This is a genomic window from Kribbella sp. NBC_01484 (assembly GCF_036227145.1).
Taxonomy (GTDB): Bacteria; Actinomycetota; Actinomycetes; order Propionibacteriales; family Kribbellaceae; genus Kribbella.
The window spans coordinates 3845653-3903323 of the sequence record NZ_CP109437.1 but is presented as its reverse complement, the minus strand read 5'-3'; the positions used below and the strand labels follow the sequence as shown (position 1 = coordinate 3903323).

Sequence of the window (57671 nt, the reverse complement as noted above, 5' to 3'; positions counted from 1 at the left end):
AGAGCCGGAGTAGACAGCCGTCCACTGCGGAAGCTTCCCCCAAGGGGGAAACAATGTGCGGCACCATTCACTTGGGAACCAACAAGCTCGAAATCGACTGCGAACTCGCCGACCCGTTCTGGTGGCGGCATCCTGACCCAGTGATCGACCTCACCCGACTCGTCTTGGACAACCCTGAAGCCGGTCCCAGACCGGAGCCGTGGAAGGTCGAGCTCACCCAGATCGGGCAGATCCTCGCGACCGTTGGACACTTCCGAAACGCCGACCTCGCCGATCGCCTGGGGCATGTCGTTGCCGAGGCCGGCAACGACATCGCCGAGCAGGCGAAGGTCGACATCCGGTTCGAGTGGACCCCACACGCGACTGCGTAGTGGCCCTCCCACCAGCGCGTTGACAGAGCGACCCACCCCGACCGCGGAGACCCCGAGATGGTGCGGAGTCCGTCGTGGTGCTTGAAGCATCGGGAACCTAAGCGTCTCAAGACACGCGCCCCGAGGCGCGCCGCACCCAGAAGGCTGTAGCTAGATCCGCGATCAGCGGCACAGCGCGGGTAAATCGACGCCTGACGACAGCCACACCGATCAGTGATCGCGACTGGACCTCGCAGCACGGAGAGCGCGAGCGGGCGCCAACTTCGATCTAGGAGCACGTCGTGCCAGCTTCAGCACTCATTATCGTCGGCAGGATTCCTGTCCTAAGCACATCCGTGAGGGTCAGTGACCAGATCGCCTGCGCCATCGTCTTAATTTCCCCGAACGCTCCCGAGGTCATCGGCTCCGGACAGGATGTTCACCTGCAGCCATCCACCAGCCAGGGGGAGCGTCCATGACTCTCCTGCCGCCCAAGGTCGTCGGGCCGATAACCGAGCTCTCTACCTTCGTCACCGTTCTTGGGGCGATAGATGGCGCGGTTGTCCAATTGCTAGCAAACAATGCCCCGGTCGGCATTCCGGCCACCGCCCACGGTCTGTCCGTGGATGTGCCGTTGGGAGGGGTCCCACTCGCAGCAGGCGTGTCGGTGACAGCGACCCAGGCGGCCTCAAAATTCCTGCTCAACGACGTCAGCCCACCTTCTCCTGTGGGCGAGCCGGTCGGCGGCGCACCGACCTCGTTGCCACCCGTGGTGTTTCTCTCGATCCTGCACCCGTGCGCCGACTGGGCGTTCGTCGGTGGCACAGTGCCCGGCGTGACCGTCGAGCTCGTCTGGAACGGTCAGATGATCGGTACCGCGCTGTCCACCTCCACCACCGTCTCGGTACCGATCGCGTTCCCTCCTGGCGCCTCGCCCGGACAGACAGTGATGGCATCGCAGTCGGCAACGGTCGCCGGCCGGACAGTCAGGGGGCCAGCAGTCGAGTCGCCGCCGCTCGAGGCATCGCCGAATCGTGACGCCCCACCGCCCACGGTGACCCCGCCATATGAGTGTGACCTGGCCGTCCTGGTGTCCGGGTTGCTCGAAGGTGCGAGCCTGACAGTAAAGGTGGGCGCGGACGAGTTCGGCGGTTACCCGTTCGTCGGCACGCCGGTCTGGGTTGGCGTGCCGCGGGCGGTTAAGCCCGTCGATCAGGTATCGGCCAAGCAGGAGAGCACCACCTGCCACCGGTCGAGCGGTTTCACCGTTCCGCCAGTGGGAGTCAATGCGCCACCAGACCTCCCGGCGCCAGCCATCGTCGGCCCGATCTGCCCCAACGCTGTGTCAGTGGAGGTGCGCAACTTGCGCCCAGGAGCGGACGTGTGGATCGAGGCGCTCAAGGACCCAGACACGGGTTTGATTATCGACGAGGACCTCGGGCACATCCAGGCGTGGGCCACGGAGTGCGACTTCCCGCTTCCGGCCGGGTGGGCGGACCGTCCCGGAATCGCGAAGTATCCCGGCAAGTTCTTGCTGCAGTTCGCCGAGTCACTCTGCAACAAGCGCGCTCCGGTGGTGACGTACCCCATCGCTCCTCTCCCTGGTGCTGTAGGCACCCCGACTATCTCGCCGGCTCCGATTGAGTGCAGCAGGTACGTCAACGCAACGGGGTTGACCGCCGGCGCGCATGTCGTCGTCCACTCTGACCAGACTGACTTGCCCACCCTGAGCCCGTCATATCCCATCACTGGATCACAGATGACGCTCGAGCTGTACCGTCCGTTGCGGTGGCCTGAGAAGGTCTGGCTCAGCCAGAGTGGCTGCAGCGTTGCGGCAGACTCAGCGCAGGTGGACGTCCAGGTGTTCAAAGGCCTCCCACAGCCGGTAATCGAGACACCAGTGCGTATCCCGCGCGGCGGCTTCACTGCTCGCCAATTGATGCCAGGAGCCCGCGCGTACGTACGTGTCAACGGAGCGTTGCGCCCCGGTGTGGACGTCACGACGGACCGGATGTTCTTTCCCGTCCCAGGTCTCGGGTCCGGGCGAGATGACCACGTCACTCTGCAGCAGACAATGTGCACAAAGCAGTCGATCGAAAGTTCATCAGAACCTGTCACCCAGGGGGTGATGAAGGTCGGCGTCACCCCCTCGACGATCCAGCGGGGAGTACCCACCAGCATCACGGTCACGGCGGCGGACGCTGACACCGGTCAACCTGTCGGCGGTGTCGTCAGGATCGCCGGTGCCGTCGTGGGCCCGACCGGAACCCCGTTCGGCTACTTGTTCGCGCTCGGACAACCCGCGCCGCCGGCGACAGTAGAGGCCGTCGGCTACGAGCCGAGTGCGATCACGTTCAACCTCGTTGATCCGCCGCCGGCGTCAACCGGAACGCTGCACCTGAGCGTAAACAACAACTACCCGGGCATCCTGAAGATCACGTCCATCACCTGGTCGTTGTGGCGGCAGAACCTAAACAGCTTCACCCTGGTCAGCACCGTTACAGAGAAAGGGACATCCACAACGATGAAACCCAGCCCGAATGGTCAGTACCACATCCATGCTGACGTGTGGGTGGACAACAACGTCAGCGGCTACAACGAAGTCGCCGAGTTTCGCGGCAACCAGCAGGTGAATGGCACGAGCACTCTGGAGATCACGTGGTCCGGTAGCGACCAGTCTCGTGCGTTCCGGCTCTTCACCGAGACACAGATCATCACCGCCGGCGGAACCACTACCACCGTCGTCAACCCTGTCGTAGCCCTCTAAACCTCCCCGACTCGTCGTTGGATCACGGGAAGAAGGGTGTCAGTAGCCACTTCCTTGGGTCTACTCCGGGGACGTATTCGTAGATCGACCGCCGGGCCGCCCGCCCGAGCTGAGCCTCCGGTGATCACCTTCTGCGCACCTTGTAGCCTCCTCCGTCCGAGTTGACCAACCGGGACGGGCAGGTGTCGAGAATCGATCGTTTCTCAACACCCCCACCCGACAATTCGGCCAGACCTCGACACGCCGCGCTTCGAGTGTCGAAAAACGTGTTGCAAACCCGGAGTGTCCAACAACTCCCAATGCACCTATTTCCATACAGTCAGGGTGTGACGGCCACCGATCTCGACCACCGCGCCGCCCTGCTGCTCGACCCGGACCCCCTCGGCGTCATCGGCGGCGGCATGCTTCTCGGCTACGCCCGCGTCTCCACCCGCGACCAGAACCTCGACCGGCAGATCGACGGCCTGACTGGTGCCGGTTGTATCCGGATTTTCCAGGAGAAGCTCAGCGGCAAGAACGCCGAACGCCCCGAACTGCAGAATTGCCTGGAGTTCGCCCGACCCAACGACACCATCACCGTCACCGAGCTCTGGCGACTCGGCCGCAACCTCCAGGACCTCATCTCGATCGTCGGCGACCTGCGCCGGCGTGAGATCGGGTTCAAGTCGCTGCACGAGGCGCTCGACACCACCACACCCGGCGGCCGGCTCGTCTTCCACGTCTTCGCCGCCCTGGGCGAGTTCATCCGCGAGATGATCGTCCAGGGCACGCGTGAAGGCCTCGACGCCGCGCGTGCCCGCGGCACCCGTCTCGGGCGGCCACCGGCGATGACCGCAGAACAGATCCAGCACGCGCGCGATCTGCTCGGCAACCCGGACACCACGGTGTCCTCGATCGCTCGGCTACTCGGCGTCAGCCGGGCGACCATCTACAAATACGTCCCCGACCTCCGCTCGCCCGCTCTGCCCAGTTCGGCTGCTCCCCTTGAGCTGCCTGTGGCAGAACCTGCGGGGCGTACGTCGGACGAGCCACTGCCGATGCCCGCGTCGCCGCGGTCGACTGCCTGCCCGAGCTGCGGCCACCGGCCTGCGAGCAAGCACGAGCTACAACTGCACCGCGAAGGCCTCGAAACCGTGTGGCTCCTACCGGACCCATCCCAACCCGACACGGCCGTCATCGAGCGCTGGCATTGCGAACACTGCCAGCCCCACCAAGCCCGGATCATCATGTGCACCCTGTGCAGCGCGACGGTCATGCTCGGCGGACTGCTCGCAACCGGCAACCCTGCGCAGGTCCCTGACTGCGCCGTGCTGTGGCTCGCCGGCCACGGCTGGACCCGCGCAGGTGACCCGTGGATCTACGGAGACCACTCCTAGGGCGGCAGCAGGCGATCGCGGTCTAGCGCCGCACAGAATCTCTTCGACGAGGACGCCGCCAGGCGGACATGGTGACGGACGTCGCGTGTGCGTACATGATTCTGGAAGTGGGGAGCGGATCAGGTTGGGGAGAGTGGTTCAAATGGGTGAGCGGGATGAGGCGTCGGTGGATGGGCTCGGGTTGGCGGATGCCATCGGGATGTTGCGTGATGAGTTGTTGCGTGCTCGGGCCGAGGGGGGCCGGTCGGATGTCCAGCTGCCGGTCGAGTCGATGACCGTGGAGTTGAAGGTCACGGCGACGAAGTCGGTTGACGGCAAGGCTGGGTTCAAAGTGCCCTTCGTGAACCTGGAGTTGGGCGGCGGCGGAAGCCGGGAGCGAGGCTCGGATCAGACGGTGACGGTGGTGTTCGGCGGGCCGGTCGACCGCGAGGGCAAACCGGTGAAGGTGGCCGAGGCCAGCAACGAACTGATCGGGTAGGTCAGTGGCACCGGCAGAGTCGGTGGCGTTAGGAGCCCGGGTGGTCGAGGTGATCGCCGACCTGGGTGAATCGTTGGCAGAGCGGTACCGGTACGGGTCGGGGTGCATCGTGCGAGGTCGCACGGTGCTGACCGCGGCACATGTGGTGACCGGAGCCGTCGCAGTGCAGGTACGTGGCCAGGACAAGCGGTTGTTCCCGGCAACGGTTGACGCGCGGTTTGTTGGCGAGGTGGACGGCCCTCGGCCCGATCTTGCGCTGGTAGAGATCGACGACGTGGCGCTGGATCTGCCACCGATCGGGTTGGCGCGGGTCGATCGGGACAGCCCGACGGGCGAGCCCGTGGAGAGGTGTCACGCGGTCGGCTACCCATGGTTCGCCGTGGTCCCGTCACCGCAGAGAGTGCGGGACACGGTCGACGCTCTCGGCGTTGTCCCGGTGTTGTCGAAGCTGGCTCGCGGTGCGTTGAGCATGCAGGTATCCGCATCGCCGCGGCCGTTGCCGCCTGAGCGAATAGGCCTTGGGGAATCAGAGTGGTCGGGAATGTCCGGCGCCCCAGTGATTTCGGGCGGGTTGCTGCTCGGCGTTGTGACCGAGCACGCACCCCGGGAAGGCACCTCGGCGATCACGGCGATCCCGCTGACCGCGCTTGAGCCGGACCCACTCCACGAGAATTGGGGTGAGGGCGTCGATGATCCGTCCGCGTGGTGGTCGCGGCTGGGCGTATCAGGCCTCGATGAGCTGCGACGATTGCCGGCCCGTGAGGAGCGGCCAGAGCCGGCGTACTGGGAAACCCTGCGCGAGTTCGGCCGCACCCTGCACCAGCGGATGCCGCAACTCCTCGGTCGGGGGCAGGAGCTCGCCGACATCGCGGCCTTCGCCACCGGCGCTGCGGGATATCGGTGGCTGGTCGGCGGGGCGTACGTGGGCAAGACCGCGCTTCTGTACGAGACGGTCACGGTGGGGTTGCCCCCCGAGGTCGATGTGGTCTGTTATTTCCTGTCCCGGCGGGCCTCGGACGCGGACAGCGACCGGTTTCTTGACGCGACGGTGCCCCAGTTGGCGTACCTGTGCGAGGTGGATCCGCCTGTGGCGGATCGGGATCAGTTCGCCGCGTTGTGGCGGCAGGCGGTGGACCGGGCGAACGGGCTTGGCCGGCATCTGCTGCTCGTGGTCGATGGCTTGGACGAGGACCGCCGCCCGCCTGGGTCGGCGAGCGTGGCGAGCTTGCTGCCCACACTGGTCGGCGCACATGCGCATGTGCTGGTGGCCAGCCGCCCCAACCCGGATCTGCCGGTCGACGTACCGAACGGGCACGCCCTGAGAGCGGCGGACCCCGCGAAGCTACAGCCGTTCGAGGGCGCCAAGGAGTTGGCGCACCGAGCCCGCCAGGAGATCGACGACCTGACCCACGGAGACGATGTCGATCTGGCGGTGGACGTCCTGGGATTGTTGACCGCCGCCGGCGGCCCGCTGTCGGTCACGGACCTGGCTACGCTCTCAAACGGCCTGGCCGCACCATCGGCCAGCCACACGCGACAGGTGCGTCGCCTCGTCGCCGAGCGCGCCGCCCGCAGCCTGGAGCCGGTCGGGTCGATCGGGCAGCCGCGCTATCAGTTCGCCCACTACTCGTTGCTCGAGTACGCCCAGACGACCGACGACCTGTGCGACCCCGAGTATCGAGACCGGATCCACCAGTGGGCCGAGCAGTGGCGCGCTACAGGCTGGCCAGTCACCACCGGGGGCACTCCGGCGTACCTGCTGGACAGCTACCCCGGGACACTGACCGCCGAGCCGGATAGGTTGACGGCGCTGGTCAGGGACGCCGGATGGGTCAACGCTGCGATCCAATCAGCCGGCGCGGATGTCACAGCCGCCATTCGGCAGGCCGCAACCGCCAACCCAACCGACGCAGCCGTCCGCGCGATGCTCGCCACGGTCACCCGCCAGGCGCACTACCTGAAACGGTCCCAGCCGCTTGCACAGGCCGGCTACGTGTTGCGACAACTGTGGCTACAGGCGGCCGAACTCACCGAGGACAGCCTCGCCAATGACCTGCACGCACGGCTGCAGGCCGATCCCGGCGGGCTGCTTCCGCTGTGGACCACCCGCCGCGCAAGTAGCCGCATGGCGGCCGAGCTCGGCCGCCACGACCGTGCGGTGACGGCGGTGGTTGTGCTGCCGGACGGGCAGGTCGTCACCGGAGGAGCAGACAACCGGGTACTGCTGTGGGATTCCGCCACGCCCGGTGCCCAGCCGGTCGAGCTCGGCCGCCACGACGACAGGGTGTGGGCGGTGGCTGTGCTGACGGACGGGCGGGTCGTCACCGGCGGGGAGGACAACCGGGTGCTGCTGTGGGATCCCGTCACACGCGGCGGCGAGCCGGTCGAACTCGGCCGCCACGACGACATCGTGGCGGCGGTGGCTGTGCTGCCGGACGGGCGGGTCGTCACCGGCGGATGGGACAACCGGATATTGCTGTGGGATCCCGCCACACCCGGCGGCGAGCCGGTCGAGCTCGGCCGCCACGACAGTCACGGCCGCCACGGCAGTACGGTGGCGGCGGTGGCTGTGCTGCCGGACGGGCGGGTCGTCACCGGCGGGGGCGACAGCCGGGTGCTGCTGTGGGATCCCGCCACCGCCGGTGCCGAGCCGGTCGAGCTCGGCCGCCACCTCAGTGCGGTGGCGGCGGTGGCTGTGCTGCCGGACGGGCAGGTCGTCACCGGCGGGGGCGACAACCGGGTGCTGCTGTGGGATCCCGCCACCCCCGGTGCCGAGCCGGTCCAACTCGGCCGCCACGACGACATGGTGTCGGCGATGGCTGTGCTGCCGGACGGGCAGGTCGTCACCGGCGGGTGGGACAACCGGATACTGCTGTGGGATCCCGTCACACCCGGCGCCGAGCCGGTCCAACTCGGCCGCCACGACGACAGGGTGTGGGCGGTGGCTGTGCTGCCGGACGGGCGGGTCGTCACCGGCGCGGCCGACAACCGGGTGCTGCTGTGGAATCCCGCCACTCCGGGCAGTGAGCCGGTCGAGCTCGACCGCCACGACGGTGAGGTGAAGGCGGTGGCTATGTTGCCGGGTGGGCGGGTCGTCACCGGCGTGGGCGATCGGGTGCTGCTGTGGGATCCCGCGACCCCCGGTGCCGAGCCGGTCGAGCTCGGCCGCCACGACGGCATGGTGTGGGTGGTGGCTGTGCTGCCGGACGGGCGGGTCGTCACCGGCGGAGCAGACAACCGGATATTGCTGTGGGATCCCGCGACCCCAGGTGCCGAGCCGGTCGAGCTCGGCCGCCACGACGGCATGGTGTGGGTGGTGGCTGTGCTGACGGATGGGCGGGTCGTCACCGGCGGAGCAGACAACCGGATATTGCTGTGGGATCCCGCGACCCCAGGTGCCGAGCCGGTCGAGCTCGGCCGCCACGACGGCATGGTGTGGGTGGTGGCTGTGCTGACGGATGGGCGGGTCGTCACCGGCGGGGGCGACGACCGGATATTGCTGTGGGATCCCGCCACCCCCGGTGCCGAGCCGGTCGAGCTCGGCCGCCACGACGGCGAGGTGGTGGCGGTGGCTGTGCTGCCGGACGGGCGGGTCGTCACCGGCGGGGTGGACAACCGGGTGCTGCTGTGGGATCCCGCCACACCCGGCGCTGAGCCAAACGAGCTCGGCCGCCAAGACGACAGGGTGTCGGCGGTGGCTGTGCTGACGGACGGGCGGGTCGTCACCGGCGGGTTCGACCAGGGTGTGCGTGTGTGGGACTTGACGACGCGAGGCGAGGTCGCGCGGGTGGGCAGCTCAGTCCGCGCCTTGGCGACATGGGTGGATAGCGATGGCGAGTCCTACCTCGTCATCGCCCACTCAGGCGCCGGACTCTCGTTTTGGTTGGTCACGGATCAATCGCCGGGACCGACGCCACCCTGACTCCATGCGGGGAGTTCTCCCGGCTGGGTGTCAGGAGCCCGGGAGATGTCTCGCGACCGGTGACCCAGCGCAGATACCGGAAGCCGCCGTACAGTGGCTCACCAGCCGCGGCTGGTACCACGCCGGCAACCAGTGGATCTGCGGACACTACCCCTAGAACTCGCCAAGTCGCGGCCGGTCAATCGCCGCGCGCGGCAGTGGGTGATGCACGAGGAGGCCGTCGTGGAGGAAGGCCCGGACGGCAAGCCACACGTGCGCGAGATCGTCCTAGTTGGATAACTCGCCCAACGAACAGAGCCGGAGGGACTCGAGTCACCGACTCGGAGCCCCTTCTCTGTCGTAGACCGCCGCACGACCGCAACCCAAGGCGCAAGCCCAGGCCCTACCCGCGGCTTGGGGCCAGGCGGTCACAGGCTTCTTACCGACACCCCGACAGCCAAGGACCCGCACCGCCTCCGCCACCGTGGGCCTGCGGACAGCCGTCGAGGAACTGTCGTCGTACCGGCTGATCTGTATCGACGAGTTCGAGCTCGACGATCCCGGCGACACGATGCTGATCTCGCGCCTGCTCGGTCAACTGGTCGCCGCCGGTGTCGACTTGGCGGCGACCTCGAACACGTTGCCCGACAAGCTCGGTGAGGGCCGCTTCCAGGCGATCGACTTCCTCCGCGAGATCCAGGCCCTGTCCGCGCACTTCGACGTACGACGCATCGACGGCCCCGACTACCGTCACCGCGGCCTGCCCGTGGCGCCGGAGCCGTGGCCCGACGAGAAGGTTGAGGCCACGGCCGCCGAGCGAGCCAACGCTTCGTGCGACCACTTCGTCGACCTGCACCACCACCTCGCGCAACTCCACCCCAGCAAGTACGGCGCTCTGCTCGACGGCGTGGACAGCGTTCGCATCACCGACATCCGTCCGCTGGCCGACGAGAACGTGGCGCTGCGCGTCGTCGTCCTGGCCGACCGCATGTACGACCGGAACCTGCCGCTCCTGGCCGGCGGCGTCCCGCTGGACCAGCTCTTCTCCGCCGACATGCTCAAGGGCGGCTACCGCAAGAAGTACCTCAGAGCCCTCTCCCGGCTGATCGCCCTGGCCCGCGCGTCCTGAGTGCTGGACCTCTGGGTGTGCTTTCCTGGCGGGATGGTGAGCCACTCGCGGCCGATCGCCGTGTCGCTGCTTCTGTTCGGTGCGGCGCTCGGGCTGCTGATCGTCGGCCGATTCGTGCAGTTCGACGACCTGTCCGGTGCCGGCAGCGACCTGTGGATCCTTCCGCTGGGCCTGCTCGCCCTACCTGCGGCGGTCTCGGCCGTGGTGGTCGCCTGGTCCGATGCGAAGGCGCGGCTCTGGCTGGGGATCGTGCAGGCGGTCCTGTTCGGTTGCCTTGTCTGGCAGCAGACGGGGAACGACGGATTTCGGTTCATCTGGCACCGTGACGAGGGCGAGCTCGTGCTGCTGGGGATCGGCCTCGGGGTGACCGCCGCGGTGCTGATCGCGACTGCGGTGCAACCGTCGACGCAGGCCGAGGCCGAAGCCGCGCGGGTGGCCGGCGAAGGTCCGGGAGCAGGCCGGTGGCTCGTGCGGGCAGCGGTCTACCTGGGCGGATCCGTCGCCTTCGTGTTCCTCGCGTTCCTCTCCGGGGCGTCCTATTACGCCGCGACCGAGTGCGACGGCTCCGAGAGCGATTGTCTGGCGACGCTCGGTGGCCTTGCGTGGGGCGTGGTCTCAGTTCCGGTAGCCATCGTGCTGATCGTCGTGATCGAGCTCGTGCTGGCGCGCCGCCGCAAGTCGGCTCGATCCAGCCCGGACGCGACAAAGTAGACGCCTAGACCCACCGCGGCGATCCCGCCCAAGATGACCGATGTCCAGGTTCCAGCAGCTCGGGGCCGTTGTTCTTCACGTTGTTCACGGCCTCGACACCGCGTACATGTCCAGACTGCCGTCGACCGGCGGCGCCATCAGGCCGCGGAGCTGGTCGACGTCGTGGTTGCGGGGATCGAGCCACTCGGCCCACCCGTCAGGGGTGACCGCCATCGGCATCCGGTCGTGGATCCGGCCGACGCTGTCGGTCGCCGTTGTGGTGATGATCGTGTACGTGGGGATGACCCCGTTGGGGTCGTCGTCGGGGAGCGACTTGTCGTACCAGACCTCGTACAGCCCTGCCAGCGCCAGCGTCGTCGATCCGTCGGTCGGCCTGATCGCGAAGGGCTGCTTGAGCTTCTTGCCCGACTTGCCGATCTCATCGGTTTCGAGCCACTCGTAGGAGGCGTCGACCGGGATCAGCGCTCGCTGAGAATTGAAGGCGCGGCGGTACGCCGGCTTCTCGTGGACAGTCTCTGCGCGAGCGTTGATCATCCTCGCGCCATCCTTGATGTCCTTGGCAAACACCGGCAGCAAGCCCCACCGGAACGCCCGGAGCTCTCGCACCGGATCCGCAGCCTCACCGGCGTCGTCAGGGATGCGGGCGATCACCACCGGGTTGTCCTTGGTCGGGGTGACGTTGAAGTCCTGGCCCCGCAGGTCGTCGGCGTTGCCCTCGTCGACGACGAACCGCTCGAGCAGATCGGCGCGGCTAGCCACCGAGGCGTATCGACCACACATGCCTGCCAGCCTGCCACGCGCCACGGACACAGCAGCGATGCCGACGGAATCACCCCCCTCCACGGCCGACCGCGGGGAGAGCCGCACGACAGGCCGGGGGTCTGAGGGCTGGCGCCATGTGGCGGTGCGCTAGGCAGGACGCCACCCCCGGTGCCGGCGGGTACGGCTCAGGAATCGAGCTGGTCGAGATCGTCGGGAGTGAGGTCGGGTCGCAAGCGGATGAACCTCATCGAGTGGCGGACCTGGCCGGCCTGGGTGGCGGCATCGGCAGCGACTTCTGCGACGACAAGCGGCTCGACCTTGGTCAACGGCTTCTTGGAGTCCTTCCCGCCCCATCGCTGCGAGGTGATCTCGTCCGGCCACGGGTGGCCCGGCTTGGCAGGGGTCAGCACCGCGCCGAGCTCGGCCGACTGGGCCGGGCTGAGCGGAACAGTGCGGCCGACGATGAGCAGATCGTCGCCGCGGTACAGGCCGGCGATCACCACCTCGGGCCGGGCGATCGGCCCGAGCACGCCACCGATCAGAAACTCCCGGGTGGCCCGGTGCTTCACCTTCAGCCAGTCGCGGCGACCGCCGACGTACCGGGTGGCCGCCCCCTTCACGACCCGCCCCTCGACGCCTATCGCCGCAGGCAGCACGTCGAACCACTCCCGGGCTTCCTCGAGGTCCGCGGTGACCGATGTCAGCTGCAGCGGGGGCGAGAACCTGGTGGCGAGCTGCTCCAAGCGGCCGCGGCGGACGGTCCACCGCTGGGTGCGCAGGTCGACCCCGGCCACCGCGAGCAGGTCGAACGCGACGTACGACGCCGGTACGGCGGCGACCAGCTGCCTCGCTTTGGCCGGTGATGTGACCATGCGGCGCTGCAAAGCGTCGAACGACAGCCGGCCGTCGACCAGCATCAGCAGCTCCCCGTCCAATACGACGCCGTCGTCGATCTGGCGAACGGCGGCGGCCGCAATGTCGGGGAACCGATCGGTCAGGTCTTTGCGCTGCCGTGACCACAGCCTCGCTTGGTCACCGCGCCGAACGATGGTGCAGCGAAATCCGTCAAACTTCGGTTCATACCGGCTGCCGCCGGGCAGCGCGTTCGGGCCGGGGATCTCCTCGACCGCCCGGGTCAGCTCGACGTCGGCCGGCCCAACCAGATCCGGCGGCAGCCGGACCGCGTCGGGGTCAGTCCGCCGTACCCGGGGCATCGTCTCGCCTCGCTGCGCGCGGATCGGCCGGTTGGCCGAACGGCGGCCACACCACCACGACGACCTGGTCGACGACGTCGGCCGGGTCGCGCAGCGGGCAGAACCGGTGGTGGGCAGGCAGGTCTCCGCCGTCGCACTTTCCACACCGCCAGGCCATGCCTCCAGAGTGCGCCCCCGGGGTGATGATGCCGGCCCAGCCCACCTCTCGATTTAGTCCCGGGCGGTCCTTCTGACTTGGGGATCAGGGGTGATTGCCGCCCGCACGCGCCGTGCCCGTCATCGGGCCGGTAGAGCCGGGCACCGACCGTCCGGCACCGGACGACGCCGGTGATAACGGCCGAATCGGGCGTGCATCCCGCCGGGCGTGTCGCGGCGGTCTGAGCGGCTGATCCGGGCCGCCGGCGGCAGCCTCCCTTGATGCTGGTCGTTATCACCGGGATCGAATCCGGGGGAAGATGCAGGCGGCCACCGATGGACGGTGCGCTGGCTGGAGAACTCTATGGGGGGCGGATGCGCTTCAAGCGACGGACGGTGATGCAGATCACCGACATGATCTGTGGGAACGGGCCGGACGAGTCGGCGCTCTTCCGGTATCGCAGCAGCTCGTACCTCACCGAGTTCTTCAGCGATGTCGACACCGACTATGCCCACGATGGGACGACCCGGCAGCACTGGGTGGCCGACACGCTGGAGAAGGTCCTTGAGGAGCCGCAACCTGGGCCTGGCAAGGTTCCGCTGACCTTCGCCCGGGTGATCCAGCGGCTGATGGACCCAGCAGACGCGGTCAACGAGGACCAGAGCCGAGTCGGCGCGCTGCAGATGCTCAACGCCTCTTTGGCCAGGGAAGGATTCGAGGCGTACTACGCACCGGACGGACAGTGCTACCTCCGGCACATCGCCACGAACGTCACGACTGCTCCGGAGCAGAACCCACACCGGCCTTTCTCCGCGACCGAACTCGAACGTCGGGAGCAACTCCCCGTCTACCTCGACAGCGCGTCAGAAGACGAGCTGATCGACGACGTTCTGCTCCCGCTGTTCCGGCAGATGGGCTTTCACCGAGTCACTGCGACGGGCCACAAGGACAAGGCGCTGGTCAAGTACGACGAACCGACCCGGCTGGTTGCGCTCACAGATCGGACTGGATTCCCAAGCAGCCAGGAAGAACTGACGATCGGCCACCATGATGCGATGCGCGACCTCCTGTCTGCCACTCTGTGACGCTTATCTGAAGGGCTCCCCGTCGAACATTCGCTCGTCCATGATGAAGTTGCGAGTTGGCGGCTTGCGGCATCGAGTATGCCGACCGCTTCTAGCCGTCGAACGTCAGACGCGGCACGTCATAGAGATCTCGAATCCGTGGTCTCGTCCAGGTTGGGGTGGTGGCCTCTACGACGTACATCTCGGTTAGGAACTGGACGGTTGCTCCTAGCAAATGACTCGTATAGCCAGCAGCAGCATGGGTCTTAAGTCCGACAGAGACGTGGATGTGGGGGTTGAGCTCGGAGTTCGCGTCGTCGTAGGCGAGTGTTCCGCCACCGAGAGCCTCGACGTACTCGAGGTGGACGGAGCTCCAGACGGGGGCTTCTGGGTTTTCGAGGCGTTCGCACGTGCCGACCAGTTCTACGTTCCGCAGGCCGGCGATGAACATGGGGATGAAGCCTTGACGGATGTTCCGGGTGCGGCAGAACTCTGCAAGTGAGGTGTAGAAGTCCTCGCCGTGGTCGAAGCGGACCGCGAACGTCCGGCCCGGGGTGACTTCGGCTGCTTGCACTGGTTGCTCCTTCAGGGACTCTGAGGTTGGTTGATGTTGGCAACGTAACGCAAGGCGGTCATGAGACCCTCGGTTGACAGCAGGCGGCTGCGTGGGTGGGCGAGGCCGTCAACGCCGGCTGCCGCGAGTTCGCTGTTCCGGGTGACGAACCACTTCCACGAGATGTCGAAGTACGCCGCCATCGCCTGCAATCGGCCAGCGGGTGTCGGCTGGCCGACGACCGACTTGACCGCGGCATCGCGGGAGATGCCGTGGTACGTCGACCACCGGGACGACGGTGCATCGGTGTCGACGTACCAGAGGCCCGGGCCCCGGAGCCAGTTGGCGACGATGACGTCATCGGCGAGAACGAATCCCTCGATCTCGGCGAGCTCAGGCTCCGCGGCGATCTGGACTTCGATCCCGAAGGCCTCCATGAGCGCCATCGCCAGTAGCAAGAGCACCCTCTCGTACCTGGGCGACGTACGAACCTCGTGCTCCGGAATGCAGAACCCGCGGCGCATCGTCCCGAACCGAGCTGAGGTGCGGCGGAGGTAGTCCAGCTTGTGCGTCCAGAGCAACCACGCAGACGCCTCCTCGCCCCGTTGCTCTCGGCTCCAGAAGAACGGCTCGGTGGTGAGCCTCGGCATGTGGCGAATGATGTGACGAGCGCAGAACTCCGATCCGAGCCACTTGCTCGACACACCGTTCAGCTTCGGCACCTCACTGAGCGTGGCCGATGACTTCGAGGTTCCGTCATAGTGCGCCAACGATCGCTGGTAGAAGTCGAGGGCACTGTCGTCGGCGAGGATTGCGGAGTCGGCGTTCGTCACCGCCCACACGACACCGACGGTCAGGTCGTCCAGGCGGTACGCGTGAGGAACGCGATGAGCGTCTGACCGTCGTACGGCGGAGGCCGCGAACTCACGGCCGTCCGCCACGTGCACAACCGGCCCGTCCTCTGTCAGGATCGGCGCGATCAACATCGTTCGGCGGTGCGGACGCTCCAGACTGGCGAGTAGGCCCGAGGACAGCTCGAGTACGACGCCGTCGTCGACGGGGACTGACGGCGAGAGCACAGCTGCCAGCTCTGCACCATGAAATGATCGCCCGCCCGGGACATCGACGATCCCAATCGCTGCTCCGGCCTCGCGACGCGCAAGGTCCACCAGAGCCACGCTGCCGCTCGCCTCTGCACTGTCCCCGTGCTCCAAAGCCCTTCGATTCTCGAAACCGAGGTCCGCGTCAGACGACGCGCCGAGCACCTCGCGCAATGCGTCTCGCGCAAGAGCGATCGGCCAGGAGTACCAGCCTCGCTCCCAGTCCGACACAGACTTCGCAGTGATCGTGCCGGGCCGACCCGTAGTCTGCAGGATCGCCCCGTTCACCAACTCCGCGAGGCGGGCTTGCGACATCTCGCCGCGCGCCCGGCGCAACAGCCTGTTGGGCTTCCTGTCCTCAGCCATGAATCCGGCCAACGAACTGCCTCGCCAGGTCCATCTCGAGTCCACACCTCACGCGGCCGCTTCCCTTCTTGGCTCGATGGCCCAGGGTCCTACGAAGCGTCGGGACGGCGCACGGGCATGGGAGGACGCGTTCAAGACGTCTTGGTTACGCTCAAGTCGTCCCAAGATGTCTTAGGTTATGTGCATGGCCAACGAGCGACTGCGAGCCGCGATCCTGGAGAACGGCTTGACCACGCCCGCGCTCGCATCTGACCTTGGAGTCGATGTTAAGACAGTCGAGCGCTGGGTCAATGGGCGTGTGCCCTATCGCCGTTATCGGTACGCCGTATCGACCCGACTCGGGGTCGATGAGGGATACCTCTGGCCCGACGCACTCACCAAGGACCAAGTGACTGCAGCGTCGGCGAGCGAGGTGGTCGCGGTCTACCCGCGCCGATCCGAAGTTCCCCGAGACGCGTGGCGACGGTTCCTCGAGTCGGCCGACGAGGAGATCGGAGTACTGGTGTACGCCGGCTTGTTCCTTGCCGAGGACACCAGCCTGCACCGCGTCATCCGCAAGAAAGCCAACGCCGGCGCTAGGGTTCGGTTTCTTCTCGGCGACCGGGACGATCCACACATCGCGGAGCGCGGCGAACAGGAAGGCATCGGCGATGCGATCGCGGCCAAGATCAGCAACGCCATCGCCCTCTATCGCCCGCTCCGCGAAGTGGAGGGAGTCGAGTTTCGGATGCATCGGACCGTCCTGTACAACTCGATCTACCGAGCTGATGACCAACTGCTCGTCAACTCGCATGTCTACGGGTTGATCGCCTCCCACGCACCGGTCTGGCACCTGCGAAAGGTCGCCGGCGGCGAGTTCGCCAGCGTTTACCTTGAGAGCTTCGAACGAGTCTGGGACACCGCCGTACCGCTATCGGAGCACTGATGCCAGGACGAATCGACTACTACGACGACCCGACGGCACCCGCGGCGAACAGCATGGTTCCCTCGGTGAACGTCGTGGTCGAGGGCGGCAGCGGTCAGATTCTCATGATCCGTCGCTCCGACAACGACAACTGGGCTCTGCCGGGTGGCGCGATCGATCTCGGCGAGTCGATGTCACAGGCGGGAATCCGCGAAACCCTTGAAGAGACTGGCATCGAGTGCGAGATCACAGGTGTCGTCGGCATCTATACCGACCCGCGGCACATCATTCTCTATACCAGCGACGGAGAGGCTCGGCAGGAGTTCTCGATCGTCCTCACCGGACGATTCCTCGCCGGTGACCCGACGCCGAGCAGCGAGAGCAAGGAAGTCCACTGGGTCGAGCCCGCGCGATTGGGCGAGCTCGCGATGCATCGATCGATGAGACGGCGCGTCGATGATTACCTAACGCGTCAGTTAACGCCCTACTTCGATTGACCTCGATCGGGCCATTCGCTCCTGCACCCGACGGGTCGCACGGCGAAGCATCGGTGTCGATCGGCGCACGGACCGATGGACGACATGATCGGATGGGTACCGAACCAGGATCTCCGCGAGCCGGTCATCGACAGTCGTGGGCTCGCCGTCGACCGACGTACTCAAGTCGCAATACGTCAACGCGTCCAACAGCTCCAGTGGTGGCACCGAAAACTCATCGGACACTGGCGCGAGACCACGCTCCTCGGCCTCGAGAGCAGCCCCGCTGTGATGCGCAACCAACTGACATACAACCACTGGGACCTCAGGAAGACCGCCTAGATATCTCGCTCCGTCGAGCGGATGGAAGCCCGTCAGCGCCACAGAGCGGGCGTAGCCGATGTCATGCAGCCATGCCGCGACCTCGATCAGGTCCAACCGCTCCCCCATCGCCTCGGCGAGCGATCGCGCGCATCTCGCCACGCCTTGGGTATGAGCCCAGCGGCGCGGTAGTTCATGCTCGAGAAGGCTCTGCGCAATGCGGGCGGCCTCGTCAGGTTTGATCACCTGCTCGACGCTACGTCAGACCCATCGAACAGGACAGGACTTCGCGAGGACATCTCAGGACGTCCCGTCGGCCTCACGGGCACTATCGAGTCGGCCTCGCATCCTTCCAGATGCGAGAGAAGCTCGACATGTAGAAGTCGAACATCTCCTCCTGCTCCGACTTATAGAGGTGATACACCGGGGTCCGCGCGGTCGCGATTCCGTACAGGTGCTGGTTCACCAGGACCTGGTTGTCGACTCGATAGATCGAGTTGTACAGCACGACATCATGCAGGCGAAGTTCAAGCGCACCAACAGCAGCGAGCGGCCGGAGACGGCCGATCGCACCAATGATGCTGTCTGAAACCGCCTCTTCGTCGTCCTCCTCGGGTGTCACTCGAGAGCGATCCAGGCGGTCGGGATCGCCGAGCGCGACCGCAATCCGCACCCCCTGGTTCCCTTTGGCCGACAGAGTCTGCAGGAATCGAGACTCTTGCACCAGGAATCCTGCGCTGTAAGCGACAACGTCGATCTGGACTTGGGCGTCGGCAAACAGGGACAGCCACGCATCCCGCGGAATCAGGTTCCGTCGCGGGAAGGCCGCAGCCAGCTCCGTCGGCATCGACCGCTCAGGATGAGACGCCCGGACTTCCGGCCAAATCTCCCCCTCGTCGAGACCAAGCAGTCTGGCGAGCTGGTCCCGATACCTTGCGTAAGGCAACCTTCCTTCCATCCATCGCCGCACGGTCTTGGGATCGACGCCGAGGCGCGTTGCTACGTCACCTTCCGAGAGCCGCACCTCGAATAGTGCGCGTCGGAGCGTGTCATTCACCGGATCTCCCGCCTCAAGAGCATCTAGGAAGTCCCTAGTCGTCCCGTTGAGGTTAGCACTAGAAGTCCCTAGACGTCCCGATCCCGGGGTGCTGCCGTCCCCCGTGTCCAGACCAACCTTTGAGTACATGGAGAGCGTTCAGGTCCACAAAGACAGTCATCCGGGAGGACAACGTGACCGAAGAGGATGCGACGGACTGCCCCGCTCGAGTGCGGGTCTGGTTCGGTCGGTTTCCCATCGTCGACTACACCGCGAACCTGCGCGACGCGACCGCTCAGGCATCCGGCCTTCGACGACGGTTCTCGAGTCTGCGGGTGACGATCGATCCGGACGACAGTCTGCAAGCGGTCGATGCGGTCCGATGAGCCCGAATGGCGCAGGACCCGACTCAGGTGGGAAGGCTGGCGATCCCGGCTCGCGCGATGGTGGTATGCGCTCAACGCCAGGTTCCGGCGTTGGATGGATGAGGAGCGCTGACGTGATCGGGCGTCCGATGCCACTGGCCCTCGGCTACCTGCGGCGATACCCCTGGATGACGGAACTCGAGTACGGCGAAGTCCAGGAACGTCTCGCGATCGCCGCCAGGCGGGCCGGCCACACACTCGGAACGATCCACGTCGAAGAACTGCCGACAGATCCGCGGGCATTCGAGGTCCTACTCGCGGCGGTGGCAGATCTCAATGTCCGAGCCGTGATCATCCCGTCGAAGGCGCACCTCGGCCGTTGGGAGAACAGCGGTTCGAAGTACGAACGTCTGCGACGCGTGACCTCAGCCGAGATCATCGTGGCCACGGCTGGTCCCTAAACGAGCGAGCCCGACCGCACCTCGTCGGCACACGTCCCTCCTCAAGCGTCTGTCGACTCGGGCTCGTCTCCGGAGTCCTCGTCCGCGAGATCCCCGATCTCCTGCGCATCGCGCGGACGAGGACTCCACTCTCCATGCCGGTGGGCGAGCGTGCCGACCAACAACCGCGCTCGCCTGCCGTTCCACCCGCCGGGACCGGTCGAGTCTTGGCGTGCCCCCGCTGCCTCCCGTCGTCGCGACTCACCGGCGACGAGAGGCAGCGCGTGCTTCAGACATTCGAGCAATCGGAGAAAGCCGGTGATCAGCACCGAACTCAGTTCATGCGTTGTGGTCGAGGAGATCTGCACCATCCGCCCCTTCGAGCCGGATCTGCCGGAGGCGGCTCTAACCTGCACAAGGCTGGCCGATCACCGCGCCGTCTTCGCCACAGTCCGTTGGCACACGTACGACGCACGTACCAGGCCTGACGGTCGGTGCTGACTCCCAGGTCACCACGATCATCTACTTGTCTTCAGCCTGCTCCATCTGACGTACCCAGTCGATCACTTCGCTCTGTGGATACCGGACATACCGGCCGACTCGGATGCCGCGAGGTCCGTAGTGCTGAGTCCGCCAGCGGTAGAGAGTTCGCTTCGGAACCTTCAGGTACGCCGACAACTGATCCATGTCCCACAGCGGATCAGCCGTGTTCGAGGTGTGCATCGGTACCTCCCCCATCCGCCCGTGCTCTCTCTGGCTGAGGGCGTGTGCTGCGAGCGGTGGGCTCAGACGTCGCACTGGATCGTTCGTCCTCGGACTTGAGGACTCTGCGAATGTCTCGCACCGTCCGTCCGAGGATCTCGGCAGCACCTTCGGTGCTTCCGCACACTCGGACGAGCTGCACGACTTCCGCGGCAGAGGCGGCTTCCGCCTCGCGAACCCGTTCATCGTGACGCTCCGCGGACTGTTCCCGTGCCTTGATGGCTCGGTCTAAGGCTGCCTGAGCGCGAGTCGCGCGCGCAGTCGCCGATTCGATCCGGGCCTGCCGCTGGCGTGCCCTTCGAAGGGCGGCGACTCTCGAGCTGGACATCCGCGGCCTCCCGTCACCACTGGGGTCCGCCGAGCGAGCGGATCTGCGGATCGTGGCCGAGACTTGACTGCTCAACCATCCGCGAGGGACGCCGATCGCGGTCCGCTTCCATCCGCCGGACGTCTCGATCGACCGTCTGGATCAACTTGCGTGCGACCGACACGATCCGATTGCCGACCCCCTCGATGACATTCTCCGGATGGTGCCTGTCGATGCTGGCCGCCCAACTGGCGACGTACCGAAAGGATGAGCCGCCGGTGGACAACCCGTGGTGGGCCATCAGGATGTACGCGACGGACTCTGCCTCGATCTCACGCATGCCGCGGCACATGATGCTGCCAGCTGATGCGACCTGCCGGGCACTGTGCATCCGTAGGTGCGCGACTTCATGCGCGAGCCTGGAGACAGCGGTGACATCATCCAGACCGCTTCTGATAACGACCGTCCGGTTGTGATAGTCCGTGAACCCATCGACGCTCACGTGCCCCGTACTTCCCTCGACAAGCGTGTACCCAGCCGACCGCACCCGATGGCTCAGAGCACGCCACAGATCGGCTGTCGGAGCACCTCCTCCGATTGCGGGCGGCACGGGCAGCGGTGGTCCGTCCGTCTGCGACACATCCCAAACCGAAGCAACGTTGAAGCCGATGAGCCGGCCCCCACCACGAGCCGACCGCGCCCGATCGAACTCGAGATCAGCTTCGACGAGCTCAGCTGTCTTGCCTCCTCGGTGCCGGATCGCCGGAGCCAGGATCCGGATATCGCGGTGGCGCTGGTTCGCGGCGACCGACCGTCCGAGCTTCGTCCAGATGTCGGATCTCGCTACCTGGCTGGCAAACGGCATCTGGAGGGTGATCAGTACGACGTTGCGGAAGGAGTAGTTGCGCAAGGCCACAGCCGCGTCGAGCCACCTCACCCACTCGACACCTGACCTCAGCCCACGGATCTCCGAGTGGAGCGCGTCACGCAGGTTCTCGGGGGTGACTCTTGCCCTGTCCATCGGTCCTCCAAATGAGTCGGGGAAGCTCAACGTTCGGGACCGGTTGGATCCAGGTAGATCTCCGGAACGAGGTCAGTGGATGCGGGCTCGTACCACCGCCACCGTGACCTCTTCGCGACCGGTGGAGCCGTGACGCGGTCAGAGCCAAAGGGACGTCGCAGGGTGGCCGTCCCGGCGATTCGTTGGGCCACGTCAGCCGCCACGGACAGCTGATCCGTGAGCTCCGCTAAGGTGGACGTCAACTCGTCGAAGCAGGACGACCGATTTGTCCTCACCCAATGCCGCTGCGGATACCGCAAGCGCCACACGCTTGAACGAAACTCGTACTCCGGATCGCGCTTCGCGAGCTCAGCCCGCGGGACGAACAGTTCCCCGCGCATCACGAGCCAAGTCACGGTCTCCTGCTGAACGCTCGCTACCCGATGAGCCGCACGCATTAACTCGTCGACGACCTCGCGAACCAATGCAGCGGCCTGCTCGTCGGTCACGACATCCTCGGGCTCGCGTAGCCGCTTCCCGTCGCGTAGCCAGTTCCGGAGCGCTACAAGGAGTTCGGCGAAGAGAGGTTCAGCTGGTGCGTCACTCCGGCCGTTGAGGTCCGAGAGACGAGTCCGCCAGGCATGAGCAACCCGTGACGCAGCCCCATCCGCCGCACGTAGAGCGTGTGCAAGCTCCCGCAGATCTTCACTCTGACCGGCTGCGGCTCTCAAAACACCGACGAGGTGCGCCGCATAGCCGACCACTGTCCGCAGCTGCGCAGTGCTCGACCGGAGATCGCGCGTCAGTACGCCGACCGCTGACGTTGCCTCGTGAGCCGATTGCCACCTCGCGGCTAACCGAACCACCTGAGATGGCGTATTGGCCGGCGTGATCGGCAGAGTTGTTGAGAGACCGCCTAGGGTGCCGATGTCCGCGGAGCCATGTCGGCGGAGGAACTCAAGTTCAGCGATGATCTCAACCAGGTGCCGGAACAGCGGACTAGTCGACTCGGCACCGCAGAACCTCTGACTGGTGAGCCTCGTCAACGCCGCGCGCGCTCCCAGAGCCGTGATCGACGCGACCTCCGATCGAGCCGCCACCAGAGATCTCTCGTCCTCCAAAGCGACGCATGTGCTCCCGTTCTGACTCGCAAGCAGATCGCCGCCGGCACCAAGCGACTGTGCCAGCGCATGGAGCGGTCCGGTGGCCCGGACATCGGCGATGCTCGCGAAGGCGGGCGTGGACATCTCGAGCCGAAGCCATTTGAAGTGATGGCGAGCGGCTGTGAGCGTCGCCCGCCACCCGGCTACCAGGTCTGACGTGTCAGCCTCGGCCGAGTTGTACGCCGACGCTGCGTCCCGTCGCGCGGCCCACAGGAGATCCTCATACGTCACGCGCATCCTGAACCATCCGGATGTCCGCAGCGGCCGACCTCAAGGCGTCGGCGACCGCGAGACGCCAGCTCAGTTCGTCAATCGAGACCTCGAGCCGATCAACCTCGAGCGCTGCCTGGTCCAGCAGCTCGGCTGGGTCGGCATCGAGATCCTCGTCAATCGGCTCGTACGGCGATACCCCGAGCAACTGGCAGGCTCGGTACCGACTGAAGGCGGTCATCGACCATCCGCCGCCGCCGTCCTTCGCCTCCAGAGACTCAATGACCGCCTCAGCCTGCTTCAGCAAGTTCGTCACGCGAGCGCGTGCATCCGACACATTCATGGGCTCCCTTTCGTCACAAGGAAGATGGGCCGGAACGATCCACGTTCCGGCGGATCCGGTTGAATCTGTGGATAACCACCCACCGTGCGACGCTCGAAGGTCCGAGCGTCCAGGACGTTCCACGGAGGCTCAACGTTCGGGGTCGGCTGCCTTCCCAACCTTCTCTCCGGATCGACCGGATGCGCCGGCCGGTCGCCAACATCCAGCCCAGGACCGAATCCGCACTCATCACGAGGGCGCAGGCCTGCGCCGCGAGAACAGTTGCCTGATACTCATGCCGGCGATGGCTCGGGCTAGCGCCAGGCCTTGAATCTCTGAGGTGCCTTCGAAAATGGTGTAGATCTCTTCCAGTCAAGCGGACATCACTTGGCGGAGGACCGAAAACGACCTCTGATCTGTGGCTTTACCTCTCATCGATGTTCGCCATTGATCGTCGCCTGTCAGCGTCTCACGGAGCTGTGACGGAGCAAGAATTTGCCTGCAGCAACATTTCGAATCGCGAGAGGCTTGCGCACAGGTCCCGATCTGAGCTTGTGGCCTGCGCAGACCGCGTCAGTCAGCTTCGCCCAGGTCCGGCTCGCTGTCGGCGCCACCTTGTGGGCCTTCCTCCGCAAGCACCCGGATACGCACTCCATCAGTTGCGCCGACTCGGTCGATCACCTGTGTGAGCCCTGCACTTGACCAGAGAATCACGGTGTACGGGACAGGGACATTGGCGAGGTGCGCTGCAAGTCCCACACCCGCCACGAGGACTTGGCCCGGATTGAGCGAGCGAAACGCTGTCTCGCGTTCGAGACGCTCGGTGGAGGAAGTGACGGCTCCGACGACCTGCCGGCCGACGTTGGCCAGGTGTGCGGCGATGTAGCTGACGTCGGCAACCTTGACCGCCATCACGACGCATCGGTTACCGTCGACTTGCTCGGCAGCCAGTACGTCGTCCAGCGATCGCAGGCGGGAGTCCTCGTCGGATGCATCCTCAACTCGATCCAGCAGATTCCACACTCGCCTCAGGATCAGTTCAAGCACTGGACGCGTCTGCGCCCCGCGCAACTCTGCATCGTGCTCAAGGGCTGCGGCCACATCCAGCAATGCGGTATGCAGTGAGGCTAGGCTCTTGCCTGCGCGGCGGGCATCCCAGGCAGCACTGACTTCGGCGTAATCGCGAAAAATCTGGTCTGCATCCTGCTGTAGGAGGCTCTCGATCTCGCTGGGTGCGTGCCACACTGTATCGAAAAGGGGGCGGCCGATTGCAGCCACGACGTCCGGCAGACTGATGACCGCGACTATCGGCCATTCACGTGCCAACTGATCAGGCGATGACGTCAATGCGATGCACCGATCGGCTCGCAGACGCTCCATCAGAGCCATGCCTCTCGTGTGCTCCTCGTCGAGGATGACCAGGCCATAGTCGAGCTCCGAGAGTGCACGACCACTGAGTCCACTGATCGCTTTGCCCGTCGTAGCTACCAGGACCCGCCCGCCTCCGGACTCCGCTACCGGATCGTCCAGCAGCCCCAGCACTGCCTCGGAGGTTTCGAGAACGGTGACACGCGTCTCGTTGTCGTCGTCCGTCAGGCGATCGCGCCACTGCTCAGCCACCACTGAGCGGGTCGTGAGCACCAGCACAAGCTGTGAGGCCGCGACGTCACGAATCAATATCTCCAGGACGCGGCGGATACCAGATCCTGTCGGAGATCGAACCACTGCGTAACGCGGGCAGTCCGGGTCCCTCAGCTTCTGCAGAACAGCATTGTGGAGATCGGCGAGCGATGCTGGCATCGTCATGCTCCCTCCCTGATCAGCAGCCTGCGTCTCAGCAACGCCGCTGCGCGCAAGAGCGTCCCGATCTCCTCGTCAGACACGAAACCCCTAAAATGCACAACCTTGTTCCTGATCTCGCGCACCGGTTCGAGGGTGCTCTGGACCAGTTCCCGGCTTCGGCCGAACGTCGTACGGAAGTACCGACCGTAACTTGCCTTGTGCAGAAGAACCGAATGCAGCTCATGAAGTGTCAGATCCTCTAGCGCAAAGTCTTCGAGGCTGGCCGCAGAATGTGCCGCGTCCTCCTCGGTCGCGAGCACCGCCGCAAGGCAGTCGAACAACTCGCTGTCAGAGCACGCGGAGCGCATCAACTCTCGCGTGGCAAGCTCGATGTCTTGGAGGAGAACGAACGGCCGTGTCCGGCGCCACAGAAAGCTCGTGACGTCTGACGCGGTGACGATGGCCAGCAGACGATCGTCGTCGCCGACAAGAACGGCGTTGTCCGAGTCGATCCATGGCAGGATCTCCTCGACGTTGTCGGACGGACGCACGAACCGCAACTCCTCGATCAGATCGTCGACCGGCGCAGCTCTAGGGTCGTCTTGGGTGCGCAGGTGAACGATCTGCTGTGAGAAGGACCGGTAGGTGAAGACCCCGATCACCCGACTGAGAGGGTTCACGACGGGCAGCTGGTCGAATCCACGAGCTTCCATCAGATCGAGCGCGGACCCAGCTTCTGTTCCGATAGGAACCGTCACGACCTCCTGCTCGAGCGGCACCAGCTGGGCGATTCGCACGAATCCGACAGACCCACGCAGTCCACCCTGAGGTACGGCGACCTCGGGCGAACTCAACTGGCGCCGCATTCCTGTCGGCGCCGCATCGAACCCGAAGCCGCGCACCGCGCCGGTTCTCGCAACGCTTTCTCAGTGATCACAGGACGCCATCCACTCAACAACAGGTCGAGCTGTAGCCTATCGGGTCGTTTGCTGCCCACGGAACAGTGACGGAACAGGCCACGCCAGCGCGTCTGCGAAGTATTCGATCACCGGGTCGACCCAAGGCGAGCGCGAACTCAGCTTTGCACGACACACCTGCCCCAGCGCGGTGTGTTCACCGTTCTTCGGCTTTCGGTCACTTCGAAGGATTCATCCGCGCCGATTTCAGTGATTCAGGCATGCTGTTCGGTTTCGCAGCATGCCTGGATCAGCGTCGTCAGAACGACCGCGTCGTTAAGGACGACCTGGTCGTCAGCAAACGCCCCAGCACCCGCCGCCAATCACCCGGCCAATCAACAACCGTTCCGCGGATCGTACGCCAGGAGATTGCTGGCTGCCCGGCTGTGCTCTGGGCAGCCGCGCCAGAAGCATTCGGCCGACGAACATAGCGACCTTCGCCGGGCCCAAGACGATGTCGGCGCGGCGGCGCAGGTCGGGCAGCGGGACGACTGCGTCGCGTGCGGGGTCGATCGGGAGGCTGAAGGCGGACGTTAACGGGGCGACGGGCCTCGCACTGCCGGCGCGCCCTCCCGGCGGGCGCATTATGGCCAGGGGCGCTGCTTCTGCCGCCTCGGCCGGGCACCGAGAGGCATGACGCCGCGGCGTACCTTCAGCAGGCTTTCGTCCTTTATGTTCTCCCGCACCGCCAGACGGCTTAGGATCCGCTGCTGCGTCTCCGGCGTCCAGAACACACCGAGCCGACGCCTCGCCCGCGTGATCGCCGTGTAGAAGATGCTGTGGGAGATCCGCTCCTCGTTGGCGTCCGTGACGACCACCTTGACCGAGTCGTACTCCAGGCCCTGCGCCTTGTGGATAGACACCGCGTAGGCGATCTGGAAGGGGACCAGCGTGTTGACCTCGTCGTCATCGTCGTCCGAGTCCGGCCGCTCGAAGACGTCGAACTGGACGGTCGAGCCCTCGACCCAGCGCAGGTCGGTGAAGCGCACGTCGCTCTCGGTCACCTCCCGTTCGAGCTCGACGTCGAACGTGATGCGGCCGGGCACCCGTTCGATGCCGGTGATCGTGCCCTTCAGGTTGTTGAAGATCACTGGGCGGAAGCGCTCGGTCTCGCTGAACAGCACCGGGTCGCCGGCCTTGTAGGTCGCCTCCCCCCAGGCCACGGCGCGACTCGGGTTGCCCGCCTGCAGGAACCGGTTGACGTTGTTGATGCCGTAGAGCCCGTCGTAGTTCAGGCAGAGCACGATCTCGTCGTCGCTCTCGCGCTGGAAGAGCGCGTCGCCCAGCGCCTTCGAGTAGCCGTTCTTGGAGAGCGACTCCTCGATCCGGTCGTCCAGGCTCCGCACCCGGTCCCACAGGGTGAGCAGCGCCTCGTCGTCCGTCCGCCATGGCTTGGTCAGCTCGAAGACGGACTCCTTCGGGACGTAGGAGCGGGCGAGGCTGAACCAGTTGCCGAACTGGATCGACTCGATCTGGTAGACGTCGCCGACAAGGACGAGCAGGTCGAATGTGGTGCTGTTGAGTACCTTCAGCAGGTTCGCGTTGTCCACGAAGCTGCACTCGTCGATCACGACGACGCCATAGCTCGAGCCGAACGACGCGCTTCTGTTGACTTGACTGGTGATCGTGCTGAAGTCGGAGTTCAGCGCGTGCACCCGGCGCTTGAGGTTGTCGACGGCCGGGTTGGTGTGGGCGAGGAACAGCTTCCGCTCATCCGAGAAGTAGTTGGCGATGTGGTCCACCATGGTGGACTTCCCGGTCCCGGCCGGTCCGTAGACGAGCGCGACCTTCGAGCGCGTGAAGAGCGCCTTCAGCGCCGTGGCCTTCAGCTCGTCGTCGACCTCGCCCGGGTTCGCGTCCAGCCACTCCTGGACGCCGTCGGCGTGCCCCTCGATGCCCTCGCCAGCGATCGCCTGCAGCTTCTCGATGATCTCGACGGTGTCGTCCTCGTACCCGACGATGAAGACGTGCCCGTTCGCGTGCGCGAGCTTCCGCGGCGCGTGCCGGTCGGTCGGCGGGAGCAGCCGGTTGTGCTTCTTGATCAGCGCGTCGACGTCGCCGAGGTCCTCGCACTCGGCGGCCGGCATGTAGATCGCGCCGTGCTGCTCGACATTGTTCCTCACCCGGCGGGCCAGCAGCTCGTGCTCGCGGCCGGTCGCGTCCAGGCTCTCAGCGAGGTCCGCGAACCGAGGGACGTGAGCGGCGGGAGCGGTGCAGAACGGCATCGTGTCGAACGGGCTGCTCCGCGACGTGAGCCCGAGGCCCGACAGCCACCTGTTTGGCGTGGGGTCGTACTGGGCCTTGATCCACTGGTTGCGCATCTGGAGCATCAGGTACCGCAGCACCCGCGACCCCGGCCGCTTCGCGCGGATGACCGCCCGGGCCTCATCGAGCGCCGGGAAGATCAGCGGCGTCCGCCGGGAGCCGGCGAGAGCCCAGCTGCGGATCTGGCCGTAACCCGCGTCGGTCATGTCGACGAGGTCGAGCAGGCTGGAGCGGGTGGTCGTCAGGTACTGCATCAGGTTGCGGTACTCGCTGTGGCTCGACCGGACCCGCGTCGACTGGCCGAGGAGCCGCGCGAAGTTGTCGAACTCGCAGGGGCGGATCGAGACCTCCCACGACCGGATGACCAGGATCGGCATGGTCTTCCCCAGCGCCGTGATCGACTCGCTCGACAGGTCGAGGTAGGCCGCGTACCGGTCGGTCATGTCGATGTCGGTGAACGCGATCGTGCGGTCGAACTTGCTCGTCCAGTTGTGGGCCACCGAGAAGGTGACCTCGTAGTAGACCCGCCCGCCGGTGAAGAACGGCCGCGAAGTGTGGACGTAGTAGCGCTCGCGGCGGGTGGAGGCCTGCGTGGCGCGGGCCGCCTCGATGCGCTCCGCGATCTTCTCGTGGTACTCCCGCAGGGACGGGTCGAGGTCTGCAGGGAACCTCTCCAGGTTGCCGAGGATCGCCGTGCCGAACTCCTTCAGCGCGAGGTCGCGCGTGCGCACCAGGTACTCGTAGTACTTGAGCATCAGCCGCTCGGACGGGTCGCCGTCCAGCGTGTAATGCGAGGCACTGGCCTGGAGCAGGATGTGGAACCTGCTGAGTAGGCGGAACCTCGCCTTCGCCTTGACCTCGTCCAGCGCTGGCCCGACTTGGTTGTAGTGGAACTCGGCGGAGGAGTCGCCGAGGTGCGCCCAGACGATGAGCCCCTCGACCAGGTTCCGGAGCTGGGCGAGGAGGTTCTGCGAGAGGAAGCCTCGGTCGCCGCCGAGACTGGCGATGTTCTGGCAGATCACGCCGTCGACGCTCTTGACCTGCTGTTCTACGGACGCCACCTGGGTCAGCCCTGGCCGCCGACGAGGCGCAGGACAGGGCGCTGGTCGGCGTCGCCGAGCAGGTCGCGCACCTGCGCGGCGCTGAGCTTCAGCGCCTCGGCGAGAGCTGGCACCCCTGCGCTGTGGTCGCCCGCCAGCTCCGCGGCCTTCTTCAGGAGCGACGGCATCTCCCCCGGGTACGCGCTCGTCGGGTCGGCCAGCGGGTCGTCGGTCATCGCCAGGCGCTGGTAGGCCCGACGTGCCGACGACTCGGTGGTGCGCCCGCGCTCGACCATCCGCCGGACGAGCGACTTCGGCGAGACGCCCCACGTCCGCCCGAGCCGGTCCAGGGCCGCCAGATCGAGGCGCTGCGGCAGCGCCGCGTCCATGGCGGCTGCCGGCGTCAGGAACGCGGCCGCGAACTCGTCGGCCTCCTTCTCCACCGCGGCGCTGTGCTCGCCGGAGTCGCCGTGGAGCAGCAGGTGCCCGATCTCGTGCGCGGTCGAGAACCTGTGCCGGAAGACGTTCTCGCTGCGGCGGGGCGTGGTGATGATGACCGGCCGGTCGACGATGACGGCCGAGAAGGCGTCGACAGCCTCGATCTCGCGGCGGGGGCGCACTGCGACCACGATGCCGCGGGACTCCGCGGTGGCCACCAGGTGCCTGACCGGCCCGTCAGGCAGGCCCCAGTGCGCGCGGAGCGCCGCGGCCGCGTCGGTCGGCGTCGTGCCGGGGGGCAGGACCGGGAGATCCGCCTCGGGGAGCCTGACATACCGCTCGAGCGCGAAGGTCAGCTCCCACACGAACGTGGCGGTGGCCAGCGCCTTCTGGCGGTCGCTGACCCGTGCGGACCGCAGGCGCCGGAAGTGCGCGTTCACGGTGTCGATGCGGGCCAGCGGGCGGCCGACGCCGAAGAACCCCGGGCGGACCTCCAAGGCGGTCGCCAGCCGGTCGAGCACCTCGGGCCGCGGCGAGTTGACGCCTGCCTCGTACTGTCCGATCGCGGCGGCCGAAACACCCACCTCGCCCGCCAGGTCGGTCTTGCTCACGCCGAGGCGGGCGCGGGCCTGGGTCAGCCGTGCCGGCTCGAACCGGCCGACCTCGCCGTCCGCGAGCTCGAACAGGCCTGGGCCGTCCTCAGGCATCCGGCCCGGACCCTTCCTGCTCGCGCGGCTCGACCTTCGGCGCGACCGGCACGCCGCTGTCGAACGACTCGACACCGGTAGCGGTCTCGACGGCGGCGGGTTCCGGCTCCCAGATGGCCTCCTGCCCGCGCAGCTCGACCTTGCCCTCGTCGTCGAGCACGGCGACAGCCCACTCGATCGACAGCAGCTGGCGCGGCGTCGACTCGACCATAACGAGCACCAAGGGCATGCGATCGCCGGCCGCCCTGAGCACGGGGCCGATCTCGCCCTCCCCCGTGGCGTCCTGGGCCGGCTCCGGCTCGCCTGACAGGCTCGGCTCCCACAGGGTCGGGTCGAGCGGCGGGGTCGTGAAGCCGTTCCTGCGGGTCGGGCTCGACGCGAACTCGCTCACCGCGTTCGGGTTGTTCGGGACTCGCCAGACGTACGCCAGGCTGTCGTTGACGACAGGAATCTCGTGCCCGCCGGGGGCGAGCTTGCAGGAGCGGAAGCCCTGGTCCGTCAGCGCGTCACGGGTGTCGTCCAGCAGGTCACGCCATTGGCTGCCGAAGCCCATCGCGTACCGGGACTCGGAGACCAGGTGCGCCTCGGCCGCGAGAGCGTGCCGCGCCCGTACGATCTTGACGAGCAGGTCGCGCAGACCGGGAGCGTCAGAGCCGAGAGCGTCGGCAGGCGAGTCCGGAACCATCTGTGAACCTCCTGGAACCCCGTCCAGGACCGCCTGTCGGTCGGACGCGGCTTCAGTATGGCACACGATTCGCGCATCAATGCTTCAGGCGCGCTCCTGTCGGCGAGCCTCTTGCCAAATCGGCGGTTCCAACTCATCGCGTCAGCGTGCGTCCACCGATGCCCGTCTGGGAAACCACCGGAAGCCCTGACGCCGCGGACAGATGCGTCAGGCCGGTCGTCTGGAAGTCCTCGTTGAGATCGGCGGCCAGTCTCGTCCGCGTACGTCCATCGGGCTGGCCGGCTCCGAGAGGCGGAGAGCAGCTCGTCGCGCACAACCCGAGGATCGAGCGCGCCGGCGGCAGCGACGTAGCTGCTTCCCACTCGGCGACATGAGCAGTCGGATTCGAGTCATGTTTGGACGCAGCGGGTTGGAAGCCACGCCTGCGCGGCAGCTGCGATTCCCACCAGGCAACACACCGCGACGATCGCCCGTTCCCGCGGCCTGGATACTCCGTTGGTTGCTGTAGTCCATGGCCCCGGCGAAACGCCATCGCGGACGCCTCTGCGAGGTCCGGGAGCGGGACAATCTCCACTACGACGAATACAGGAGCTAACCAGCATGGCGGACACCGCCGACAAGAGCACTTCCTTGACATCCCGAACAACGACGAGAGCACCGATCCGGCCACGCTGTCCAAGCTCAACGAGCCGATCCGCGCGGCGTACCGCGCGCTGCGGGCGCTCGACCCGACCGACGCGGCGTTCGGTCCCGCCGACGACCACCTGCTATCGGTCGCCAACCAGCTCGGTTCTGCCTTCGAGTACGCCATGTACGGGATCGACGTCGAGTTCGGCCCTTTCGTGTCCTGGCGGGGTCTTCCCGGTCCGCAATGGGCCGTTCAGGTGCTGGTGGTCGCCACAGACGAATCCGCCGCCGGGGCGATCGAGGCGGTCAACAAGTGGGGGCGCATGAGCGAGCCGGTCGATCCCGACGACCTCACCAGCTACGTGCTCGATGACGAGCAGGAGTGGGACGGCTCGTCGCTGGACCGCGCGGGACGCGCGTACCGCCGCGACTGCGGGTGGGACTTCTCACCCGGCCAGGGCGGGCTGTATTTGCTCGCGGTTACGCCCTACAGCTCGATGAGCTTCGGCAACGACGACATGTGCTACGGCGCCGTGGCAGGGTTCGCCATCGTCCACGACCGCGATGCTGACGGCGACTACGAGTCGCTGGCGCACCTGTGGGTCGCGAAGGTCTGGCGGCGGCGTGGCGTCGCTGCAGGACTGCTCCGCGTCGCTCGCGGCAGGTTCCCGATCAGCGGGGTCGAGGGTCCCGTCACCGACGACGGCTTGGCGCTGATCAGGGCGAGCGCTCCGGACCTGATCTCTAACGCTGAGTGAATGCCCAATTAACAGATCACACCGCATGACCAGACCCGGAACCCGCGACCGACGTCAGGTTCGAATCAGGACAGGCCCTCTCAAAGCGCTCGGATACCAACTGGGCTTCATGAGATGTCTGAAAAGCTCCCGGCTGGCGGCCCGGGCTCGACTGCGCGTGCGATGAGGCCGACTTCGGCGACATCCACCCCCTTCGATACTTGGCCTGGTAGCGGGAGGGCTGACTCGGCGACATGCCGCCGCTGAGCAGCTACAGCTGGAAGGAGACGATCGTAGCGACACCGACTCGCTGACGAGATGGCTCGGCCAGCTCCGCGGCGGTTGGTCAGGCGTGCGTGCTGCGCGGCGAGATAGTTCTTGCCGTGCATCCGTCCCGCCGAGCCGGCGGCCTCGACCAGCATCGCGGTCAGCCACTTGTTGCCGTGCCGCTTGCCGGTGGGGGTGCGCTTGCCGGCCGACTCGTAGATACCGGGCGCGACCCCGGCCCAGGCCGCCAGCTTGGCCGCCGACCCGAACCGGGACATGTCCGCGCCGGTCTCGGCGACGATGACCTGGGCGATCTTCTCCCCGACCCCGGGGATGGTCTGCAACAACTCGATCTGGTGAGCCCAGGGCCGGCAGTCGGCCCGGATCGCCTCATCCAGGTCGGCCAGCGCGCGCTCGACCAACTCGAGCAGATCCAAGATCGCGCCGGCCATCCGCGCGTGGTGGTCGTCGAAGTGCCCCTCGAGCGCTTGGGCGAGGTCGGGGATCTTCGAACGCATCTTGCCCTTGGCCAGCTCGGCCAGCACACGCGCGTCGCGCTCACCCTCGATCATCGCGCGCAACATGACCCGCGCCGAGACCGTCGTCACCGACGACGCCACCGTCGACAGCTTGATCGAGGCGTCCTCCAACATCAGCTCCAAACGGACCGCCTCGCGGGTCCGATCCCCCATCAACTGCACCCGGTACCGGGTCAGCATCCGCAACCGCCGGATCGGTGGCGGCGGCACGAACGACGGCGACAACAACCCGTGCTCGAGCAGCTGAGCGATCCACTCCGCATCGCGCACGTCGGTCTTGCGGCCCGGCACCGCTTTCATGTGCGCGGCGTTCAGCAGCCAGACCTCGATCGACTCCTCGAGGCAGTAGAACTGCGGCTTCCAATACGTCGAGGTCGACTCCATCGCCGCGATCGTCACGCCGTTGTCGACCAACCACTCCCGCATCACCTGCAGCGATCCGGTCGTGGTCTTGAACGTCCGCGTCTGTGACGACCGGCTCCCGAGCCGCTTGCCCGGTACGCGCATGCAGACCGTGACCGACCCCTTGCCGACATCCAAGCCAGCCACCCGTTCGAACAGAACCTCCATCGAGGACACCTCCGATATCAGCCTGCCCGCGACGCCCGCGACCGCGCGCCGTCCGGAGGGCCCTCTGCCAGGACACAGACCCACGTGCTCGCAGCAACAATCCACCGGCACCCGAAGACCCCGCGCCCTACACTTCTACGGGCTCACCCGCACCAGTGTGACCCGACGTCGCCGGACGGCAACCACGATTCTCATCCACCACCGCAGCGACGAAGTCGCAAGCCGTTACACATCTTGCATTCAAGGCGTTTCAGCTCTCCGAGCGGCGCGCGGCGAGTGACCGCAGCGAAGCGTTGAGCCCACATGGAACTCAGCTACTCAACCGCCGTCCATCCTCGGCAGGCACTCTGCGAGCCGGAGTCGTGCTCTCAGACCGTCAGCGCCTACGGCAAGCAACTCGATCAGGATAGGCGGCCGAAGCGTCGTACTCCGATCAACGCACGATCGAGATCAATGCGTCACCTCCTACGCGGAGAGGGTCGCTGAGCGATGCTTAGCATTCACCGGCTGACGGCTGGCGAGGGCTACACCTATCTCCTCAAACACGTAGCAACAGGAGACATCGACCGACGCATGGCTACGAAGCTGACCGCGTACTACGCGGCCTCCGGGTATCCCCCAGGGAGCTGGCTAGGCAGCGGTCTCTCTGGACTGGGTGGCGGTGAGCTAAGGACCGGAGATGAGGTGACCGAAGCGCAGATGGCATCACTGTTCGGGCGAGCGGAAGACCCCGTGACAGGGACCGTTCTCGGCCGACCGTATCGGGTCTACAAGAGTCCTACAGAGCGCATGGTCGAGCGAGTTCGCGGGCTTGACCCCGAGCTGGATCCGGTACAGCGCGAGCTCGCGATCGAGGAGATCCGCAACGATGAAGCCCGGCGAAGGACCAAGCAGGCCGTCGCCGGCTACGACCTCACCTTCTCCCCCGTCAAATCGGTATCCGCCCTCTGGGCGACTGCGGACGTCGGCGTACAAGAGCAGATCGTTGCCGCCCACCACGAAGCAGTCGGCGACGTCATCGAACTCGTCGAACGGCAAGCATTGTTCACCCGAACCGGCGAGAACGGCGTCGCGCAGCACGACACCCGCGGCGTCATCGCGACAGCCTTCGACCATTGGGATACCCGCAGCAGAGATCCACAACTTCATACCCATATCGTCGTGGCGAACCGCGTTCAGGCCGCGACTGATGGCCAGTGGCGCACCATCGACGGGAGGGTCCTGTTCGCCGCGACTGTCGCGATGTCCGAGGTCCACAACACGCTCCTCGCCGACAACCTCAGCCGCCGACTCGGTGTCGGCTGGCAGCTACGCGAGCGCGGCGAACGCCGCAATGCCGCCTTCGAAATCGATGGGATTCCCGATGACCTGATCAACGAGTTCTCATCACGGACAGAGCAGATCGAAGCGAATCTGGCGATCCTTGTCGCGCGCCGCGATGACCAGGGGCGACCTCCCGGCAAACGCGATATGTATCTATTGCGGCAGCAAGCAACCCTGATGAACCGGCCCGCCAAGCACCTCGCCAGACCTCTCACCGAACTCATGCAAACCTGGCGCCAGCGCGCCGACCGCGTCACCCACGGACAGGCCGCAGCCGTCGTTGAGAATGCTCTCAATAAGGCCACAGACCGTCCGCTGTCAGCGGACGACCTCAGCCCTGAGACCATCCAGGCGTACGGCGTAACCACGGTGCTCGCTCTACAGACCAAACGGTCAACGTGGACGCGTTGGAACCTCCTCGCTGAGGCCGCGCGCCAGAGTCGTCTCCTGCGGATGGCGAGTTCGGACGACAGGCTAAAGATGCTCGAAGCAATCGTCCGGAGTGCCGAGAGCCGGTCGATCCGCATCTCCCCGCCAGCTCTGTTCACCTCTCCGATGCACCGGGCCGACAAGCAGAGCTTCTTCACTATTCACAACGGTGAGATCTTCACCTCGCCGGTCATCCTTGGAGCCGAGAGCCTGCTGCTCGAACTGGCGCGCAAGACGACCGGGCCGACCTTGGAAGTGGGTAGTTCTCGCGATGCGAACCTGAGCGAAGACAAGCTGGAGGCGCTCCACCGGATTGCTTCAAGTGGTCAGGTCGTCGAAGCCCTCGTAGGACCGGCTGGCACGGGAAAGACGAGCCTCCTAGCTGCGCTACGCGCGGCCTGGGAGACCGAACACGGCGAGGGAACCATCCTCGCTCTAGCGCCTTCATCGGCGGCTGCAACGATCCTTGCGGACACCCTCGGGCTTCCCGCAGAGAACGTCGCGAAGTGGGTGCACGAGGCTGTTGGGGTAAATGCGGACCAGCGGAAACGATGGATCGGCGAGCTCGAACATGCCGCCCTAGCTGCGCATGAAGCAGGCCGCCGCCGACGTCATCGGCGAATCGTCGGCGAGCTCGCCCAGGTGCGGACGGAACACGATCGATGGCGCTTCCGGAGAGGTCAATTGGTCATCGTCGACGAGGCATCCATGGCCGGCACCATGGAACTCGCGACCCTGGCCCGTGAGGCCGACACGGTCGGCGCCAAGCTACTCCTCGTCGGCGATGACGCCCAACTTGGAGCCGCCAACACCGGCGGAGCATTCCGACTCATCGCGCGCGACACGCAAGCGGCCGAACTCCGCGACGTCTGGCGATTCAGCAACGACTGGGAACGAGACGCCAGCCTGAAACTCCGCGACGGCCAGCCGAATGTCATCGACGCCTACGACGAGCACAAGCGCTTCTCGCACGGCTCGCTCGAGGTTATGGAGAACGCCGCCTACCTCGCGTGGAAGGCCGACACCTCGGCAGGCGCGACTAGCCTCCTCATCGCGGCCGACAACGCCACTGTCAGCCGACTTAATACCCGCGCCCGCCTCGACCGCGTCACCACCGGCGAGATAGAACCAGAAGGAATCTCTCTCCACGACGGCAACCAAGTAGGCGTCGGCGACCACGTTGTCACCCGCCTCAACAATCGCCGTCTCCGCATCGGCCAACACGGCTTCGTCCAGAACGGCGATCGCTGGACAGTCATCCGCCGCTGGGACGATGGCTCCCTCACCGTCGAGAACGACGACCTCCAAACCGTTACCCTCCCGAGCGCCTACGTCCGCGAATCCGTCGAACTCGCCTACGCCACCACCGCCCACCGAGCCCAAGGCGCAACCGTCGACACCGCCCACCTACTCGTCACTGACAAGCTCACCCGAGCCCTCATGTACGTCGGCATGACCCGCGGCCGCCACGCCAACCGCGCCTACGTAGCCACCCACACCACAACACCAGAGCAACACGAACCGCAGTTCCCCCAGACCATGCAGGACGTCCTCGAAGCCGTCCTCCAGCAAGACGGCATCGAGCGTTCCGCGCACGAGATGATGCGCGAGCAACTCGACGATGCCGCCCGCCTCGACCGCCTGGTCCCCATCCACGAACACCTGAGCCAGCTAGAGGCCCGCGAACGCTACCGCCCCGCCATTGCGAACAGCGGCCTAGACCCCGTCGACCAAGCTGCCCTCCAATCCTCTCCCGCCTTCGGCCCTGTCATCGCAGCCCTTCGCCGAGCGGAACACTTGGGCCTGGACGTCCCCAGCACCCTTCAGGAAGCCGTATCCCAGTCGTCCCTATCGACCGCGAAAGACCTCGCCTCGGTCCTCCACGCCCGCATCGAACGCGTCGCCAGCCGAGCAGAACGGCGTACCGCAAGCGCCTCTACCTCGCCCGTTGCCGGCCTCGCCATACCCTCCACTCACGTCACCAATCCCACCTACAAGGCTGCTTTGCAGGAACTCGAGTCGCAGATCAGTCAACGTGCCGATTGGCTCGCAGACGAAGCGGCATCAGCCAACCCAGCCTGGTATAGCACGCTGCTCGCAGCGTCTGCAGATACGAGAGAAGATGTGCGGGACCTGCTGGTACGCGAGGTCGCGGCCTACCGCGAACGGTTCAACATCCAGAGCGACGAGATCCTGGGCCGGGTCCGTCCCGACAACACCTGGCACGTGAGTCATCACCACCGCCTGATGCGAAGGTTCCAGGATCTCGACACCAGGAGCGCATCGCAGGGCACCGACGGCGTAACACAAGGGTTGCTCTGATTCTGATCCAGCGCTCCCCGCCAGCGGTTGCGAGCCCCGGCGTGTCGTTCGTCGAGCTGCACCACAACAACCAGATGTACGAAAATCAGACGATCGAGGCTGTCCCCGCTCCGTCAGCCCGTCAGACCCGCTCTCTGATCCGTCAACAGATCTGGGACAGATCTCCGCGAACTGGTGGGCGACAGGTCTGGAAGCCTGCCGAACACATGACGCCAACGCACGGATCAGCCGATGTCCGTCCAGCCTGAACTCGGGCTTTCCGACATAACATCTGGGCGACGTATGGTCTGGCTCGTGAGGTCGCGAGTGGCGTACGGCCCGCCGGGACGCCGGCGGGCCGTACGGGTCATGCTGCTGATCTGTTGGTGCTCAGCCGTCGGTGTCCATTCCCGGGATCACGGCGCCGGGGACCTCGTCGGGTGTGAGGATCCTGGCGTCACCGGGGTAGGGCCTGGTCCAGGCCGTCGACTCGTACCAGCTCATGCGGGCCATCTGCTCCGGCGGCGCGGAGTCGAGGCGGGAATGGTCGCCGGTGAAGGGCTGCTTGTCCTTCCACGCCTTCCAGGCCGCGGCGACCGTCTGCTCGGCGGCCGGCGCCTTCCCCGTAGTCGGCGCAGCAGTGGCGTTCGGGTCCTGCGGGGCGGGGGTGTCCAGGCCACATGAGGGCGGGTTGCTCTCCACACCCAGGGTCAGCGACGTCCGGTTCGGCCGCGCGGTGAAGGGCGTGAAGTCGGGCTTGTTGGTGAACGCCGTGTTCATTGGGGTGGCGGCGCTGTCCATCTGGTTCATCGGGTGGATCCCGAGGATCTGCTCGATGGTGCGGATCATCGTGGCCTGGGTGTAGTAGTGGCTGTCGACGGTGCCGTGCTGGGCGTACGGGCTGATGATCTGGACCGGAGCACGGTGACCGTCGACGTGGTCGACCCAGGCCTGGGAGTCGTCCTCAACGACGAAGATCGCGGAGTCCTTCCAGTACTTGCTGTGCGAGATGGTATCGACCATCTCACCGAGGGCGAGGTCGTTGTCGGCAACCGCGGCAGGCGAAGTCGTCGGACCACCCGTGTGGTCGTTGGGGAGCCAGAGCATGTTGAGGTTCGCCGGCCCGTTCTTCTCGAAGTCGCGCTTCCAGATCTCGTACCGGTAGATGTCCGGGATGCCGTGGTCGCCACTCGGGTAGCCGTGCACCGAGATGTCGTTGAGCGACGGGATCGCCACGGCCGAGTTCATGGGGTAGGAGGTGGCCTGTGTGGGGTTCGCCGCCATGTTCTTGGTGTCGCAGTACAGGTTCTGCCAGCTCGCACCGGACGGCTTGTTGTTGGACTGCATCTGGTACTCGCCGAAGTCCCGCGCAGTGTTGCCCGCCGCCTCAGCGCCGGTCCAGATGTAGCCGGAGGCCTGGTGGCCGAGAGCATCGTTGTAGGTGTCGTAGCTGCGCGTGTACTCACCTGCGGAGGACTCGGTGTACTCCGGGTTGTCGCCCTGCATGAGCCAGCTGTGACCCTCGGCGGAGTTCGTCGCCGGGTCGTAGAAGTTGTCGTAGAGCCCGAACTGACGTGCCATCGCATGCTGGTTCGGCGTCACGTTCTCGCCGAAGGTCACCAACCTGGGGTCGTTGTTGCCCTTCGGCATGTCACCGAAGACCTGGTCGTAGGTCCGGTTCTCCTTCACAACCAAGAAGACGTGCTTGATCGTCGAGGGGTCGCCGAGCTTCTCCGGGACCGCCACCGGCCCCACGCCTCGGCCGTTGCTGTCCGAGAGCTTGAGCGAGTTTGGCATCCAGCCGTTCAGCTTGAAGACCATCTGGGTGTAGGACCTGATCTCCCCGTCGCTGGGCAGCGCGAACCGCTGGACAGTGGAGGTCGTATCGTGCGTGCCGTGGTACCAGGCGGGCGGCGGGAAGTTGCTGGGGCTGCGCGCGTCGATGCCGCGGGTGTTGGAGACCAGCACGTCGTTGCCGACCGTGGTGACTTCCGAGGGGTAGTAGTCGGTCGGGAGCAGGCCGAGGTAGCGGACCGCCTCCCGCGCGGAGGTGTACTTGTAAACGGCGACCGCGTTGGCGCGGCCGAGCGTGACCAGCAGGTGGCCGTCGTCGGTGACCGTCACCGCGTTTGGGTCATAGCCCACCGTGGCCTCCGGCCACGGCTGGGTGGCGATGGTCTGGACGACCTTGTCGCTGGCGGTGTCGATGACCGAGATGTCATTGCTGTTGGTGTTGGTGACGAACAGCGCCCCGTCCTTGGCGTAGACCGCGGTCGGGTGCAGGCCGACGTCGATACTCGCCGGAACGGCGGCCGGGTTCGCCAGGTCGATGACGCTGACCGTGCCGGTGGTGGTGCCGGCGTTCGGGTCGGCCGGCACCTGGGTTCCGTAGGAGTTCTGGGTGAGCTCGCCGGGCTTGGCCGCACGCCCGCCCTCGTTGGTGACGTAGAGCTTGTTGCCGACCATGATCATGCCACGCGGGGCGGTGCCCACCGTCCAGCTCTGGAGGATCGTCCCGGTGGTGGTGTCGATCGCGAAAACGCGGTTCTGGCCGTTGACCGCCGAGTAGACGGTCTTGCCGTCGGTCGAGAAGACAGCGGCACCGACCAGCGCCTGCTTGCCGCCCTGGGCAGGGATCGCGACCGTGGTCGGGTTCGACACGCTGCCATCGGGGTTGACGGTGAACCGGGTGTAGCCGTTGGCCTGGCCCAGCCACAGCTGCTTGCCGTCGGGCGAGTACGTCGGACCCTCCTGGCCCACGTCGTTGCCGCTGATCTTGAGATCGGCCGCCTCGTTGTTGCCGACGTACTCCTGGAGCTTGAGCTTCTTCAGGTCCACGATGGCCATCGCCATCCCGCCGTCGGTGATCGAGCCGGCCAGGTGGGTGCCGTCCGGGCTGACGACCGTCGACATGAACTTGCCCTCGTTGAGGACCACGCTCTCGCCGATCGGGTCGGTGTGCTGGCCGTCGGCCATGACCCGGCCCTGGTCGGTGATCTGGCCGGCCTGCTCGAAGCCGAACTGGCTGGTCTGAGCGAGAGCGATACCGGTACTGGTGCTGACGAGGGCGAACGCGGCGACCGCCACGATCGCTGCTCGTCCCTTCCGCAGCGCGAGCGGACCTGTGCGGCCTCTCTCACGGCGCTGACGTACTACCTGCACGATCTATCCCTTCTCACTGGGGCTGGGGCGCGGTCCGGCCACGTGAGTCGGACCGCTGAAGCCGAGGAGGAAACGCGGGTCGAAATCGTCAACGGCAGGCACCGGTGACGTTCTCACCGCCACGCACGCTGGCCATCACGTTGTGCCTCTCCAGCGCGCACCCCGGCCGTGCCACGCTGGCCAGGGAACCTGTCTACCCCCGCCAGGGCGCGTGGACGCCGGGCGAACGTAGGCAAAACCTTGGATGAGCGCGGTGACTGTGGTCACACACGCTGAGCGATGACCGGACTTGCCGCGGATGTGATGCGCGCGGTGCCGGCCAAGATCCTTGTGCGAATCGCGACCTCACTGCTGTTAACTGGTGTCGTGGTTGCGCAGGACCAGCGCCTGGGGATGGCGCACTTGGCCGATGGCGGGCGGGTGGCCTATGCCCTGACAGGCAGCGGGCCGTTCCTGCTGGTTGCGCCGGGGTGGCTCAGTCATCTCGAGCTGGGATGGGCCATCCCCGCCGAGCGCATGTTCCACGAGTCGCTGTCGTCGGGCCGTACGTTGGTGCGCTACGACCGACCTGGTTGTGGTCTCTCCGACGCCTACGACGGCCCTCGCACGATGGCGCTCGAGCTTGCCACGATCGCCGCTGTGACCGACGCGCTCGGCATCACCCGCTGTGATGTCCTGGGCTGGTCGCTCGGGGCGGCGGTGGCCGCACAGTGGGCCGCCGACCAACCGGAGAAGGTCTCGCGTCTGGTGCTGTACGGCGGCTGGGCGACCGGCGACGCCATCGGCGACGAGGACAGCAAGCGGCATCTGCTCGGGCTGCTTGCCTCTCACTGGGGCCTGGGATCAGACCTGCTCACCGATCTCTTCGCACCCGAGGCTGACACCGGCACCCGCCTCGCGCTCGCCCGCTACCAGCGCGCAGCCTCCTCGCCCGAGACAGCGGTCGACTTGTTGCGTCTCGCGTACGCCCTGGACGTGCTTCCGAGCCTGGCGCGGGTGCAGGCGCCGACGCTGGTGCTGCACCGCAGCGGAGACCGAGCCGCCCCGATCGACCAGAGCAGGGTGCTCGCCGACGCGATCCCGGGCGCCCAGCTCGTGGAGCTCGCAGGTCGCTCGCACCTTCCTGCCATCGGGGATGTGGAGTCACTGGTCGAACAGGTGCGACGCTTCCTCGGACTGCCACGTTTACGAAGGACCGTTCCCACGGGACTCACCGCCCGCCAGACAGAAGTCGCGGCCCTCGTGGCGGACGGCCTCACGAACCGCCAGTTGGCCGACCGCCTGGGCATCACCGAACGATCCGCCGAGTCGCACCTCGAGCGGATCCGGCTGCGGCTCGGGTTCAGATCTCGTTCCCAGGTCGCAGCCTGGTACGTCGCGCGACACCCGCACAAGTGAGGTAGTTCCACGGCTGCGCCGGGGACGGCCACCGCGCAGCATGGAGACATGTCCCGACGCCCTGCCCATCTCCTCGTCTCGGCCGCCGCGTGGTTGGGGTTCGTCGTTGTCACCGTGTGGACGATGGCCTTCCTCGCCGGCGTGGTCGTCCCCAGGACCGTCGACGGTCCCGACCGTACGACCACCGCTCGCGCGGTCGCGATCGACCTGGCGCTCCTGCTGCTCTTCGCCGTCCAGCACTCGGTGATGGCGCGGCCTCAGGTGAAGTCCTGGCTGAGTCGGCGGATCCCGCCGGCGCTCGAACGCACTTCCTACGTGCTCGCCACAGACATCTGCCTCGCGCTGCTGCTGGTGCTCTGGCAGCCCTGGGGTGGGCAGATCTGGCACGCCGATGGCCCAGTCATGGTCGTCGCCTGGTCAGTCTTCGCCGCCGGTTGGGCGCTGGCGATCACCGCAACGTTCGCGATCGATCACCTCGAACTCATGGGGCTGCGGCAGGCCGGATGGACGCCCGCCCGAGACCCCGGCCTCACCTCTGACCTCTATGTCGGCGGCCTCCACGCCGTCGTGCGACACCCGTTGATGACCGGGCTGGTACTGGCCTTCTGGGCGACACCACGGATGAGCGCATCGCATCTTCTCTTCGCCCTCGCCGCAACCGGCTACATCGCCGTCGGGATCAGGTTCGAAGAGCGCGACCTCCGCAACACGTTCGGAGCCTCGTACGACGACTACGCCGCCCGCGTCCCCGCCCTCCTGCCAGGACTTCCAGCTCGAGTGGGCACTCGGTCACCTGGCGGGTAGCCACCACACAGGATCTACTCCGGCCGGTGTTCGGTCCGGGAGCAGCCGAGGCGGGAGGTCCATTCGCGGAGGCGGCGGAGGGCGAAGTCAAGGTCTCGGTGGAAGGCGAGGGGACCCGAAGGGTTGGCGTCTTCGAGGTAGGAGGCTTCCCAGAGAGTGCGGAGGGCGGAGAGTTCCTCGACCAGGGCGCCGTGTTCGGGCCAGCAGGGTGGGATGAGTTTGTGGTCGAGGTTGTAGCGGTCGATGATCCAGTCGGCCCAGCTGGTGAGGCGGGTGAGCTCTGCGGCTGTGGTGGATGGGTCGAGGTCGCGCCAGCAGACAATCTCCGGATCGTTGTCTGCCAGGTCGAACGACCTCAACAGCTCATCGCGCGAGGTCATCGCGCTGCCTTCCTGGGCCTGAGGTACGAGCGATGCTGGCGCGGATCTGGTCAGCGTCGTGGCGGTCCGGCCAGGGGGTCATGCTGAGGAGGATGGGTGGGGCGGTGCGGGCGAGGAGAACGCCGGTGCCGAAGGGAAGAGTTCGGATCACGTCAGGTGGCAGGATCGGGATTCTGCGGGTACTGGTCGAGATCGTGCGGCCACCATCGGCGCCGCGACTCCAGTTGCGGACCTCCTCGTCGCGTTCGCCGCAAACAGCGGCGAGGTCTTGAAGGTCTCGGGGTTGGGCTGACCCGCCGAGGATGAGGCGAAGGGTGGCGGCGTCCCACATCGCTGCGGCCGCTTGTTCTCCCCAACGGTCTCGCGCCTGGGCTAGGGACTGGATGACGACAAGAGTGGAGATGCCTGATCCGCCACCGTCGGCCATGAGCGATGGCAGGGACGGTACGGCGCAGAGGTTGGCGATCTCGTCGAGGACAAGTGCGAGAGGTGGTTCAAGCCGGTCGCCTGGGTTGGCTGCGGCGAGTTGGCGGGCGGTCTCGGTGATGTCTTCGAGGAGAGCGGCGATGAAGGCCGACGTGGCGCTCGCGCCGACTCCGGTGCCGAGGAGGTAGATGGTGCCGCGGTCGGCGATGAACGTCTTGGGGTCGAGTCCTTCGCCCTCGGGTGGGTCGAAGGATCTCCGGACGGCTGGGTCGGCCAGGGCGGACAGTGCGGAGCGGACGCCTGCCCAGACAGCGTCGCGTGTCCGGCCGTCCATGCGGACGATGCCATCGAGTGTGTCACCCCAGCCTTCGGCGGCATCGTTCGAGCGGTTGAGGATGGTGACGGCCTCGATCGCGGAGGCTGGCTCGAGGCTCCATCGGTAGAGCTGCGCGACTCCCGCTCCGTCAATGGCTGCCGCATGGAGGAGTCCGCGGAGCGCCATCTCGGTCTGTCCGTGCCAGAATGCGCCGTCGGACACGCCACCCTTGGCGAAGCCTGCGCCCGCTGCGAGGCCGCTCGCACGGACGATCGCGGTGGTGGGATTCTCGCAACCACGCACAGGCGACCAGCGGATGCCTTCGACCCTGCCCAGTCCTTGTGGATCGAAGATCGCGACGGGTCCGATCGCGCGCCGCAGTTCCACGGTGGCGGCGAGGTTGTCGGGACGGGTAGACGTAGTGACGACCGCGCCGGGTGCGTCGATGATCGCACCAATGATCTGATGCAATCCCTTGCCGGATCGCGGCGGGCCGAGCAGGATCTCGGAGTCCTCAACCGATGCCCAGCACTGTCGTCGCCGAGCTCGTCCGAGGTAGCGGCCGACATCGGTCGGATCTGCCTGGCGTACGGCGGGACGCGCCGATACTCCGCGGCGCAGCACCTGACTCCGCCCCACGGCCGCCTCAACTTCCGCGGCGGTCGCAAGCCCAGCTCGGCTGTCGACGGACCTGGTCCGCCGAGCCGCGCCGGGGCCTCGTGTGCTCCAAATGTGGCAGAGGAATCCGATGGCACCGATTGGAGCCATCAGCAGCGCCGCGACGACAATCCAGTAGACAACGACAGGAAGCGCGCCGGGGGCAAGCCCGAACACACGCGCCGGATCAGCCGGAGCCATCACCACCTTCAACGCCTCGGGCCAAGACGTCCGCACCCAGCCTCCATTCGTGGCCAAGCTGGTCAATCCACCAGCGACGTACAACACGCCCGCGCCGGCGAGCAACACTCCCCCGGCAAGCATCAGCAGGTCAGAGGAATCTCGGGGCGGACGGACACCCCCGTTCACCTCACATCCTCCCGTCGGTGTCGAACAGCTCGACTTCGCGGGCATGGCGAACGAGTTGTACGACGAACGACCGACTCGGCAACCGCCACAGCGCTCGGCCCTTCGGCAGTTTCGCGATTGTCGCCACCTCGACATCGGTCAGGCCGAGCAAGGTCGCCGTACGGGCGAGTTGGTCCGGCTCCTGGCGGAGCATGATGCGTGTCGAGCAGTCAGCCAGCAGGCCTTCGGCCAGCGCGCGGGCCTCCGATCCGAGGTCGCCGACGGCCGCGAGGTCGGACAGCCGGTGGACGATCAGGACGTTAGAGACACCCCACGCGCGAGACAGCTTCCACTGCTCCTGCATGCGTCGCAGAAGTGCCGGGTCTCGCATGACGCGCCACCCCTCGTCGTACACGATGAACCGCTTGCCACCCGCCGGATCGGTGACCGCCGCCTCTAGCCAGGACGAAGCGCACGCCAACGTCAGCCGGAGAGCTTGATCGTTGCCACCCGCACCGATCCACGACGAGTCCAATGTCACCATCGGGAGCGAGGGATCAAATCGCGTCGTAGAGGGCCCGTCGAACATCCCGGCGAGATCGCCGTGGACCAGCCGCCTGATCGCATGAGCAAGTTCGCGGTTGTCGACCGCGGACGTCTCCTGACCGGCATCCGGGTCGAACAGCGCCGCAACCACGTCGGGGATCGTTGGCGCCGGCAACTGTGACGCACGGTCGATAGCAAGATCCAGGCCGGTGTGTTCCAGCGCCGTCAGCGGCCGGCCAAGCGTCGACTCGGCCAAGGTGCCGAGGAGGGCGCGCCGTCGTGACCTCACGATGCGGTGCCAGTCGTCGTTCAGTACCCCGCTCGGCCTGCTTCCGGCGTCCAGAGGATTCAGCCGCGTTGGCAGGCCCGGACCGAGCTTGATGACCGCACCGCCCACTGCCTCGGCGACCGGCGTCCACTCGCCCTTCGGGTCGCACGGGACGTAGGCCTTGTACCCGAGTGCGATCGATCTCGTGATCAGAGCCTTAGCGGTCGACGACTTGCCGCTGCCGATGACGCCGGCCAGGAGTACGTTCGGGTTGGTGATCACACGAGACTGGTAGAGCACCCAGGGGTCGTAGACGAATGATCCACCGCTGAATACGTCGTTGCCGATATAGGTGCCGTCGGCCCCCAGTCCGCCTTCGGCGAGAAACGGATAGGCGATCCGCAGGATTCTGGTCGTCGCTCGATGGTCGTCGACCAGCAACGGTAGTCGGCAGCGTAGGCCGTCGACTACGGGCGGCGGATCGTCCACCAACTCCTGCATCGGCGGGGCAGGCGACGTACGTCGACCATCCGGCCGGCCCACCCGGCGATTGGCGCGTCGCGTACGTCGATCTGTCGCGCTGGGCTCGAACAGCGCTGCACTTGGCCTCATCCCAACCCCACCCCGAACGGCAGCGCTGCCGCCAGAAACCCCTCGACCTGCTGGCCGACCAAGCGCCGTACATCGAGCAAGGCCTGCGATGCGGCGATCTCGATCTCGGTGCACGCCTCGTCGAGCGCCTCCTCGGTATCGGCGGACACTGCGATGAGTCCGATCCAGCGCACGTCACCGTGTCCAGCGGCCAGGTCCCGCTCTCGTTGGGCGACGTCCGCATCCTGCTGACGATCCTCCTCAGTCTCTAACTGGCCGATCCGTTTTCTCGTCGCCCGGTCGGTCACCCGCTCAACCTGATGCCGGCGTGCATCACGCAACGCTCTCCCGACCGGCACCGGCTGCAGCACCAAGGAGAAGGTTCGCCGGATCCCCGGTTTCAACAACAGCGGGCTCAGGAAGGACGGCGTCGCGCGGATCCGCGGCCATTCTGTGACGACGTAGACGCGGTGGTACGACGAATCGGTGCGCAGGTGGTCCCAGGCCGCGTCGACCGCGAGCGGGGCAGCATCAGCGGGGTCGATGTCGCTGAACAAGGTCCGCGTCGCGGCCGGGTCGAAGGCGACCCGCAGACTTGCAGCCAGGTCTGCGGCGTTGAGCCAACACCCGGCGACCCCGGCCGTAGCGAACGCTGTCTGGAACGCACGCGACTCGGCGTCCAGCACTGCCATTGCGCCCGCCACTCCCCCGCCGTACTTCCGAGCCTCCTTCGACACCGCATCGAGACTCAACGCGAAGCTGAACAACGTCTCGTGCCGGGCGACTGCCGGCGCCGCGTGCCGCAGCAGGTCGCCATAGATCGAACCTGCGGCCGTCCCCGTGTCTAGGCTGCGTTCGCGGGCCCAGTCACCGAGACCGTCGCCTGGGTCAGGGATCGTGCGCTCGAGAATCTGCGCTCGTGCGATCCGGCTGCTCTGGCACAGTCCGGCGATCATCCGCCCGTACGCCGCCACCCGCCGGTCCTGCTCATCGGAGTTCTGGAGGAGATGTGCAGGCCCCTCGATCCTCGCCACCGCGATCAGTCTCCGGCGGCGTGGATCATGGACCGCACCGATCGACGACGGCGTGTCCAGGATCCGCAGCGGACTCGTCTCGCCGGGCAATTGCAGATAGCCGTGCCGCCGCGGTGCGAGCACATTCGCCCGGGATGACTGCTGCTTACGCCAACTGCGGATGCAATGGACTGCGCGCAAGACAACCCACCGGTGGCCCGGCAGTCCTTCGAATCGGCCGAACGCGACCAGGCCACACAGGGCTGCTACGCACAGAGCGGTCAACCGAGGGAACGCGGTCCATCCTGCGAGCAGCGCACTGGCTGTCGCCACCACACCGATGACCAGGAGCGCTACCTGAATCGGTCGCAGACCGAGAAGCAGCGAGTTCCGTTGGGGACGCGGGAACCGCGCGGACAGTGCATTGGACATCGTCAGTTGCCCTTCTCCGAAGCCTGACTGTTGTCATCCGCTGAGGTGCTCGGCTGACCATCGACCGAGACCTCGCTCATGGCAACCGCGATCGCCGCCGATCCCGAATCGCTGCCGCCACTCGACGGCGGCTGCAGCGTGGACTGGGCGCCTTGCTCCGCCCCCGCCGCCGACTCCTGACCGCCAGCTGTCGCGGCGGTGTGATCGGACGAGCCAGTGTCGCCGTCGTATGTTGTGGTGTCGTTGGGGTCGTGATCACCTCCGACAACCGGCGAGGAGTCGTCATCGTCGGAGCCGCCGCTGAATTGGTCTGCTCGCCACTGTGCGAACCGCTCAAGCTGGTCCTTGCCAGCCTCGACACCCGAAGCGCCTTGCTGGAGAGTGCGGGTAACGGCATGGCTCTGGTCGCCGGCCCAATGGATGAACGAGTACGTGGCGAGCGGGGTGAATGCCGCCATGGCGATCAGCAGGATCCCCGCGAAGAAGCTGCCGAGATTCGAGGCGTTTCCCTGCCCGGATGCGCCGACCGCCGAGAAGCCGAGGGTGAACACGACGGCCATGGCGACCTTCGAGAACAGCAACGCTCCCACGATCTCGATCCACCTGCGTAACCAATGTCTGGTCGCAGACCAAGTCCAGCTCGCGAGAGCGACCGGGGCGAAGACGACGAACGCGATCAGCGCGACTTCGCGGAGCAGCATGACGAAGTACAGCGAGAACATCGCGAGCAGCCCCAACTGCACGGCCAGGAGCAGAACGCCACCAAGCGTCGGAGCGGTCAGGTACGCCGTGAGGTCCGTCATCCGCTTGATGCCGGCGGCGGCTGCATCGGTTCCAAGAATTCCTCGGGAGAGGTCGTCGACCATCGCCCCACATGCTGCGATGACTCCGACAGCTAAGGGAACCCCCGCCGTTCCCAGTAGGGCTCCGAGCACGGCATGTCCGAGGCGGCCGGGTTCGCGGCGAATTGCCGCCGATACGCATTGCAAGACGAAGGCTGCGACGAGGATGGGCAGGCAGACTCCGACCATGAGATCGAGGTTGTGGCTCCACCACTTCTGATCGAACCTGGGCGACGTACTGGAGCTGAAGCGTTGGAACACCGTCGCCGAGAGATCGGACAGACCGTTCGCCGACCACCTGAGAAACGAGTCCCACGCCGAGTTCGCGGCAGTCTCACCGACGCTTCCGACCACGCAGCTGACCGGGTTCAAAAGACAATCGCTCCAAGCCATCGTGGATCGCCACCTATCCGATCTGGATGCCGCTGAAGAAGCGGATGATCGGATTCGCGGACGCGATGAGGACGGCAGCACCGGCTGCGATCAGGCAACCGACCTTGCCCTTACCGGCGTAGTGGGCGTTGCTGCCGAAGCTACCCATCGCCCACGCACCAGCCGAGATGATCAGCGCGGCCACGCAGATCACCAGACCGAATGTCTGTAAGGCACCGACGATCTCGCGGAGCGCCGGGAGCCCAGGCAGTCCGTTGGAGTTCGGGCTGACTCCAGGATCCTGGGTGTAGTAGAAGCTGAGCATGCGGATGTGCCTCCTGGCGCCGGTCAGCGCCGAGTAGTCGGATTTCATGGGTTTGGGTAGATCGGTGGTGCCCACCCAGAGATAGGTGGCACCCCAGCGTTGTTCGATCGCACCGACGTCGACCAGGTAGACGCCACCGTCTCCGGGCGTCCGGTCCCCGATGTCGTTGGAGACGATGCGACCGTTGCCGACGTACACCGCCACGTGGCCGTAAGGACCGTCCGTCGACCAGAACAGCAGAGCGCCGACAGGCGGTCGCCGGTCGTTAGGATGCGCATTGCCTGAGCTGACCATCTGAAGCCACTGCTCGGCCGCGGAGTAGTAACCCGAGTAGGGACGGCCCCAGATGTTGGATGCCAACCGAGCACAGAGCTGGTAGTAGCCGTGACTGCCGACCAGCCTCAGCGCCCGAGAGACTGAAGCGTCAGCTCCTGGCAGCGCCTCGGTGTCACCTGCTCCCCAGCCGCCGCAGGAATTCACGCGTGGTGTCGAGCGGGCCAAGCTGACTGCCGCGTCGTAGTTCTTGTGGTAGTTCTCACCGTCGGCGAACGCAGAGCGCTGAACCTCCTGAGCGGCCTGCCACGGCAGCATCGCCGTCCAGCCGGGCACATTCGCCAGCGCGGTGTAGAAGAGGTCAGACGCACCCGCCGGATCCATCCGAACGGCGAGTGGTCCCCAGCCGTCTCGCTGCTGGAACAGTCCACGCGAGTCCGGCCCAGCAGTATCGCCATGGTCGACGTTGCGCAGCGACGACTCCGTAAGCGCCGCCATGACCGCGATCACCTTGCCAGCCTCGCCGACACCGGATCGGTCGCCGACACCGAGGAGGACCGCGAGATTCGCAGCCTGTTCGGCATCGAGGTTCACCTTGTTCAGCGTCTGCACGGCCTTGCAGCTGTCGGCGTCCTTCCCGGCAATCGCGAGTGGTGGAATCAGGCAGGCGCTGGTGGCCAGCAGAGCGCCGGCCACCATGAGCTTGATGATCATTGAGGCAGTTCGTTGCTGGCCGACCAGAAGCTGCACCGCGGACGGCAGATCACTCCGACCGTCACGTGCCGCTGTGACCTCGTCATCTCGCCGTCGAGCACACTCTCCTGTGTTCCTCGTACGACGAAGCCGTGCCAGCCCGCGGGCGCCCGCGGATCCCGCGCGAGCGCGACCAATTCAGGCGTGGTCGCGGCGGTCACATCGAGCACACTCGCGCGAGCCTCGTGAACCTTCAGGTCCTCCCACTGTGTTGCGTACGGCAACATGCTGCGAGCAACGCGGCCGGCGTCGGGCGACTCCAAAGGATTCGCGAAGGCTGTGACGGCGTCCTGCCAGTCGAAGTAGCCGTGCACGCTCGAGTCGTACGTCCAGATCGCCGTACCGAATGCGATCGCATAGGCCTTCGGGTCTGTCGTTGCCGGCCGCTCCCACGCTGGCAACTGCGGCTCCACGATCGAATTCGGTTCCTTCGACTCCGTGACCTGCCCGTCGTCGGCGCCTGGCGTCGAGGGCTCGCCACGAGCGGCGTTCGGTGCGTCGTGCCAGCGGAGCATGAGCGCGAAGATCAAGACGATCAGCAGCCCCAGAATGATGAGTGGTGCGGCAAGCTTCGAGTTCCAGACTCGACGCATGTCAGAGCTCCCTCCGTAACTTCACCGGCTGCAGCCGGGCGATCAGTGAGCGTGCGACAGCTGGCGGGATGATCCGCAACGCGGCCTGCAGACGCAGGTAGAACCTGAACTGCGCGAAGTAGTAGCGGACCAGCCAGTTGCGTCGACGCGGACGCATGTCGAGAACGTTCATGGAAGCTCAACGACCGAGCTGTTGTGACTCCGGAGTAACTTCAGGTCAGGCTGTTCGGGCCATGCCCATTCCCAGGCGTCCAGACCACAGTGGACCTGGCGGGCCGCCGAGCGTGGCCGCCCGGGGATTCCGGCTGACGACCCCGCCAGCCGCCTGGTTGATCCAGAGTTTGACCATCGGATCGCGGAACACCTCGTCTGCAGACCGGCCCGAGGCAAGCTGCGACAGAGCCGAACGACGGATAGGTCCGCTATGTAGCAGCCGGGCCAGCCCTTCGGCCTGTTCCCGAGGTACTCCGATATCCCGCACTCGGGCCGTGATTGCGTGCTTGGAGAAGCTCGGGCCTTCGGATGCGGCCACCACACGACGCCGGACCTCGACGACCGCGAGGCCGGCGCGCTCCAGTTGCGCACCGATCCGGTCGAGGTGCGGGCCGAGCTCCTCGAGCAAGGCGGGCTGTACTCGCTCGGGGAGGAAGTCGGTCAGCGGGTGCCGCTGGCGCCGCCGCGCATCCTGACGAACAACATCCGCCAGACGCCACCGCACCATGTTGGCCAGGTAGCCCCAGGTGACCTGACCGGCCGGAGGTTGAGCAGCCAGCCGGTGGCAGCGTTCCCACGCAAGCACCCGCGCCAACTGCGCAGCCTCGTCGTTCCCCAGCGCCATCCGCAAGCGGCTGGGCACCTCCGCAACGATTCGGCGTTCGATCGCCTGGGCCAACCGGTTCGACGGATCATCTGCCCACCCAGATTCCGCAGCTTCGACCAGGAGTGCCTGGAGCTCTTCAGTCATTGGCCTCACTCCGTATCCGACGCCCGGACCGTAGCCCGAGGCTGACTATTGATTGCTTGCGGCACCAATCTCGCCGCACGCCGACGAGGTCTGAACCCGGAGCGCGAAGTCCCGGAGTCCTGGAGTTGCTCAGAGACTCGGACCCGACGCCGCCGGAGTCGGGTCGTTCTCGACATCGGCGAGGTGCTGACGCCGACGTGCGTAATCCTCAAGCGGCCGTGTTGACAGGATCGCGTCGTGCAACTGCTGTGCGCCGTCCTGTGTTTGGAGGAGGCTCGTCGCCGTGTGTCCGTCGGGGATCTCCACTGCGCGCACACGGCGGTAGAAGTACGACAGGTCAGGAGACGCTGCGACGGCAGTCCGACGCCACTCCTGATCACCGTTGAGCGCGACGATCACCGTGTCGGTTGCCGTGTACCGGTACAGGGTCCTCGCTTGCGCCGACGACATCAGCGAACCGCACAAGGGGATCCCTGCCCACTTCTCGCCCGACATACGGCTCAGCTTCTCGACGGCCATCGCGTCCAGGGGATCGTTGACGACGACAACCATCGCGCCATCGGTCAGAAGGTCGAGCTGCTCTCCGATACCGACGAGCGCGTTCGACGGACGATGGATCAGTGTCGTCGGTGAGGGCGTGAAGCCAGGCTGATCCCCCTGGCTGACTCCGACGAAACCCACCGGATCTAGTCGCTCGTCGCGGGCCAGCAGCATCAGCTTGTCCCGAAACACGTCGACTGCGGTGCCTTCCTCGGTCCACTCCGCCAGGCCGGCCCTGATGAGCGTGCGGAAGTCGAAGCCCCGCTCTCGCAGGTGATCCGTCAGCCGAGTGAACGAGTCGGGTGCGTACCCCATCTTCCACGCGGAGTCGGAATCGAGAACCTCGGTTGCTCCACGCTCCCGCAGCCGTTCGATCGGCCAACCGACGTTGGCGCGCAGCAGCTCCTTCCGGAAGAACTTGTTCGCCACTAGGTGCGCCACCATCAATCGCTGACGCTCACCACTGATCAGCACCTGTTCGGACTCGGACGAACCCGCATTCATGACAACCTCCGAAGCGATTGAGAATCAACGCGCCTACGAGGGTCGTCTGGTCATGCCCCGCAAAGAACCCAGATACCGAGATCAAGGACCACCCGAAATGCAGCCCTCACAAGGTCGGCCCCGGTTCGGGCGGATCCACCCCAGTCACCGATTCGAACGAATGATCCGGCGCAGTCCGCCGAGCCGAACGGCCTAACGCCGCGACAAACTCTCGCGAGACAATCTCCTGGTCGAGATCAAGAACCTTCGACAGCTCGCCAAGTTGCCCGGCCACCCGATCATGTGGCAACCGCGCCACCAAGGGAGCGACGCGTCGCAGCGCGTTCACGCGTCCGCTGATGTGATCCAGTACCCGGGACCAGCGAGCGATCTCGACCTCTATCGCCAACTCCGCCAGCGGCCGGGAAGTACTCAACGCCCCAAACAACCGATCCGCACCAGATGGTGTCTCAAGCAACGAGGCGGGGTCATTGCCGACGGGCAACTCCGCGATAAGCACCTGCTTGAAGAGCGACGACAGGTCGTCCAGCCATCTGACCGCCGCATGACGTCCGCCTCTGTCCGCATCGGCGGCCACGATCACTGTCTCGCCGCTGGACGAGAGACGAACCATCGTTGCCTGATGGAACGACAAGGCTGTCCCACACACCGCAAGCCCGGCCCAGCCTCGAGAGGTCAGCCGGCTCAGCTCGTCTATCGCCACTGCATCCATCGGCCCTTCGACGAGAACCGGTGTCGCCCCCGTCTCCAAGAGATCGCGCTGCTCGACGAGCCCGACAAGCGTGTGCGACTTCTGGTAGATCGGTGTCGTGGAAGAGTTCAGGTACTTCGCCCGCCCACTGCGCGAACGTCCGACAAATCCGACCACCTGCCGGTCACAATCCCATGCAGGGAACATGATGCGGTCCCGGAACCTGTCGACCAGATATCCGCTCTTGGTGACACTCGCCAACCCGGCATCCACCAAGTCCTCATCCTCGAAGCCCTGGAGCCTCAGATGGTCTACCAGGTGGGCCCAGCCGTCGGGCGCATATCCGACCTTCCAGGGCGAGCTTCGCCTCAACACATGTCCAAGTCCACGGTCGGTGAGGTACCCGGGAGCCCAACCGGTGTTGGACCCAAGCAACTCGTTCCGGAAGAACTCACCCGCGGCCGCGTGCGCCTCGCGCATTGCACGATGAGGGCTAGCCACAGCCTCTCCTGCAAGAGCGAGTGACCAACCAGTGGACCTTCGACACTCCAACCACCCCGACCAGGAACGAGAGTTTCTCCGGTCTTCAAGGTCGTCTGATGCCTGAGGCAAGAGAACCCGGATCCACTCCTCAAGGAGTCCTGGACAGATCAGGGCAACTCCGGACCTCGGAGGGATGAGATCCCATCGTCAGCAGGCTCGAGGGACGTTCTCATGCCGACGTCCACACCGCGCCCAGCGCGAGCAGCTGTTCTCCTCAACCGACTCCCAGGTGGCTCATCCGACCAATCCATCGAAACATCAGCAGTCCGAGCAAGCTGACTCCCCATCCGGTCAATCGCCTCATCGAGCAATTCAATCGCCCGCCGAATCGACCACGTGCCGGCCCTTCCACCACCGCCCGTGATAGGGGAGTTGACTTCGGCCATCGGTCTCTCATCGGCCTCACTTCCCACCCGCGCCGGCCTAATGAATCGGCTGGTGTGCGAACCGTGCTCGCGCTCCGTCATGGTCATTCAGGCTCGCTACGACTAGACGTCGGATGAAACCCGGATCACGGCATCCAGGACTCCCGGATCAGCCACCCACCACAGGAGCGAAGTTCGCGAGCTCCCAGCCAAAGGATGCACCTCGCGGCTGAGTGTTCCTTGGCTACACGGTCGCCGCCAACCACCTTGGCCATGTCCGTTACGCCAAATTCAGGCCGAACAAGGGGATCGGCGCGGGAAAGCCGACGGTCAGACAAGGTGAGGGCGATGGAGCCCCATCCGCCGCCGGCGGGACGCCGACACTGGGACTGCGAGCCGTAGTAGCCTCCGGCGCAACTTGACGCTGGGCGGCCTGCGGACCATGTATGATTGCCGCCTTCGCGGGATCATCGTCATCTGCGCAGGCATCGTTGGCATCTTCTCCTCGAGCACCGCTGGGCAAGCTGCGGCGCAACCTCTGGTCGATGACGCTGTAGCCGGGTTCGTGAATCGCAGAAGTCAGTCTGTGCCAAGGTCCGCGGCGGCGGGGTCTTTGAATCGCTCCAGCATGAGCCGGCAGGCTCGCCGCATGACGCGGTCCAAGTCATCGACAACACGGTGCAGGTCGGTCGCCGACTCACCGCGCAGATTCAACAGTGGCGCAGGTTCCACATCCCCGTGTACTTCGGAATTGCGGCGCTTGTACGCCGCCCGCATGAAACGCTCCACGGCCCCCGGATCGACTCCAAGGACCGAATCAGCCCGGAGCAGCTGTTCGGCCTCCTCCGAGATGACAGCGGACTGTTGACGGGTCGTGTGGCCGAGGTGATGGATGAACAGAGCCTCGGCGCAGATGATGAGGTCGATGAGACGATCTTCCGGTTGCGTGCGGCCGCCGGCGAAGCTGAGGCGGCGTAGGGCTACCTGCAGCGTCTTGGGAAGTGGTTGTGCCAGGAGTTCGAACACCCGCCGCAGCTCACTGATGTGATCCGCGAACAGCACAATGGGTCGTTCGGGATCAAGTGTGCCGAGCGGGGTCAGCTGCGCCTCAGCACTGCCGTTCGCCTCTAGCTCGTCCGGGTGGAGCATGCGAAGACGTCGAGTGGCCGCCGTCGACCCACCGCAAACCACACGCAACGTGCTGATCAACCGAGCCGCCGGATCGTCGGCTGCCTGAACGACCTCGGACGTTGTCTGCTTGGGCAGGTCCCGTTCAGCGACGAATGGATGGTCGTGTTCGAGGGTCAGCGCGATCTGGTTGAAGCGCGAAACGGTGACGCTGGTCAGGGTTGTCATACCGCTCGACCGGATCGCCAGCACACGCAGAGCAGCACCGATCTCAGCATCGGTCATCTCTCGCAAGACCAGTCCAGGAGACAGCTCAACGACAGCATCTTGCGCGAGTGCGACGCGGTTGATTGGCACGAGGTCGACCCACCTGACTCGTGGAGCAAGCAGTGCCGGCTCGACCCCCTCGTACAACTCGTCGAACTTCTCGCGGCGGAACTCGTAGTCCTGCGCGAAGAGGATCAGAGGTCTCAGCAAAGCGATCGATGACGACATCAGGTAATGCGCGTCTGGATCGCGAGAATTCACTGCCGACCAGTGTGTCGAAGCGCTGCGACAATTCCGCATCGGACCGCACGACCGATCGCAGCGAGCGCATCGGGGCGAAGGCGTCAAGCCATGCGCTCGAGTAGGTCTCGGGCGGCTGTCGCCACACCCGATGCCGACCGATCGCAAAGCTCTCCTACCCGTACCGCACCCATCTCCGCGGATCGAGCTCTTCATAGATCGTCGGCTCACCATGCGCTCGGCCAGATCAACCAACGCGACCTGCAACACACCAGCGATCAGATCTCTCAGATCGGTACGCTGAACCATTCCAACCCTTTCTCACCTCAGCGCACAGCCGTTGTCGGCAACCGACGCGGAGTCAGATGCTAATCGACGCTGTGTCGACGGCGCTCCAAAGCTGGTCGGTTCCGGCGGTTGAAAAGTGAGCGGTTGTTGAGAGTCTAGGACTCGGTTTGGTCGGTGGTGGTGCGGATGCTGGGGAGGCTGTCGATTCCGCGTCCGCGGAGTCGGTAGCTGGCGCCTTTGAGGGTGAGGACGTCGGCGTGGTGGACGATGCGGTCGATCATCGCGGCGGCGACGGCTTGGTCTCCGAAGAGGCCGCCCCAGCCGGAGAACGGCAGGTTCGAGGTGAGGACCAGGGAGGCGTGTTCGTAGCGGGAGGAGACGAGCTGGAAGAACAGGTTCGCGGCGTCTTGCTCGAACGGGAGGTAGCCGACCTCGTCGACGATGATCAGCCCGTAGCGGCGCAACCTGACGAGCTCTTGGGGGAGCCGGCCGGCGCGGTGGGCGTCGGTGAGGCGGGTGACCCAGTCGGTCGCGGTTGCGAACAAGACGCGGTGGCCGTGTCTGGCGGCCGCGACTCCGAGGGCGGTAGCCAGGTGGGTCTTGCCGGTCCCGGGCGGGCCGAGCAGTACGACGTTGCGGGCCTCGGCCAAGAACCCGCCCGAAGCCAGCGCTCCGACCTGTTGGCGTGCTGCGGGTTGGGCGTCGAAGTTGAAGTCCTCGAGGGTCTTGGGGGCAGGGAGCCCTGCTGCGCGGATCCGCAGTC

At 66.1% G+C, this 57671-nt stretch carries 47 protein-coding genes (1 of these 47 running past the window's edge); 16 read left to right on the top strand and 31 right to left on the bottom strand.

The annotated features are described in order from the left end of the window. Positions 1 to 53: 53 nt before the first annotated feature. The 7 genes from OG555_RS19205 (at position 54) to OG555_RS19175 (ending at position 10712) form a co-directional block, all read left to right on the top strand. Complete coding sequence (locus tag OG555_RS19205) at positions 54 to 371, top strand: hypothetical protein (protein ID WP_329484279.1); 318 nt, start codon at positions 54 to 56, stop codon at positions 369 to 371. A gap of 454 nt (positions 372 to 825) precedes the next feature. Then, positions 826 to 3117, top strand: coding sequence for a hypothetical protein (locus OG555_RS19200; RefSeq protein WP_329484278.1), 2292 nt, complete (start codon positions 826 to 828; stop codon positions 3115 to 3117). Between the two features lie 326 nt (positions 3118 to 3443). After that, complete coding sequence (locus OG555_RS19195) at positions 3444 to 4493, top strand: recombinase family protein (RefSeq protein ID WP_329484277.1); 1050 nt, start codon at positions 3444 to 3446, stop codon at positions 4491 to 4493. Positions 4494 to 4635: 142 nt separating this feature from the next. Further along, positions 4636 to 4971, top strand: coding sequence for a trypco2 family protein (locus OG555_RS19190; protein ID WP_329484276.1), 336 nt, complete (start codon positions 4636 to 4638; stop codon positions 4969 to 4971). A gap of 40 nt (positions 4972 to 5011) precedes the next feature. After that, positions 5012 to 8893 carry a trypsin-like peptidase domain-containing protein gene (locus OG555_RS19185; protein WP_329484275.1) on the top strand — a complete coding sequence of 1294 codons (3882 nt, stop codon included), beginning with the start codon at positions 5012 to 5014 and terminating at the stop codon, positions 8891 to 8893. 463 nt (positions 8894 to 9356) lie between these two features. Continuing rightward, positions 9357 to 10001: a cell division protein ZapE gene (gene zapE, locus OG555_RS19180; RefSeq protein WP_329484274.1), complete on the top strand. Its 645-nt coding sequence runs from the start codon at positions 9357 to 9359 to the stop codon at positions 9999 to 10001. A 33-nt stretch (positions 10002 to 10034) separates the two neighbouring features. Beyond that, positions 10035 to 10712, top strand: coding sequence for a hypothetical protein (locus tag OG555_RS19175; RefSeq protein ID WP_329484273.1), 678 nt, complete (start codon positions 10035 to 10037; stop codon positions 10710 to 10712). A gap of 84 nt (positions 10713 to 10796) precedes the next feature. Here OG555_RS19175 and OG555_RS19170 read toward each other — a convergent pair whose 3' ends face one another. From OG555_RS19170 to OG555_RS19160, 3 genes are all read right to left on the bottom strand, one after another. Beyond that, positions 10797 to 11471 (bottom strand): SOS response-associated peptidase, encoded by a 675-nt coding sequence (locus OG555_RS19170; RefSeq protein WP_329484272.1) that lies wholly within the window; start codon positions 11469 to 11471, stop codon positions 10797 to 10799. A 188-nt stretch (positions 11472 to 11659) separates the two neighbouring features. Continuing rightward, positions 11660 to 12688 (bottom strand): ATP-dependent DNA ligase, encoded by a 1029-nt coding sequence (locus OG555_RS19165; RefSeq protein ID WP_329484271.1) that lies wholly within the window; start codon positions 12686 to 12688, stop codon positions 11660 to 11662. Continuing rightward, positions 12666 to 12845, bottom strand: a complete 180-nt coding sequence (locus OG555_RS19160; protein WP_329484270.1) for a hypothetical protein — start codon at positions 12843 to 12845, stop codon at positions 12666 to 12668. Before OG555_RS19160 ends, OG555_RS19165 begins: the two co-directional genes overlap by 23 nt. A 353-nt stretch (positions 12846 to 13198) precedes the next feature. Here OG555_RS19160 and OG555_RS19155 point away from each other — a divergent pair, with 353 nt between their 5' ends. After that, positions 13199 to 13909 (top strand): hypothetical protein, encoded by a 711-nt coding sequence (locus OG555_RS19155; protein WP_329484269.1) that lies wholly within the window; start codon positions 13199 to 13201, stop codon positions 13907 to 13909. 91 nt (positions 13910 to 14000) lie between these two features. Here the strand turns inward: OG555_RS19155 and OG555_RS19150 are convergent, their stop codons facing one another. Both OG555_RS19150 and OG555_RS19145 read right to left on the bottom strand, forming a co-directional pair. After that, positions 14001 to 14462, bottom strand: a complete 462-nt coding sequence (locus tag OG555_RS19150) for a PPC domain-containing DNA-binding protein (RefSeq protein ID WP_329484268.1) — start codon at positions 14460 to 14462, stop codon at positions 14001 to 14003. An 11-nt stretch (positions 14463 to 14473) separates the two neighbouring features. Then, positions 14474 to 15907 carry a hypothetical protein gene (locus OG555_RS19145; RefSeq protein WP_329484267.1) on the bottom strand — a complete coding sequence of 478 codons (1434 nt, stop codon included), beginning with the start codon at positions 15905 to 15907 and terminating at the stop codon, positions 14474 to 14476. Positions 15908 to 16091: 184 nt separating this feature from the next. Between OG555_RS19145 and OG555_RS19140 the strand changes: the two genes are divergently transcribed. Together OG555_RS19140 and OG555_RS19135 are read left to right on the top strand one after the other, a co-directional pair. After that, the gene (locus OG555_RS19140) at positions 16092 to 16832 is read left to right on the top strand and encodes a helix-turn-helix domain-containing protein (protein ID WP_329484266.1); all 741 of its coding nucleotides are present in this window, start codon (positions 16092 to 16094) and stop codon (positions 16830 to 16832) included. A 65-nt stretch (positions 16833 to 16897) separates the two neighbouring features. After that, positions 16898 to 17308 (top strand): NUDIX hydrolase, encoded by a 411-nt coding sequence (locus OG555_RS19135; RefSeq protein ID WP_329484265.1) that lies wholly within the window; start codon positions 16898 to 16900, stop codon positions 17306 to 17308. Here OG555_RS19135 and OG555_RS19130 read toward each other — a convergent pair. Both OG555_RS19130 and OG555_RS19125 read right to left on the bottom strand, forming a co-directional pair. Then, positions 17288 to 17737 carry an HD domain-containing protein gene (locus OG555_RS19130; protein WP_329484846.1) on the bottom strand — a complete coding sequence of 150 codons (450 nt, stop codon included), beginning with the start codon at positions 17735 to 17737 and terminating at the stop codon, positions 17288 to 17290. The two genes, OG555_RS19135 and OG555_RS19130, sit on opposite strands and share 21 nt — an antisense overlap. Positions 17738 to 17936: 199 nt before the next feature. Further along, positions 17937 to 18665, bottom strand: a complete 729-nt coding sequence (locus tag OG555_RS19125) for an XRE family transcriptional regulator (protein ID WP_329484264.1) — start codon at positions 18663 to 18665, stop codon at positions 17937 to 17939. Between the two features lie 173 nt (positions 18666 to 18838). Between OG555_RS19125 and OG555_RS19120 the strand changes: the two genes are divergently transcribed. Together OG555_RS19120 and OG555_RS19115 are read left to right on the top strand one after the other, a co-directional pair. Further along, positions 18839 to 19030, top strand: a complete 192-nt coding sequence (locus OG555_RS19120) for a hypothetical protein (protein WP_329484263.1) — start codon at positions 18839 to 18841, stop codon at positions 19028 to 19030. Positions 19031 to 19143: 113 nt separating this feature from the next. Then, positions 19144 to 19470, top strand: a complete 327-nt coding sequence (locus tag OG555_RS19115) for a hypothetical protein (protein ID WP_329484262.1) — start codon at positions 19144 to 19146, stop codon at positions 19468 to 19470. A gap of 501 nt (positions 19471 to 19971) precedes the next feature. Here the strand turns inward: OG555_RS19115 and OG555_RS19110 are convergent. The 9 genes from OG555_RS19110 to OG555_RS19070 all read right to left on the bottom strand — a co-directional run bounded on the left by OG555_RS19110 (position 19972) and on the right by OG555_RS19070 (position 31086). Further along, positions 19972 to 20172 carry a helix-turn-helix transcriptional regulator gene (locus OG555_RS19110; RefSeq protein ID WP_329484261.1) on the bottom strand — a complete coding sequence of 67 codons (201 nt, stop codon included), beginning with the start codon at positions 20170 to 20172 and terminating at the stop codon, positions 19972 to 19974. Between the two features lie 380 nt (positions 20173 to 20552). After that, a complete protein-coding gene (locus tag OG555_RS19105; RefSeq protein WP_329484260.1) occupies positions 20553 to 21020 on the bottom strand; it encodes a hypothetical protein in 468 nt (155 codons plus the stop codon). Positions 21021 to 21565: 545 nt separating this feature from the next. Next, a complete protein-coding gene (locus tag OG555_RS19100; protein ID WP_329484259.1) occupies positions 21566 to 22912 on the bottom strand; it encodes a hypothetical protein in 1347 nt (448 codons plus the stop codon). Continuing rightward, the gene (locus OG555_RS19095; protein ID WP_329484258.1) at positions 22902 to 23207 is read right to left on the bottom strand and encodes a hypothetical protein; all 306 of its coding nucleotides are present in this window, start codon (positions 23205 to 23207) and stop codon (positions 22902 to 22904) included. Before OG555_RS19095 ends, OG555_RS19100 begins: the two co-directional genes overlap by 11 nt. Positions 23208 to 23786: 579 nt before the next feature. Beyond that, the gene (locus tag OG555_RS19090; RefSeq protein WP_329484257.1) at positions 23787 to 25019 is read right to left on the bottom strand and encodes a hypothetical protein; all 1233 of its coding nucleotides are present in this window, start codon (positions 25017 to 25019) and stop codon (positions 23787 to 23789) included. Then, positions 25016 to 25897, bottom strand: coding sequence for a CBS domain-containing protein (locus OG555_RS19085; protein ID WP_329484256.1), 882 nt, complete (start codon positions 25895 to 25897; stop codon positions 25016 to 25018). Before OG555_RS19085 ends, OG555_RS19090 begins: the two co-directional genes overlap by 4 nt. A 638-nt stretch (positions 25898 to 26535) precedes the next feature. Further along, entirely contained in the window at positions 26536 to 29277 is a 2742-nt protein-coding gene (locus OG555_RS19080; RefSeq protein ID WP_329484255.1) for an ATP-dependent DNA helicase, read from the bottom strand. Positions 29278 to 29282: 5 nt separating this feature from the next. Further along, positions 29283 to 30401, bottom strand: coding sequence for a helix-turn-helix domain-containing protein (locus tag OG555_RS19075; protein ID WP_329484254.1), 1119 nt, complete (start codon positions 30399 to 30401; stop codon positions 29283 to 29285). Beyond that, entirely contained in the window at positions 30394 to 31086 is a 693-nt protein-coding gene (locus tag OG555_RS19070) for a hypothetical protein (RefSeq protein ID WP_329484253.1), read from the bottom strand. Before OG555_RS19070 ends, OG555_RS19075 begins: the two co-directional genes overlap by 8 nt. Before the next feature lie 395 nt (positions 31087 to 31481). On the opposite strand from OG555_RS19070, the gene OG555_RS19065 reads away from it, so the two are divergent. Beyond that, the gene (locus OG555_RS19065) at positions 31482 to 32471 is read left to right on the top strand and encodes a GNAT family N-acetyltransferase (RefSeq protein ID WP_329484252.1); all 990 of its coding nucleotides are present in this window, start codon (positions 31482 to 31484) and stop codon (positions 32469 to 32471) included. Positions 32472 to 32578: 107 nt separating this feature from the next. Here OG555_RS19065 and OG555_RS19060 read toward each other — a convergent pair whose 3' ends face one another. Further along, positions 32579 to 33826, bottom strand: a complete 1248-nt coding sequence (locus OG555_RS19060; protein WP_329484251.1) for an IS110 family transposase — start codon at positions 33824 to 33826, stop codon at positions 32579 to 32581. A gap of 489 nt (positions 33827 to 34315) precedes the next feature. Here OG555_RS19060 and mobF point away from each other — a divergent pair, with 489 nt between their 5' ends. After that, positions 34316 to 37900 (top strand): MobF family relaxase, encoded by a 3585-nt coding sequence (gene mobF / locus OG555_RS19055; RefSeq protein WP_329484250.1) that lies wholly within the window; start codon positions 34316 to 34318, stop codon positions 37898 to 37900. Positions 37901 to 38269: 369 nt separating this feature from the next. Here mobF and OG555_RS19050 read toward each other — a convergent pair whose 3' ends face one another. Beyond that, entirely contained in the window at positions 38270 to 41041 is a 2772-nt protein-coding gene (locus tag OG555_RS19050) for a bifunctional YncE family protein/alkaline phosphatase family protein (RefSeq protein WP_329484249.1), read from the bottom strand. Between the two features lie 279 nt (positions 41042 to 41320). Between OG555_RS19050 and OG555_RS19045 the strand changes: the two genes are divergently transcribed. After that, positions 41321 to 42439, top strand: coding sequence for an alpha/beta fold hydrolase (locus OG555_RS19045; protein WP_329484248.1), 1119 nt, complete (start codon positions 41321 to 41323; stop codon positions 42437 to 42439). Between the two features lie 48 nt (positions 42440 to 42487). Further along, complete coding sequence (locus OG555_RS19040) at positions 42488 to 43243, top strand: methyltransferase family protein (protein ID WP_329484247.1); 756 nt, start codon at positions 42488 to 42490, stop codon at positions 43241 to 43243. A 14-nt stretch (positions 43244 to 43257) separates the two neighbouring features. On the opposite strand, the gene OG555_RS19035 is transcribed toward OG555_RS19040, so the two are convergent. The 13 genes from OG555_RS19035 to istB all read right to left on the bottom strand — a co-directional run. Then, entirely contained in the window at positions 43258 to 43623 is a 366-nt protein-coding gene (locus OG555_RS19035; RefSeq protein ID WP_329484246.1) for a hypothetical protein, read from the bottom strand. Then, a complete protein-coding gene (locus OG555_RS19030; protein WP_329484245.1) occupies positions 43607 to 45004 on the bottom strand; it encodes a type IV secretory system conjugative DNA transfer family protein in 1398 nt (465 codons plus the stop codon). The genes OG555_RS19035 and OG555_RS19030 overlap by 17 nt, the downstream gene beginning before the upstream one ends. Before the next feature lie 388 nt (positions 45005 to 45392). After that, complete coding sequence (locus OG555_RS19025) at positions 45393 to 46685, bottom strand: ATP-binding protein (protein WP_329484244.1); 1293 nt, start codon at positions 46683 to 46685, stop codon at positions 45393 to 45395. A gap of 107 nt (positions 46686 to 46792) precedes the next feature. Then, positions 46793 to 48220 carry an SCO6880 family protein gene (locus OG555_RS19020; protein ID WP_329484243.1) on the bottom strand — a complete coding sequence of 476 codons (1428 nt, stop codon included), beginning with the start codon at positions 48218 to 48220 and terminating at the stop codon, positions 46793 to 46795. A 2-nt stretch (positions 48221 to 48222) separates the two neighbouring features. Next, on the bottom strand, positions 48223 to 49086 hold the full coding sequence (locus OG555_RS19015) for a type IV secretion system protein (RefSeq protein WP_329484242.1): 864 nt from the start codon (positions 49084 to 49086) through the stop codon (positions 48223 to 48225). Between the two features lie 382 nt (positions 49087 to 49468). Then, complete coding sequence (locus OG555_RS42880; protein WP_442914509.1) at positions 49469 to 50746, bottom strand: DUF6112 family protein; 1278 nt, start codon at positions 50744 to 50746, stop codon at positions 49469 to 49471. Further along, on the bottom strand, positions 50743 to 51378 hold the full coding sequence (locus OG555_RS19005; RefSeq protein ID WP_329484241.1) for a hypothetical protein: 636 nt from the start codon (positions 51376 to 51378) through the stop codon (positions 50743 to 50745). The genes OG555_RS42880 and OG555_RS19005 overlap by 4 nt, the downstream gene beginning before the upstream one ends. A 1-nt stretch (position 51379) precedes the next feature. Beyond that, positions 51380 to 51550 (bottom strand): hypothetical protein, encoded by a 171-nt coding sequence (locus OG555_RS19000; protein ID WP_329484240.1) that lies wholly within the window; start codon positions 51548 to 51550, stop codon positions 51380 to 51382. 45 nt (positions 51551 to 51595) lie between these two features. Next, positions 51596 to 52342 (bottom strand): hypothetical protein, encoded by a 747-nt coding sequence (locus OG555_RS18995; protein WP_329484239.1) that lies wholly within the window; start codon positions 52340 to 52342, stop codon positions 51596 to 51598. Positions 52343 to 52471: 129 nt separating this feature from the next. Continuing rightward, the gene (locus tag OG555_RS18990) at positions 52472 to 53386 is read right to left on the bottom strand and encodes a hypothetical protein (RefSeq protein WP_329484238.1); all 915 of its coding nucleotides are present in this window, start codon (positions 53384 to 53386) and stop codon (positions 52472 to 52474) included. 106 nt (positions 53387 to 53492) lie between these two features. After that, positions 53493 to 54557: a toprim domain-containing protein gene (locus tag OG555_RS18985; RefSeq protein WP_329484237.1), complete on the bottom strand. Its 1065-nt coding sequence runs from the start codon at positions 54555 to 54557 to the stop codon at positions 53493 to 53495. 1007 nt (positions 54558 to 55564) lie between these two features. Further along, a complete protein-coding gene (locus tag OG555_RS18980; protein WP_329484236.1) occupies positions 55565 to 56641 on the bottom strand; it encodes a hypothetical protein in 1077 nt (358 codons plus the stop codon). Between the two features lie 422 nt (positions 56642 to 57063). Then, a protein-coding gene (gene istB, locus OG555_RS18975; protein WP_329484235.1) for an IS21-like element helper ATPase IstB crosses the window boundary here: on the bottom strand, positions 57064 to 57671 show its 3' portion. Its footprint extends 202 nt past the window's final position; 608 of the gene's 810 nt are visible here — the last part of the coding sequence; its start codon lies off the right edge, out of view — the gene reads right to left on this strand; it ends in the stop codon at positions 57064 to 57066.

What these genes read in the sequence shown, in the direction of transcription:
- OG555_RS19020 (WP_329484243.1), bottom strand. Translation starts at nt 48,220, where the DNA reads ATGTCCAATGCACTGTCCGCGCGGTTCCCGCGTCCCCAACGGAACTCG.
- OG555_RS19025 (WP_329484244.1), bottom strand. Translation starts at nt 46,685, where the DNA reads ATGCAGGAGTTGGTGGACGATCCGCCGCCCGTAGTCGACGGCCTACGC.
- OG555_RS19040 (WP_329484247.1), top strand. Translation starts at nt 42,488, where the DNA reads ATGTCCCGACGCCCTGCCCATCTCCTCGTCTCGGCCGCCGCGTGGTTG.
- OG555_RS19070 (WP_329484253.1), bottom strand. Translation starts at nt 31,086, where the DNA reads ATGGTTCCGGACTCGCCTGCCGACGCTCTCGGCTCTGACGCTCCCGGT.
- OG555_RS19090 (WP_329484257.1), bottom strand. Translation starts at nt 25,019, where the DNA reads ATGACGATGCCAGCATCGCTCGCCGATCTCCACAATGCTGTTCTGCAG.
- OG555_RS19190 (WP_329484276.1), top strand. Translation starts at nt 4,636, where the DNA reads ATGGGTGAGCGGGATGAGGCGTCGGTGGATGGGCTCGGGTTGGCGGAT.
- OG555_RS19045 (WP_329484248.1), top strand. Translation starts at nt 41,321, where the DNA reads ATGACCGGACTTGCCGCGGATGTGATGCGCGCGGTGCCGGCCAAGATC.
- OG555_RS19015 (WP_329484242.1), bottom strand. Translation starts at nt 49,086, where the DNA reads ATGGTCGACGACCTCTCCCGAGGAATTCTTGGAACCGATGCAGCCGCC.
- OG555_RS19205 (WP_329484279.1), top strand. Translation starts at nt 54, where the DNA reads ATGTGCGGCACCATTCACTTGGGAACCAACAAGCTCGAAATCGACTGC.
- OG555_RS42880 (WP_442914509.1), bottom strand. Translation starts at nt 50,746, where the DNA reads ATGATCATCAAGCTCATGGTGGCCGGCGCTCTGCTGGCCACCAGCGCC.
- OG555_RS19110 (WP_329484261.1), bottom strand. Translation starts at nt 20,172, where the DNA reads ATGCACACCTCGAACACGGCTGATCCGCTGTGGGACATGGATCAGTTG.
- OG555_RS18985 (WP_329484237.1), bottom strand. Translation starts at nt 54,557, where the DNA reads ATGCGCGAGGCGCACGCGGCCGCGGGTGAGTTCTTCCGGAACGAGTTG.
- OG555_RS18990 (WP_329484238.1), bottom strand. Translation starts at nt 53,386, where the DNA reads ATGAATGCGGGTTCGTCCGAGTCCGAACAGGTGCTGATCAGTGGTGAG.
- OG555_RS19200 (WP_329484278.1), top strand. Translation starts at nt 826, where the DNA reads ATGACTCTCCTGCCGCCCAAGGTCGTCGGGCCGATAACCGAGCTCTCT.
- OG555_RS19075 (WP_329484254.1), bottom strand. Translation starts at nt 30,401, where the DNA reads ATGCCTGAGGACGGCCCAGGCCTGTTCGAGCTCGCGGACGGCGAGGTC.
- OG555_RS19035 (WP_329484246.1), bottom strand. Translation starts at nt 43,623, where the DNA reads ATGACCTCGCGCGATGAGCTGTTGAGGTCGTTCGACCTGGCAGACAAC.
- OG555_RS18995 (WP_329484239.1), bottom strand. Translation starts at nt 52,342, where the DNA reads ATGACTGAAGAGCTCCAGGCACTCCTGGTCGAAGCTGCGGAATCTGGG.
- OG555_RS19000 (WP_329484240.1), bottom strand. Translation starts at nt 51,550, where the DNA reads ATGAACGTTCTCGACATGCGTCCGCGTCGACGCAACTGGCTGGTCCGC.
- OG555_RS19175 (WP_329484273.1), top strand. Translation starts at nt 10,035, where the DNA reads ATGGTGAGCCACTCGCGGCCGATCGCCGTGTCGCTGCTTCTGTTCGGT.
- OG555_RS19145 (WP_329484267.1), bottom strand. Translation starts at nt 15,907, where the DNA reads ATGGCTGAGGACAGGAAGCCCAACAGGCTGTTGCGCCGGGCGCGCGGC.
- mobF (WP_329484250.1), top strand. Translation starts at nt 34,316, where the DNA reads ATGCTTAGCATTCACCGGCTGACGGCTGGCGAGGGCTACACCTATCTC.
- OG555_RS19005 (WP_329484241.1), bottom strand. Translation starts at nt 51,378, where the DNA reads ATGCGTCGAGTCTGGAACTCGAAGCTTGCCGCACCACTCATCATTCTG.
- OG555_RS19140 (WP_329484266.1), top strand. Translation starts at nt 16,092, where the DNA reads ATGGCCAACGAGCGACTGCGAGCCGCGATCCTGGAGAACGGCTTGACC.
- OG555_RS19165 (WP_329484271.1), bottom strand. Translation starts at nt 12,688, where the DNA reads ATGCCCCGGGTACGGCGGACTGACCCCGACGCGGTCCGGCTGCCGCCG.
- OG555_RS19155 (WP_329484269.1), top strand. Translation starts at nt 13,199, where the DNA reads ATGCGCTTCAAGCGACGGACGGTGATGCAGATCACCGACATGATCTGT.
- OG555_RS19160 (WP_329484270.1), bottom strand. Translation starts at nt 12,845, where the DNA reads ATGGCCTGGCGGTGTGGAAAGTGCGACGGCGGAGACCTGCCTGCCCAC.
- OG555_RS19060 (WP_329484251.1), bottom strand. Translation starts at nt 33,826, where the DNA reads ATGGAGGTTCTGTTCGAACGGGTGGCTGGCTTGGATGTCGGCAAGGGG.
- OG555_RS19130 (WP_329484846.1), bottom strand. Translation starts at nt 17,737, where the DNA reads ATGGGGGAGCGGTTGGACCTGATCGAGGTCGCGGCATGGCTGCATGAC.